Source organism: Komagataeibacter sp. FNDCF1 (genome assembly GCF_021295335.1).
Taxonomy (GTDB): Bacteria; Pseudomonadota; Alphaproteobacteria; order Acetobacterales; family Acetobacteraceae; genus Komagataeibacter.
Map to the genome: position 1 here is coordinate 1,148,431 of NZ_JAIWOT010000001.1, position 57,671 is coordinate 1,206,101.

Here is a 57,671-nt window from a genome sequence, read left to right on the forward strand (position 1 = left end):
ATGAAGGGAATGTCACTAGGCGATGGGGTGGAACGGCGGGATTATCGTGCCACCGCACGATGGTCAATGCCAACTTGACAGGCCGGAGAGGCGGGCCGTAATCGAAGTGGCAGCCCGTATGCAGCTTTTGCGGCATGCCCCAACCCCACGCATGCCCCCCGGCACGCACGGCACATTATACAGGCAGGAGGCCAACTTCCATGGCACATCTTCCACCCGTTGATACCTTTGACTACATCGTTTTTGGCGGGACAGGGGATCTGACCATGCGCAAGCTGCTGCCTGCGCTCTACCACCGCTACCGTGACGGCCAGATCCCCGATGATTCCCGGATTATCGGCACCGCCCGTTCCGCCCTTTCGCGCGCCGACTACCAGCAGCGCGCCACGGAGGCGCTGCGCGAACATGTCAAGGACAAGGCACTGGACGACGCCACGGTCGCACGGTTCGTGAACATGGTGCATTATGTCAGCCTGAACGGGGCAGAGGCGGACAGTGACTGGCCCGCGCTGAAAACCCTGCTGGGCAGCGTGCCGCCGGGGCGCATCCGGGTCTATTACCTGGCCACGTCACCCAGCCTGTATGGCCAGATCTGCGAGAACCTGAGCCATGAGGACCTGATCACGCCCCAGTCCCGCGTGGTGCTGGAAAAGCCGATCGGGACCGACCTTGCCAGTGCGGAGGCAATCAATGACAGCGTTGGCCGCCACTTCCCCGAAAACCAGATCTTCCGCATCGACCACTATCTGGGCAAGGAGACGGTCCAGAACCTGATCGCCCTGCGCTTTGCCAACCCGGTGTTCGAGCGCCTGTGGTCGTGCGATGCGATCGACTACGTACAGATCACGGCGGCCGAGACCGTGGGCGTGGAAAACCGTGGCCCCTATTACGACCGCTCCGGCGCGCTGCGCGACATGATCCAGAACCACCTGCTGCAGGTGCTCTGCCTGGTGGCGATGGACCCGCCCGTATCGCTGGGCGCCGACAGCGTGCGCAACGAGAAGCTGAAGGTGCTGCACGCCCTCAAGCCGATCGAGGCGGACGACGTGGCCATCTATACCGCGCGCGGCCAGTACATGCGCGGCACCATTGGCGGACGCACGGTGGGCAGCTACCTCGAGGACCTGGGCGAAGGGGTGACCAGCGAGACGGAAACCTTCGTGGCACTGAAGGCCGAGATCCTGACATGGCGGTGGGGCACGGTGCCCTTCTACCTGCGTTCAGGCAAGCGCATGGCCGAGAAGTCAAGCGAGATCGTGATCCAGTTCCGCGGCGCGCCGTGGTCGATCTTTGCCAACCGGCCTGACGCCAACCGCCTGATCATCCGCATCCAGCCCGATGAGGGGATGATGCTCTCGGTCTCGACCAAGGACCCGACGCCTACCGACAGCCTGGCCCTGCGCAAGGCCGACATCAACATCGAGTTCGAGAAAGCCTTCAACATCCGCTACCCTGACGCGTATGAGCGGCTGCTGCTGGACGTGGTGCGTGGTGATCCGATCCTGTTCATCCGCCGCGACGAGGTGGCCGCCGCATGGCGCTGGATCGACCCGATCCTGCAGGGCTGGAAGGAAAACAAGGCACCCCTTGAACCCTATCCCGCAGGCACATGGGGGCCGGAGGGCGCACGCAACCTGCTCTCCCAGTCGGGGCACCTGTGGCATGAGGACATGAAGAACTAGCAATCCACATGGCACAGGATTCCTCCCCGCCGCCGCGTCTGTCACGCAGGCGCGCACCGGTCACGCTACGCCAGCGCATCATCCGCCGCGTGCTCATGCTCGTGCCCATGGCGGCCCTTGTCTTCCTGGTCGGGCGCATGGGCTGGCTGGACCAGGCGGCGGATAAAATCACCTTCTCGCGCACCAGCTGGTTCGACAACACCGCGCTGGTCGAACATTACCGCACCATCGTCACCCATAACGGCATGACGTCCGATTCCGGCAACTGCCTGCTGTTCGTGCTCAACGGCAACGACCCGCCGGACGCCACGCATATCGATGTGATGGAAAAACATTCCGGCACCTGCCCCGGTGGCCGCAACACCCTGCCAAAACTGTTTACGCTGCAGATCGACCGGATTGACCAGAAGGCGCTGACGGACTGGCAGAGTCCGGGCGTGTTCCACCCGTTGCCCCGCTAGCAGTCCGCAGCGCATGGCGCAGGGCCTTCGCGCCGTAATGAATGGCCTCCCGCCCGGCGGGCAGGACGGAATAGAAGTTCAGGAACCCGTGCACCGTGCCCCGCCATGTGCGGGTCCGGGCCGGACTGCCGGCCTTCTGCATGGCGGCGGCATATCCCGTTCCCTCGTCATGCAGGGGGTCGCATTGCGCAAGCCCGATAACCGCGGGCGCAAGCCCCGCGAACGAAGGGGCGAATATGGGGGCCAGCCGCGGGTCGCGCAGGTCGGCGGGCGTGCGGACATACTGCTCCGCATACCATTCCATGAGTCGGGTCGAGAGCACGTGGCCATGGGCATAGACCTCCCGCGAGGGTACCGCGCGCTCCCCGTACAGTGACGGATAATAGAGCAGTTGCATGGCCAGTTCCGGCCCGCCCCGGTCGCGCGCCATCTGCGCCAGGACGGCGGCCAGCGTACCGCCCGCGCTGTCACCCGCCACCGCAATCGGGCCGCCCCAGCGGTGGGCCTCGCCTGCCAGCCATTGCAGGGCGGCCCAGCAGTCCTCCACCGCAACGGGAAAGCGGTGTTCGGGTGCCAGGCTGTAGGCGATGGACAGCACCGCCGCCCCCGACTGCCGCGCCAGCCTGCAGCATATGCCGTGATGCGAGTTCAGCCCGCAATGCACATACCCGCCCCCATGCATGTACAGCACCACCCCGTGCACCCGCCCATAGGGCACGTACAGCCGCGCGGGCAGCAGGCCCGCCTGCCCCGGCACCCGGCAGTCGATCACGCGCCGGACCTGCAAGGCGGACAGCCCCATGGGAAAACATGGGCGGTCGAGCCTGCGGCGTATGTCCTCCAGCGTATGGGGTGTTTCGTCCCGGCGGCGCGATGAGGCCCACTTCATGCCCCCCAGCAGCAGGCGGGTCAGCAGGCCGGGACGGGACATCGGGGTGGAAAGGGGCATCGGGCGCACTCCGGCGGCGGGAAATCGGGCTTGCAGGCGCGGCAGCAGGCCGCCATACCATTTATCGCTTGACGCCAGGGGCATGCACCGCCAGTTTCCGCATGCCAGACGGTCGGACGGTCGCTGTCGGGTGGTTTGTGCCACGCGATGGAGGAAAGTCCGGGCTCCACGGAAAAACGGTGCCGGCTAACGGCCGGCGGGGGCGACCCCAGGGACAGTGCCACAGAAAACAGACCGCCCCCACGGCAATGTCCGTAGCAATACGGGCCGTGTTGGGGGCAAGGGTGAAACGGTGCGGTAAGAGCGCACCGCATGCATGGCAACATGGATGGCAGGGCAAACCCCACCGGGAGCAAGACCGAATAGGAACGGCGGATGGGCCGCAGGGCGCCATCAGGGGTTTCCGCCCCGTCGTTCGGGTTGGTCGCGCAAGGTGTGCTGCAAGGCACATCGCAGAGGAATGACCGTCCCGCCCCATGGGCGGACAGAACCCGGCTTACAGACCGTCTGGCATCTTTTCCTGTTCCATTACGCGCAGGCGCCATTGGCGCCTGCTACCCAGAGTTGTTTACAAGTATTAACAACAAAGAACAAATCATAAACACGGCACATTGCTGCCATATTGCATGCCAATTGGGTTCTTTACCTGTGCCGCATCCTGTCTGTGCTCAAATAACTGTAGTTTTCAGCCATCTTTCCTACATCTTTAATTGACCGCCCATGAAATCCCATGTTATCCCATGCGCATGCCGGATACAGGATGACTGCGGCCCACAGGCGGCCTTCGCCAGCACGGAATCCACGGTTCCTGAAATTCATGCCAAGGGAGGGCATCGCGCAGCGTGAGTGTATTCCTGGGCACACACCAGAACCGGCTGGATGCAAAGGGACGGGTCTCGATCCCCTCCGCATTCCGCACGGCGCTGCGTGCCAGGGCCAAATCGGGCGAGCCGCTGGCCATCCTGCGTCCGTCCCATCTGCATCCCTGCCTGGAGGCATGGCCCGCCGATGCTTTTGCCGCACTGACCCGCCCGCTGGATGAAATGGATATCTTTTCCGAAGATCACGACGACCTCGCCACCGCGCTCTATGCCGACGCCTATCCATTCGAGGCCGACAGGGAAGGCCGCATCCTGCTGCCCGACACACTGCGCGCCCATGCGGGCCTTACGGATCAGGTCACCTTCATGGGGCTTGGCCGCACCTTCCAGATCTGGAACCCGCAGGCGGCGGAAGAACGCCGCGCCGCCGCCCGTCTCCGCGCCCGCAGCCTGACGGCGGGCCGGGGGGCTGCCAGCACGGGCACGCCATCATGAACGCCTCCTTCCCCCCCCATGACCCGGGGCATGTACCCGTCATGCTGGCCGAGGTGATGGAATACCTCGCCCCGCATGATGGCGGCCGCTACGTGGATGGCACGTTTGGCGGTGGCGGCTATGCGCGCGCCATCCTGGCGTCCTGCGCGTGCCAGCTGTGGGGCATCGACCGCGATCCCGCCGCCATTGCGCGCGGGCAGGCACTGGCCCCCACCTACATCACGGCCGATGGCACGCCACGCCTGCACCTGCTGCACGGCGGCTTTGCCGACATGGCCGCCCTGCTGGCGGATGCGGGTGTGGCGCGGGTGGATGGCATCGTGCTCGACCTCGGCGTGTCGTCCTACCAGATTGATGAGGCGGATCGCGGCTTTTCCTTCCGCATGGACGGGCCGCTGGACATGCGCATGGGCGACACCGGCCCCACGGCGGCCGACGTGGTCAACACCCTGCCCGAAGATGAACTGGCCGACATCATCTACCATTATGGCGAGGAACGGCTCTCGCGCCGGGTCGCGCGCGCCATCGTGGCCGCCCGTGCCGGATCGCCCCTGCTGCGGACCACGCAGCTGGCTGATGTCGTGCGCTCCGTGGTGCGGCCCGACCGCTCGGGCATCGACCCCGCAACGCGCACGTTCCAGGGGCTGCGCATTCACGTCAATGACGAACTGGGGCAGATCAGGCGTGTGCTGGAACAGGCACGGCACCTGCTGGCGGCGGGTGGCCGGCTGGTTGTCGTGTCGTTCCATTCGCTGGAGGACAGGCTGGTCAAGCAGGCCATGGCCCTTGCCGCGGGGCGCGTGCCCGCCCCTTCGCGCCATGACCCGCGCGCCATGACCGAGCGCGCCGGCCCCACAGGCTTCAGGCTCCTGACCGGACGCCCCATCCGGCCCGGAGCAGAAGAAACCCGCCGTAATCCACGTGCACGCAGCGCAAGACTGCGCGCGATGGAATGCATTGCCCCCCTCTCCATTCCAGAATCGGAACCTGCCGAATGAGTCGGTTTGTCACCCTGTTCTTTGCCATAGTGGCAGCAGCGTCTGGCCTGTTTCTGTACAACAAGAAGCAGCAGACGACCGCGCTCGACCACCAGATCGCCCAGATTGTGGAGCAGACGGAGCATACCCGCTCCCAGACGGCGATGCTGCGCGCCGAATGGGCCATGCTGAACCAGCCCGACCGGCTGGGCACGCTCGCCAGCCGCTACGACAGGGGGCTCCAGCCCGTAACGCCCGCGCAGTTCGTGCAGATGTCCGCCCTGGCCGATCACCTGCCCGCCGTCGGCAGCCCGCCGTCCCACCCGGCTCCCGCGCCGCGCGCCACCATGGTGGCCACCCTTGCGGCTGACCATGTACAGCCAACGCCGCACGATACCACCGTGGCGCTGCCTGCACATGCGCCCCCGGTCGCCCCGCATGTCACATCCCCCGCCCCCCGCCATACCGATCCGCAGCCCGTGGCGCATGACGCGCTGGCCCGCGCCCTGGCCCAGAACGATGTCCATCCCGCGCCACGCGCGCCGGAGCATGCCCATGTGGCCGAACACCTGGCAGCGGCCGAACCGGCCCGCACCCCCAGCCTGCGTGACAGCATCCTGGCCGGTGCGCATGTGAATGCGGCCAGCTACCACCCGCGCAGCCAGAACATAGCCGAAGCGGCATGGCGCCCGGCGGTGGCCCCCCGCATCATGGGGGGAAGTTCGCTGGGTACGCCGCATGTAACCGCCCTGCCCCCGCCGGTGCCTGTCAACAACTGATGCCATCCCCCGACCGGCTTCCCCGACCGGAACATACATGAACAGCACGCCCCATGACCGAACCGCCCAGGGTACGCAGGCTTCCTCCCCCATAACGGGAAGCCTGCGTACCATTATGGCGCAGCACCGCATGCATGCGCGGCTGCTGGTGGTGGCCGGGGTATTCTGTGTCCTGTTCTCGGCCATTGGCATCAAGCTTACGGTCGCCACCATCATCCGCCCCATGCCGCCCCAGCAGCAGCAGATCGCACCGCAGGTCCCCCCCATTCCCAAAAGCGACCCCAAGGGCATGATCGCGGGGGATGTGGCGCTGCCGCAGGTGCACCGGGCCTCGATCATCGACCGCACGGGGCAGGTTCTGGCCATGTCCCTGCCCGTGGCGCAGGTCTATGCCAACCCGCAGGAAATGATCGACGCGGCGGATGCGGCCCACAGGCTGAAGGGCGCACTGCCCACGCTGGACGAGGCCGAGACCCGGCGGCGGCTGTCGCTCAACAAGCAGTTCGTGTATCTGGCGCGCGACATTTCCCCGGCACAGGAACTGGCCATCAACAACCTGGGCATTCCCGGCGTCTATTTCGAACCGGGGGAGCGGCGCCGCTACCCCATGGGCCGCGTGGCCGCGCAGATCCTGGGTGGCGTGGATATTGACGACCATGGCGTGGCGGGCGTGGAGCGCTTTTTTGACAAGCGTCTGGATGGTGACCGCACGCCGCTGCGCCTGTCGGTTGATGTGCGGGTGCAGAATGTGGTGCATGACGAACTGCAGGCCGCCATGGACACGTTCCAGGCCATTGGCGCCTGCGCCATCGTAATGGATGTGCACACGGGCGAGATCATAACCATGGTCAGCCTGCCCGATTACGATGCCAATGACTTTGGCCATGCCTCACCCGATTCACGGTTCAACCGGGCCGTGACGGGCATGTACGAACCCGGCTCGACCTTCAAGCTCCAGACCACCGCCATGGCGCTGCAGGAAGGGATCGCCCATATCTGGGACCGTTTCCCAAGCACGCCCATCAAGATCGGCCGCTTCACCATTTCGGACATGAAGAACGATCATTTCGACCCCTGGCTGACACTGCCGGAAGTCATGGCCTATTCCTCCAACCCCGCCGCCGCCCATATCGCGCTTGATGCCGGGTCCGCCCGCCAGCAGGCGTGGCTGCGCCAGATGGGCTTCTTCTCCCGCGTGCCGATCGAACTGCCCGAAGCGGGGCGGCCCATCATTCCCTCGGTTGCCAACTGGGGTGTTTCCACCACCATGACCGTGGCATTCGGCCATGGCGTGGCCGAACCACCGCTTTCCATCGTGCGCGGTACGGCGGCAACGGCCAATGGCGGTTTCCTGCTCCGGCCCACGCTGGTGGCCAGTGCGGCCGCCAGCGCCGACAGCACCGATGGCGCGCCTGATGCCGCGCAGACCGTCCCGCCGGATGCGGAACGGCTGATCTCGGCCGCCAATTCCGACATCCTGCGCAGGATCCTGCGGCTGGACGTGACCAAAGGCACGGGCGGCAAAGCGGAATCGCCCGGCTACTACGTGGGTGGCAAGACCGGTACGGCGGAAAAGATCGGCCCGCATGGCGGCTACCTCAAGCATGTAAACGTGTCCGCCTTTACCGGCATCTTTCCCATGAACGCGCCGCACTATGCCATCTACGTCATGCTCGACAGTCCCAAGCCCACCGCCCAGACCCATGGCTGGACCACGGCGGGATGGAACGCCGCCCCCACGGCATCCCACATGATCACACGCATCGCGCCCATGCTGGGCCTGTTCCCCGATACGCAGCATGAGGCGACCATCGAGGCGTCACTGGCCATTCCCATGAAGCCTGCCGTGCCGCGCGGCTACCGCGCGCTGGGGCCGGGCAATGACCCCGGCACCGCCCGCCTGCATGAACATGAACGCGAAAGTGCCGCCGCGACGGCAGCCCGCACGCATGCCACCGCCCGTACCCACGCCCGTGACGCGGCACAGGCGGCACAGCTTGCAGGCCATGCCCAGCATGCGGCCAATGACCGCTCCGTCCTGCCCGCCCGCCCCGTACCCGGCAGGGGATGAAACGGATGCACCTGCCTGAACTCCTCCACCGCGCGGGGGTGGACATCATACTGCCCGTCGATGCGCGCACGCTCGACATTCACGGCATTTCCGCCGATAGCCGCAAGATCGGGCCGGGCATGATCTTTGCCGCCCTGCGCGGCACGCATGGTGACGGGCGCGCCTATGTGGCGCAGGCCTGCGCGCAGGGGGCCCGCGCCGTGCTGGTGGACGACGAAGCCACGTTTACGCCGCCGTCAGGGGTAGTGTGCCTGATGGTTGCGGATGCGCGCGCCACCCTTGCGCGCATCGCCCGTGCGCTGACGCCACGCCTGCCCACGCACATCGCCGCCATTACCGGCACCAACGGCAAGACCAGCACGGCGGAATTCCTGCGCCAGATCTGGAGCCTGCAGGGCATGCAGGCGGGCACGATCGGCACGCTGGGGGCCATCGCCCCCTGCCCGCTACCCGATTGCGGGCCCGTGCTGACCACGCCGGACAGCGTGGGCATGATGCGCCTGCTGGGTGCGATGGCGGAAGCAGGCGTGGAGCATGTGGCGGTTGAAGCCTCCTCGCACGGGCTGGCGCAGCGCAGGCTGGACGGGCTGGCACCGTATGCGGCGGGTTTCAGCAACCTGACCCACGATCATCTGGACTATCACGGCACGCGCGAACACTACCGCGCGGCAAAGCTCCGCCTGTTCGACACCATCCTGCCCGAAGGGGGCATTGCCGCAATCAATGCGGACATGGATAAAACCACATGTCACGCGCTGCGCGCGGTCGCGGCACGGCGCGGGCTGGTCCTGCGCACCACCGGCATGGCGGGCAGGACCTTGCGCCTGCTCGACGCAAGGCCCACACCGGCGGGACAGGTGCTGCATCTGCTCACCCCGGCGGGCAGGCGGGAAATGGAAGTACCGCTGGTCGGCCGCTTCCAGGTGGACAACATGCTGCTGGCGTGCGCCATGGCGGACAGGGATGACACCGCACCCGACCGGGCAGCCAGGCTGCTGCCGCGGCTGCATGGCGTGCGCGGACGCATGGAGCGGGCGGGCGTGCTGGACAGCGGGGCGGCGGCCTATGTCGATTTCGCCCATACGCCAGACGCCATCGAGCGCCTGCTGTCCTCGCTCCGCCCCCATACGCCGGGCCGGCTTGTCATCGTGATGGGCGCGGGCGGTGACCGTGACCGGGGCAAGCGCCCGGTAATGGGGGACATCGCAACCCGGCTGGCCGACCGGGTGATCGTGACCGATGACAACCCGCGCACGGAGCAACCCACCGCCATTCGCGCGGCCATCATGGCCGCCGCCCCCGGCGCCATCGAGATCGGTGACCGCCGGCAGGCCATCGCGGCCGGGCTGGAGATGCTGGGGCCGGGCGATGTGCTGGTGGTGGCGGGCAAGGGCCACGAACAGGGCCAGACAGTCGGCCACGACGTACTGCCATTTGATGATGCCACGGTGATCCGTGACCTGATGGGGACTGAATGACACTGCTATGGAACCGCGCGGACCTGCTGGCCGCGACATCGGGGTATTTCGCATCATCTTCCGACACCGACATCACGGGCACCGGTGTGTCGATCGACACGCGCACACTGCGCCCGGGCGATGTGTTCATCGCGCTGCAGGGCGAGAACAGCAACGGGCACGACCATGTGGCCCGCGCGCTGGACGCCGGGGCGGCCGCCGTGGTGGCGCATCAGGACTGTGGCGCGGACCCGCGCATCGTGCGCGTGGGCGACACGCTGGCCGCCATGCAGGACATGGCGCGTTATGCCCGCGCGCGGTTTGCGGGCCGCATGCTGGCCGTGACCGGCAGCGTGGGCAAGACATCGGTCAAGGACATGCTGCATGCGGCGCTGGCCGCCTGTGGCCCCACGCATTGCGCCGTGGCGTCCTACAACAATCACTGGGGCGTACCCCTCACGCTGGCGCGGCTGCCCGCGGAAGCCGCCTACTGCGTGTGCGAGATCGGGATGAACCATGCGGGCGAGATCGCCCCGCTGACCGCCATGGTGCGGCCCGACGTGGCGGTGGTGACCACGGTCGCCTCCTCCCATCTCGGGCTGATGGGCAGCGTGGATGCCATTGCGCGTGAAAAGGCCGAGATCCTGCTGGCGCTGCCCACGGGTGGCATCGGCATCATTCCCGATGGCATAACGGGCCAGACATATTTCACACGGAACGCGGACCGTGCGGGGGCCACGTTGTGGCGGGCGGGCACGCAGACGGGATGTAGCATTGTGCCCGGTGCGGTGCAGGCCACGGCGGAAGGCAGCGATTTCAGCCTGGACATGCCGGGCTGGCAGGGCCGAGCGCATGTCGGGGCGCCCGGCATGCACATGGCCACCAACGCCATGCTGGCGCTGGGTGCCGCGTGCGCCGCGGGCGCCGACATGGCGCGCGCGGTCACCGGTCTTGGCCACTTCCGCCCCGGCGCGGGGCGCGGGGCCATCACAAAGGTGATGCAGGACAAGGTTGCCCTGCTGGATGAAAGCTACAATGCCTCACCCGCGTCCGTCCGGGCGGCACTGGACCTGCTGGGGCTGGTTGCCACCGGGCGGCGTGTCGCCATTCTGGGTGACATGCTTGAACTGGGCGCGTTCGCGGGGCATGAGCATGTCTCCCTTCTTCCTGCCATCCGCGCAAACGCGGATACTGTCTTCTGTTGCGGCCCGAATATGAAAACACTTTTCGACACCCTGCCTTCTTCCCTACAGGGGGGGTGGACCCCTGATTCGGGGCAGCTTGCCCCCCTGGTGCGTGCGGCCCTGCGCGCGGGTGACACGGTCATGATCAAGGGCAGCCTTGGCAGCCGCATGCGCCATGTCGTGACCGCCCTGCAGGCGGATGATGCGCGGGTGGGACCGGCCTGATGCTGTATGACCTGTTCCAGCAGCATGCCACGGCCCATACATCCGTGCTCAACCTGTTCCGCTACATCACGTTCCGTTCCGGTGCGGCGTGCCTGACCGCGCTGGTGATCAGCCTGTGCCTGGGCACCCCGCTGATCACGCAGCTGCGCCGCATCCAGCGCGGCGGCCAGCCCATCCGCGCGCTCGGCCCAGAACGCCACCTGATCGAAAAGGTCGGCACCCCCACCATGGGCGGCGTGCTGATCCTGCTCTCGCTGTTCGGCTCCACCCTGCTGTGGGCGGACCTGACAAACGGGTTTGTCTGGGCGGTGATGCTGGTCACGCTGGCCTTTGGCGCGGTGGGATTCGCCGATGACTACCTGAAGCTGTCACGCCGCAACACGGACGGGGTGTCCAAGCGGATGCGGCTGGGGTGCGAGTTCGGGGCCTCGCTGATTGGCGGGATCTGGCTGGAACACATGATGCCGCCCGACCTTGCCAACCACCTTGCCTTCCCGTTCGTAAAGGACCTGCTGCTGCCGCTAGGCTACGCCTTTCCGCTGTTTGCCATGATCACCATTACCGGTTTTGGCAATGCCGTGAACTTTACCGACGGGCTGGACGGGCTGGCCATCGTGCCGGTCATTATTGCGGCCCTTGTGTTCGCGCTCATTTCCTATCTGGTGGGCAACCACGTGTTTGCCGACTACCTGCAACTGCATGCCGTGCCCGGCACGGGGGAACTCGGGGTGTTCTGCTCCGCGCTGGTGGGGGCGGGGCTTGGCTTCCTGTGGTTCAACGCGCCACCTGCCGCCGTGTTCATGGGGGATACGGGGTCGCTGGCGCTGGGCGGCGCGCTGGGGGCCGTGGCCATTGCGGTCAAGCATGAGCTTGTACTGTGCATCGTGGGCGGGCTGTTCGTGGTGGAGACGTTTTCGGTCATCATCCAGGTGTTCTGGTACAAGCGCACCGGGCGGCGTGTGTTCCTGATGGCACCGCTGCACCACCATTTCGAGAAGAAGGGCTGGGCTGAATCCAAGATCGTCATCCGGTTCTGGATCGTGTCCATCGTGCTGGGGCTGTGTGGTCTGGCCACACTGAAACTGCGGTGAGCACGCCCTTCCCCCCCACCCTGTTCGCAGGGCACCACTATGGCGTGGCGGGCCTGGGCCGCAACGGCAACGCGGCCGTGGCGGCCCTGCTGGCCATGGGGGCCAGCGTCCATGCCTGGGATGACAATGCCGCCAGCCGTGCGGCCCTGCCCGCCCACCCCCGGCTGAAGGTCGGGCCCTTCACCAGCATGACCGGGCTGGCGGGGCTGGTGCTCTCACCGGGTATCCCGCATATTTTGCCTGCCCCGCATCCGCTGGCGCGCATGGCGGTGGAGGCCGGGGTGCCGATCGTCTCGGATGCGGAACTGCTGTTCCGCGCCGTGCGGGCGACAGGCAGCCGCGCGCGGTTTGCGGGCATTACCGGCACCAATGGCAAATCGACCACAACAGTCCTGCTGGCCCACATGCTGGCCTGCTGCGGCATACCGGTAGCGGCGGGCGGCAATCTGGGGCCTGCCGCGCTCGGCCTGCCGCTCCTGCCGGATGACGGGGTGTACGTGCTGGAAATGTCGAGCTACATGCTCGAACGCCTCGAGCAGATGCATTTCAACGCCGCCTGCCTGCTCAACCTTACGCCCGATCACCTTGACCGCCATGGCGACATGGCAGGTTACGAGACAGCCAAGCTGCATGTATTCGACCACCAGCACGCGGGCGACCTGGCGGTACTGGGGGCAACGCTGCCCGATTACGTACGCCTGCACCGCAGGCTTGCCGCAACCCGCACGCGCATTGCCTGCGTCAGCGGGGCGGATGTCGAACAGTGTGATTACTACTGCACGGCCCATGCACTGTGCGACCAGGGCGGCGTGATTGCCGACCTGGATGGCGTGACGGAACTGCCCGGTACCCATAACCGTGAGAACGCCGCCGCCGCCACGGCCATGGCCGTGCATCTGGGCATGCCGCGCGCGATGGTCGAAGCGGCACTGGCCACGTTCAGCGCGCTGGACCACCGGCAGAAGAAGGTGGGCCGGATTGGCGGCATAGACTTCATCAATGACAGCAAGGCCACCAATGCCGACGCCAGCGCGCGCGCACTGGCCTGCCACGAACGGATGATCTGGATCGCGGGCGGCATGGCCAAGGCTGGCGGGATAGAGGAACTGGCCCCCCTGTTCGGTCGTGTGGCGCTGGCCCTGCTGGTCGGGCGCGACGCGCCGGTACTGGCCGCGACCCTGGCCCGGCACGATATTCCCCACCGCATTGTCGATACGCTGGAACGTGCGGTGCCCGAAGCGCTGGAAGCCGCGCGCGCGCTGGGTGTGGATGTGGTCATGCTTTCCCCCGCCTGCGCAAGTTTTGACCAGTTCAGCGGGTTTGAGGCACGTGGCGCGCATTTCGCGGCACTTGTCCGTGCACTGGCCCCCGATCCGGACGGGCCTGCTGCACAATGAGCGGGCTGTCACGCATAAACACCTCCTGGGCAGCGAAGTGGTGGCGGAGCATCGACCGGATCACGCTGATCTGCGTGGGTATCCTGATCGGGTTCGGCTATATCCTGATGCTGGCGGCAAGCCCGGCGGTGGCCGTGCGTATCGGCGCCTCGCGCGATATGTTCATCTTCAAGCAGGTCTGCTTCCTGATCCTGGCGCTGGTGATTGTCATCTCCACATCACTGCTCTCGCTGCGCGGGGTACGGATCACGGCGTGGGTCGGCTTCGTTCTGGCGCTGGGGGCGACATTCCTGACACTTGTCCATGGCATCGAGATCAAGGGCGCGCGACGATGGATCGCGCTGCCCATGATGTCGGTCCAGCCATCGGAATTCCTCAAGCCCTTCTTCGCCGTGATCACGGCCTGGCTTCTGACCCAGCGGCGGGTAAAAACGTATTTCCCCGGTCTGGCCGTGGCCCTGGGCCTGTTCGGTCTGGTGCTGTTCCTGCTCAAGTCACAGCCCGATATCGGCATGCTGAGCGTGATCACGACGGTGTTCCTGACCCAGCTGTTCCTGGACGGGATGAGCCTGTTCCTGGTGGGGGCGGGCGTGGCCAGCATGGTCGCGGCGTTTGCCGGCGCGTATATGGTGTTTCCGCATGTGCGCTCCCGCGTCGAACGCTTCCTGCATCCGGCCGTGGGGGACCACTACCAGATCGATACGGCGCTGCGCGCCTTTGGCAATGGCGGCCTGCTGGGCCGTGGCCCCGGTGAGGGACGGGTGAAGGACCTGCTGCCCGACGCCCATGCCGACTTCGTGTTTGCCGTGGCGGGAGAGGAATTCGGCATGCTGGTCTGCCTGTTCATCATTGGCGTGTTCGCCACCATCGTCATCCGCACGCTGCTCAAGCTGCTGCATGAAAAGGATCCCTTCATCGCGGTGGCCACGGCCGGGCTGGTGACGGGGTTCGGGCTGCAGGCATTCGTCAACATGGGGTCGACGCTTCACCTTATCCCGACCAAGGGCATGACGCTGCCTTTCATTTCCTATGGCGGTTCCTCCGCCATGTCGGTGGCGCTGACCATCGGCATGGTCCTGGCCCTGACCCGCAACCGGATGGGGGATGACCTGCTGTTCGGGCCTGCCTCCTCCCCATCGCAGAAAGTCCCGTCATGACCCGTCACTGCATTGCTGTCGCGGCCGGTGGTACCGGCGGCCACTTCTTCCCCGCCGAGGCGCTGGCCTGTGAACTGGTGCGCCGGGGGCATGACATCCTTCTGATGACCGACCGGCGCGCGGGCACGCGCAGGACAGGCATCTTTGCCGGGCGCCAGCAGTTTGTCCTGCCCGGTGCGGGCATTGCCGGGCGCGGCATGATGCGCGCCAGCCGGGCGGCGCTGGCGCTGGCGCGGGGCACCATGCAGGCACGCGCCATCCTGGGCCGCATCAGGCCCGCCGCCGTCATCGGCTTCGGGGGGTATCCCTCCGTGCCGCCACTGCTGGGGGCCAGTCTCCTGCCCCGGTCCGCGCGGCCGCTCCTGTTCCTGCATGAAGGCAATGCCGTGCTGGGCAAGGCCAATGGCTTCCTGGCCGGGCGGATGGACGGAATCGCCACATCCTTTCCCGTGGTGGCCGGTGTACCGGCGCGCATTCCCGCCACCCTGACCGGCATGCCCGTGCGGCGCGACATCGCGGCACTGGGGGGGGAAGGCTACACCCCCTCCAACGGGGTCATCAACCTGCTTGTCTGGGGCGGATCGCTGGGCGCGCGGGTGTTCAGCGATGTGGTGCCCCCGGCGCTGACCGCCCTGCCCCCTGCCCTGCGCGCGCGCGTGCAGGTGACCCAGCAGGCCCGGGCCGAGGATGTGGAGCGTGTCGGCGCCGCCTACCGCGCGGCCGGCATTCCCGCCATTGTCGCCCCGTTCCTGGGCGATGTGCCGGAGCGGCTGCATGCGGCCCATCTTGTCATTGGCCGTGCCGGTGGCTCATCGGTCGCGGAACTGACGGTGGCGGGCCGCCCGTCGCTGCTGGTGCCGCTGCCCATCGCCGCACGCGATGAACAGGGCGCCAACGCGCAGGCGCTGGTCGATGCGGGGGCGGCGTGGATGATCCGCCAGCCGCAGTTTACCGCGCAGGCGCTGACCGAACGGCTGGCAAGCTTGCTGGCCGACCGCGACCTGCTGACCCGCACGGCGCAGGCAGCGGCCGGCCTTGGCCGCCCCGATGCCGCCGCCCGTCTGGCCGACATGATAGAAGCCCGCTTGCCTGACCTGCCCCACCCCGCTTAATTCCGCCTGCGCGAATACGGAGACCTGACCCCATGAGAGCCCTGCCCCTTTCCATTGGCACCATCCACTTTGTCGGCATTGGCGGCATCGGCATGTCCGGCATTGCCGAAGTGCTGCACATGCTTGGCTACGCGGTACAGGGTTCCGACATTGCGGAGAGTGCGAATGTCGCCCGCCTGCGCGCATCGGGTATTCCCGTCACCATCGGCCATGATGCGGCCAACCTTGGCAATGCGCAGGTGGTGGTGACCTCAACCGCCGTGCAGCGCGACAATCCCGAAGTGGTGGCCGCGCGCGCGCGCCTGATCCCGGTGGTGCGGCGGGCGGAGATGCTGGCCGAGCTCATGCGCCTGCGCTGGTCGGTGGCGGTGGGCGGCACGCATGGCAAGACCACGACGACCAGCCTCGTCGCCGCCGTACTGGAAGCGGCAAAGCTGGACCCCACAGTCATCAATGGCGGCATCATCGAAGCCTACGGCACCAACACCCGCATGGGTTCGGGGGACTGGATGGTGGTGGAGGCCGATGAGAGCGACGGCTCCTTCCTGCGCCTGCCCTCGGTCATCACGGTCGTGACCAACATGGACCCCGAGCACCTGGACCACTGGGGCACGGAAGAAGCCATGCAGGCGGCGTATGACCAGTTCGTCTCCAACATCCCGTTCTACGGTTTTGCGGTGCTGTGCATCGACCACCCGGCGGTGCAGCAGATGATCCCGCGCCTGTCGGACCACCGGATCATCACCTACGGCTTCTCCCCGCAGGCGGACGTACGGGCGGAAAAGGTGATTACCGACAAGCTGGGGGCGACGTTCGAGGTTGTGATCACCAACCGCACCCGCAACCGTTCACGCCGGGCGGGGCCGTTCCGCCTGCCCATGCTGGGCCACCACAACGTGCAGAACGCGCTGGCGGCCATTGCGGTGGGCACCGAGATGGAGATAGACGACGCCACCATCCGCTCCGCCTTTGCCGCCTTCCGCGGGGTCAAGCGCCGCTTCACCCGCACGGGTGAGACCGGAGGCATCACCGTCATCGATGATTACGGACACCATCCGGTGGAGATCGCGGCCGTGCTCAAGGCCGCACGCCAGGCGGGGGCGGGCAACGTGATCGCGGTGATGCAGCCGCACCGCTATTCCCGGCTGAAAAGCCTGTTCAACGAATTCTGCACCTGCATGAACGATGCGGGCACCGTGATCATTGCCGATGTGTATGCCGCGGGCGAACAGCCGATCGAGGGCATGGACCGTGACGCGCTGGTCGAGGGCCTGCGCGAGCGGGGTCACCGCTCCGTCGTGCCGCTGCCGGGTCCGGAACACCTGGCGGAGATGATCAATGCCATCGCCCGGCCGGGTGACTTCGTGGTGTGCCTGGGGGCTGGCAGCATCACCAACTGGGCGCAGGCGCTGCCCGCCCAGCTGGCCGACCTGCAGGGCATTGCCCATGCCCCCGCCCAGAAGGCGGATGCCCATTCATGACCGACATCCCCCTGCCGCAATGGGCACAGGTTCTGGATACGGATGATTTCCACCCCCGCGGGCGCCTGACGCCGCAGGCCGCGCTGGGCGCGCGCACTTGGTTCCGCGTGGGCGGGCCGGCGGAAGTGCTGTTCCAGCCCGCCAGCACCGAAGACTTGGCGCAGGTCATGCAGCGCCTGCCGCTGGAGGTGCCCGTGCTGCCGCTGGGCGCGTGCTCCAACGTGATCGTGCGCGATGGCGGGATTGACGGGATGGTCATCCGCCTGGCGCGTGGCTTTTCCACCATCACGCGTGATGGCGAGGGACTGGTGGCCGGTGCCGCGTGCCTGGACATGACGGTGGCCGAACACGCGGCGGAATCCGGACTGTCGGGGCTGGAATTCCTGGCAGGCATCCCGGGTTCCATCGGGGGCGCCGTGGCCATGAATGCCGGGGCCTACGGGTCGGACATGGCAACGGTGCTTGACTGGGTGGAAGTCGTCACGCGCGACGGGCGTCTGCTGCGCCTGCCTGCCGCATCGCTCGATTTTGGCTACCGGCACGCCACCCTGCCCCCACAGTCCGTGGTGGTGCGGGTGCGGCTTGCGGCGGTGGATGCACCACCCGCCGCCATCCGTCAGCGCATTGGGGAAATACGGGCCGCGCGTGAAGCAGCCCAGCCCGTACGCGCGCGCACCGGGGGGTCCACCTTCCGTAATCCCGACCCTGACGAATCGGGGCGCAGGGCATGGGAACTGATCGATGCCGCAGGCTGTCGTGGCCTGCGGGTGGGAGGAGCCCAGATGAGCGAGAAACACTGCAACTTCATGCTCAATACCGGTGATGCCACCGCCGCCGATCTGGAAGGGCTGGGCGATGCGGTCCGCCGCCGGGTACACGGGCATACCGGCGTGACCCTGCGCTGGGAAATAAAGCGGATCGGCCGCCCGGCGCATGCCGGCACGGGAATCCCGGCATGAGCCGCCACCAGATTGCCGTGCTGATGGGCGGCATGTCCGCCGAGCGTGAGGTCAGCCTGAACAGCGGGCGCAACGTGGCCGAAGCCCTGCGCGGGCTTGGCCATGACGTGCGCTGCATCGATGCGGGCCCCGACCTGTCCGCCATCGTGCGCGACCTGCATGACCACAGGCCCGATGCCGTGTTCAACGCGCTGCACGGCCGCTTTGGCGAGGACGGGTCGATCCAGGGCGTGCTAGACTGGATGGGCATTGCCTATACCCATTCCGGCGTGCGGGCCTCGGCCACGGCCATGGACAAGGATGCCGCGCGCACGGTGTTTGCCGCAGCCGGGCTACCGGTCGCCACCGGCATGCTCCTGACCCCGGCGGAACTGGAACCCGCCGACCCGCTGCCCGCACCCTATGTGGTCAAGCCGGTGAACGAGGGGTCATCAGTGGGTGTGGAAATCGTGTATGCGGGCAGCAACCGCCGCAGCGCGATTGCCCGGGGCTGGGCCCATGGCAGCCACCTGCTGGTGGAGGAATACATCCCCGGCCGGGAACTGACCGTAGGCGTGCTGGACGACCGCGCCCTGACGGTTACCGACATAACCCCCGCCGCCACCGGCCCCAGTTTTTATGACTACGAAGCCAAATACGCGGCAGGCGGCTCCCGCCACGAACTGCCTGCGCGAATCCATCCCGATGCCTTCGAGCAGGCGCGCACGCTGGCACTGGCCGCCCACCGGGCGCTGGGCTGCCGGGGGGCAAGCCGCACCGATTTCCGCTATGATGATACAACAGGCCCGGATGCACCGGGGCGGCTGGTCATTCTGGAAACCAATACCCAGCCGGGCATGACGCCCACGTCACTCCTGCCCGAACAGGCGGCGGCCTGCGGCATGGATTATGCAACCCTGTGCCAGTGGATGATCGACCACGCGACCTGCCGTACATGAGACGACCGACCGACAGCAGTGACCGGCCATCCCGGCTCTCGATCTTCCTGCGCCGCCAGAAACGCCTGCTCCGGCCGTTCGTGCTGCTGCTGGTCGTTGTGGCGCTGGGGGCGGGGTGCGTGAGCGCGCTGCGGCATTTCGGTTCCGACGCACGTTTCGCGGCGCTGCGCGGGCGGATCATCAACATGCTGCCGCTGCGCATTACCGAAATCGACGTGACCGGCTGCACGCTGACCAGCGAAGCGGCACTTCAGCAGGCACTGGGCGTACGGACGGGGGACTTCATCCTGGGCTTTTCCATCACCGCCGCGCGTGAACGGATCGACGCCCTGCCCTTTGTCGACCATTCCGTGGTGGAGCGCCACCTGCCGGGTACCATCATCATCCACCTGTTCGAGCGTCGCCCCTTTGCCGTATGGCAGAATCACGGGCATTTCATGCTGATCGACCGCGAGGGCAACCAGGTGCGCGACCAGGGCATGACCGGCAAGGATGCCGAGGCCTTCATGCAACTGCCGCTGGTGGTGGGGCCGGATGCCAATACGGCGGCGGCGGCGCTGATCGATGAACTTTCCGCCCAGCCCGACGTGCGCGCCCATGTGGCGGCGGCATCCCGCGTGGGGCAGCGCCGGTGGAACCTGACGCTGCGCAACGGCACCATCATCCTCCTGCCGGAGGGGGAGGAAGTCGCGGCGCTGAAGCGGCTTGCACAATTGCAGGAAAATATCAGAATACTGGACCGGCCGGTTATCGCCATAGACATGCGCCTGCCCGACCGCCTGATCATACGCGAATCCCCCCTTGCCCCGAACGACAATGAGCGCGACAAGGGCGACACGCAGCCACAGGCGGACCCCACGGGGGAACAGGCCCCTGATGTACCATGGCTTTCTTCACCCGATACCGGCCCAAGACGGAGGCGGGCATGACCTACCCAGTGCCGGGACCGCTCAAGGCGAGCCTTCCCGTAACACGCACGGCGCCAGCAGCTCCCGTACCCGCGATCCGGGGTGCGGGCAACGTGCCCGCGCGGGTGCCACGCACACGTGCGGCGACAGCCCTTGTCCCGGCAGCCGAACGCATGCCCACACGCAGGCTGCGGACCGGGCCGTTCAGTGTGCTTGATATCGGATCGACCAAGATCGTCTGCCTGATCGGACGCGGGGAGCCCGACAATACCATCCGGATCCTTGGCCATGGGTGGCGACGCTCCCACGGGGTGCGCTCGGGCGGGATCGTGGACCTGCGCGAGGCGGAAAGCGCGATCCGTGCCGCCGTGGCGCAGGCGGAGGACATGGCGACGGAACGCCGGGATTCCATTTTCGTCAACCTGTCGTGCGGCCACCCCGAGAGCAGGCACATCAACGCGCGCTGGGCCATAGGCGGGCGCGCGATCACCCAGACCGATGTCGGTCGCATCATTGCCGAAGGCCGCCTGCGCGCGGTGTCCGAAGGGCGGTCGGCCATCCATACCCTGCCACTGGACTATGCGGTGGATGACACGCAGGAAGTACTCGACCCGCGCGGCCATCTGTGTGACCTGCTGTCCGCGCGCCTGCATGTGATCGACGCCAACACCACGGCGCTGCGCAACCTGGAAGCCGTGCTGTCACGCGTGGAGCTCAAGATCGAGGGGATGGTTTCCTCCCCGCTGGCCTCCGGCCTGGCGGTGATGAACGAGGATGAACGCAACCTTGGCGCCACGGTGGTGGACATGGGCGGCGGCACCACGTCCATCGGGGTGTTCGGCGAAGGGCGGCTGCTGCATACCGCCACCATCCCGGTAGGCGGGCTGCACATCACGCGCGACATCGCCCACGGGCTGTCCACATCCATCGACAATGCCGAGCGGCTCAAGACCATGCATGGTTCGGCCGAACTGCTGGCGGGCGACGACCATGATCCCATCCTTGTGCAACTGATTGGCGATAACGACCATCATTACGTCAAAATTCCCCGCGCAAAGATTGTCTCGATCATCCATCCCCGCGTTGAGGAAACCCTTGAAATGGTACGTGACAGGCTGGAAATGGCAGCCGTCGGCCCCGCATCCGACGGGCGGGTCATCCTGACGGGCGGCGGATCGCTTCTGGAGGGAATCGGGCCAATGGCGGCGCGCATCCTCAACCGGCAGGTCCGTCTTGGCCGCCCACGCCGAATTGTGGGCCTGCCGGAAAACCCGGCGACCTGGCCGATGTTCTCCACATCGGCGGGACTGCTGGCATGGGCCGCGGGTGCCGCCGATGAAATGGGGGAGCCGGACACGCATGATGCCCGTCCCGGCGGCCTCGTGAGACGTTTTGTAGATTTCATCCGTGACAGGGTATAATCTTGGATGGAAACCATTTATTGTACTTTGATTACTAGAATGCCCGCACGCCTACCCCAATCCATCGGGAGCCAAGCATGACCCTCAACCTGACCATCCCGCAGCAGAATCATTCCGATTTCACGCCCCGAATCACTGTAATCGGGGTTGGCGGCGGTGGTACCAATGCGGTGGACAACATGATCCAGTCGCAGTTGCAGGGCGTGGAATTCGTTGTTGCCAACACCGACGCCCAGCAGCTTTCCTACAGCAGCGCCGACCGGCGGATCCAGCTTGGTCCCCACCTGACGCAGGGCCTGGGGGCCGGGGCCAAGCCCGAGATCGGGCGTGCCGCAGCGGAAGAAGCCTGCGATGAACTCTCGCGCCATCTGGATGGCGCGCACATGGTCTTCATCACCGCGGGCATGGGCGGTGGCACCGGCACGGGTGCGGCCCCCGTCATTGCCCGCATGGCGCGTGAGCGGGGCATCCTGACCGTGGGCGTGGTGACCAAGCCCTTCACGTTCGAGGGACAGCGCCGTTCCAAGTCGGCGGATGCGGGCATTGCGGAACTCCAGCAGTTCGTCGATACGCTGATCGTCATCCCCAACCAGAACCTGTTCCGTCTGGCCAATGAGCGCACGAGCTGGAAAGACGCGTTCAAGATGGCGGACAACGTGCTGTACATGGGCGTACGTGGCGTGACCGACCTGATGATGGCGCCGGGGCTGGTCAATCTGGATTTTGCCGATATCCGCACCATCATGGCGGAAATGGGCAAGGCCATGATGGGCACGGGCGAGGCCGAGGGCGAAAACCGCGCCGTGGCCGCCGCCGAGGACGCCATTTCCAACCCGCTGCTGGAAGATACATCCATGGCGGGCGCGCAGGGCCTGCTGATCAACATCACGGGTGGTGAGGACCTGACACTGTTCGAGGTGGACCAGGCCGCAAACCGTATCCGTGAGGAAGTGGCCGAAGACGCCAACATCATTTTCGGCTCCGCCATCGATACCTCGCTCAACGGGCGCATCCGTGTGTCCGTGGTGGCGACGGGCATCGACAACCCGCCCACGCGCGCAGCAGCACAGCCCCCGGCCCAGCCGGAAGCGGCCACGCCCCCGCAGGCGGCGGCTCCTGCTGCACCAGCCGGGGCTGCCCCCCAGCAGGCCGCAGCCCCCCAGCCTGCCGCACAACCGGCCCCCCCCCATGCAGCCGCGCCGCCGCCGCGTCCCGCCGCGCCACAGGCTCCGTCCCCCAATGCCGTGCCGCCACATCTGGCGCAGCGCAGCGCTTCCCCGCGCTCGCCCCTGTTCACGGAAGGTGCGCGCCCCGCCGCCCCCGAACCCCAGCCTGCGGCACCCCGCAGCCTGTTCGGAATCGTGACGGGCGCGCTCCGCCGTCATTCCACCCAGCCGCAGCCGGAAGCCCCCCCCCAGCGGGCGGAACCCTCCGTACAGCAGGCAGCATCCCGGGCGCCCCAGCCCCAGCCCCAGCAGTCGCCACAGCCGCAGCCACAGCAGCCACCTGTTGGCGGCACGCCCCAGCAGGATGATGGCGGGCTGGACATTCCGGCCTTCCTGCGTCGGCGTTCATCCTGATTTCCATCTACGCGGCCCGCCTGTGGCGGGCCGCGTCCCCTGCGGTGGAATACAGGTAACAATAGGCAATAATCCTTGACTATCGTGGGCATGGGCCAGGCAGTAGCATGCAGCCATGCCTGTTACCGTATGTACTCCAACCCGCCTGCCAAGGACCCCGGCAATGAACAACATGTCGCCACGGACACATGTTCCCTTCCCGCCGCTATCCCGGCATGACGGACAGATGCAGCATACCCTTCGCCAGCCCATCGGCAGCGTGGGTGTCGGGTTGCATACCGGTGCGCGCATCGGGCTGCGCCTGTGCCCCGCACCGGAAGAAACCGGTATCGTCTTCCGCCGGACCGACAGTGCCCTGCCCCCCCTTGCCGCACGGTATGACAATGTGGTCGATACGCGCCTGAGTACCGTGCTTGGCCATGCAGACCAGCCGGGCCATGCCGGCCGGGTCGCCACGGTGGAACATCTCATGGCCGCGCTGGCCGGATGTGGCGTCGACAATGTTTTCGTTGATGTGGATGGTCCGGAAATGCCGGTCTTTGACGGGTCGGCCGCCGAATTCGTGTTCCTGCTGGAATGCGCCGGCATTGCCCCGCAGCGGGCTGTGCGGCAACATATCCATATAGACCGCACCGTAAGGGTGGAAGAAGGCGATGCCTTTGCCGAACTCTCCCCCACCACGCGGCAGTCCGGGCTTGCTATCGACATTTCGATTGATTTCGCGGCATCCGCCATAGGTCGGCAGCATTATGCCGCGCGGGTGGGCGGCAGCATGTTCCGCCAGCAGCTGAGCATGGCGCGCACATTCGTCATGCAGTCCGAAATCGAGCACCTGCATGCCGTTGGCCTGGCGCGTGGCGGCTCGCTGGACAATGCCATTGTCGTCAACGGGGCCAGCGTACTCAACCCCGCCGGGCTGCGCCACCCCCAGGAATTCGTGCGCCACAAGGTGCTGGATGCGATCGGTGACCTCTATCTGGCGGGCGGCATGATCAACGGACGGTTCCGTGGCCACAAACTGGGCCATACGCTTAACAACCGCCTGCTGCGCCAGCTGTTTTCAAGCCCGGAAAACTGGCATCGCGCGCCCCTTGGCGCCCCTGCGCCCCATCCCCAGACCCGTGCCGCATGACTGGCCGGTACGAAATCCGCACGCGGAGACTTCACCCGCCCCCCGCTCATGATATAAAGCTCCCGTAACTGGAAGAGCTGGCATGTTCGCACGCAGATCACACGATACTCCCCTGCCCCGCCACAGCACACGCGCGCCGGCCCGCTGGCTCGCCCTTCTGCCGCTGGCGGCCATGCTGGCGGCCTGTGGCGACAACGCCAGCAGCATCAACGAGCATGCACCACGCGTCGGCTCCGCCGAGACACTGTACAACAACGGTGTCGATGCCCTGCGCTCCGACCGGTACCTGCTCTCGGTCAACCAGTTCGACACGTTGCAGCGCAACTATCCATATTCCCAGTATACGGCCAATGCGCAGTTGATGGAGGGGTATGCCAACTACCTGCTGAACAAATACCCCGAAGCGGTGCAGCAGCTCGACCGCTTCCTGGAACTGCACCCCACCAGCACCGATGCCGCCTATGCCTTCTACCTGCGTGCCCTGTGCTATTATGAACAGGTGGCTGATGTGCAACGTGACCAGCAGGGCACGATCGAAGCCATGGACGCGCTGGAAGAAGTCATCACCCGCTTCCCCCAGAGCCCCTACGCCCGTGATGCGCAGCTGAAGATCGACCTGTGCCGCGACCACTTGGCCGGCAAGGAAATGCTGGTGGGGCGGTGGTACCAGCAGCAGAATGACTACCCCGCCGCTGCAGGCCGCTACCAGCGCGTGGTGCAGGATTTCCAGACCACCAACCACGTGCCCGAGGCACTGGAGCGGCTGGTGGAGGTCTATCTGGACATGGGCCTGCTGGAACAGGCACGCAAGACCGGTTCGGTCCTGGCCTACAACTACCCCAGCAGCAAATGGTACACGGATGCGTATGATCACCTGCGCGCGCACCACCTGATAAAAAGCGTGGATGGCAAGGACCACAAGCAGGGACGCAACGTACTGTCGCGTGCATGGCATTCGGTTTTCTGATTTCCGCCAACGCTTTCGTGTGCTGAACAGGAACCCCTTATGCTGACACAGCTCTCGATACGGGACGTGGTCCTGATCGAAAAACTGGATCTGGCATTCCCCCCCGGCCTGACCGTACTGACGGGGGAAACCGGCGCCGGCAAGTCCATCCTGCTCGACAGCCTCGGGCTGGCGCTGGGTGAACGCGCCAGCGCATCCCTTGTCCGCGCGGGCTGCGAGCAGGCCAGTGTCAGCGCCAGTTTCGAGATCGCCCCCACCCACCCGCTGCATGAACTGCTGACCGAGCAGGGCATCATGCTCGACGATACGCGCGAGCCGGTGCTGCTGCGCCGCATTGTCACCACCGATGGCCGCTCACGCGCCTATATCAACGACCAGCCGGTGGCCGTAAGCCTGCTGCGCCGGGCCGCGACCCTGCTGGTCGAGATACAGGGCCAGCATGAACAGATGGGGCTGGCGGACCAGGCCACCCATCTTGACCTGCTGGATGCTTTTGGCGTTTCCACCGCCCTGCGCGAGCTTACGGCCGGGGCCTACCGCAAATGGATCGAGGCTACGGCAAAGCTGGCGACAGCACGCGCCGAGATGGAAAACGCGGCGCGGGAGGAAGACTGGCTGCGCCAGGCGGTGGAGGATCTGGGCAGCCTTGCCCCGCAGGAGGACGAGGAAGCCCAGCTTGCCGGCATGCGCCAGGCGCTCCAGCAGGGGGAACGTCGGGCCGAAGCCATTGCCGCGGCGCTGGCCGACCTGGCCCCGCGTGACCGGCGGGCACCCGGCCCGGCCTCCGCCCTGCGCAATGCCAGCCGTGCGCTGCAACGCCTGCTGCCCAGCCCCACCGACATCAACCCCGAAGCCGTGGGCGCTGCCGAACAGGAAGCCGCGCAGGAAGCGCTCAACGCGCTGGAACGCGCGGAAGAAGCCCTGGCCGAAGCCGAAAGCATGCTCTCCCGCCTGGCATCCGATGCGCAGGCCGATCCGCGCCTGCTGGAACAGACTGAAGAACGCCTGTTCGCGCTGCGCGCCGAAGCCCGCAAGCATGGCGTATCGGTGCCGGAACTACCCGGCCTTCTGGCCGCCTTTACCGAACGGCTGGCAGCACTGGATTCGGGCAATGCCCGCATCGAGGGGCTGGAACAGGCCGTGGCCGAAACCCGCGCCCGGTTCGAGGAAATCGCCCTTGATCTGACGGCAGCACGCGAAAAGGCGGCACGCAGGCTGGAACAGGCGGTGATGGCCGAACTCAAGCCGCTCAAGCTGGAACGCGCGCGCTTCATCGTCTCGCTCATCGCACTGGAGGCGGAAGCATGGAACGCACGCGGCAAGGAGCAGGCATCCTTCCTGATCGCGGCCAACCCCGGCCAGCCGCCGGGGCCACTGGCCAAGGTGGCGTCGGGGGGTGAACTGTCGCGCCTGATGCTTGCACTCAAGGTGGTGCTGGCGGGGCGCTCGGCCATCCCCACGCTGGTGTTTGACGAAGTGGATTCCGGTGTGGGCGGGGCCACGGCTTCCGCCATTGGCGAGCGGCTTTATGCAGTGGGCCGCAGCGTGCAGGTACTCGTCGTAACCCACAGCCCGCAGGTGGCTGCACGGGGTGACGCCCATCTGCGCATAAGCAAGAGCGTCAGCCGCGGCCGGACCGAAACGCACGCCGCCCCGCTCGATGACCAGGCCCGCCGTGAGGAAATTGCCCGCATGCTGTCCGGTGATACCATTACGCCCGCCGCCCGCGCCGCCGCCGACAGCCTTCTGAAAGGGGTCTGACATGCCCCCCAAGCCCGGAAATGCATCACTGGCCGGGGAGGCTGAACGCCTGCTGGCCGATTACGCCACGATGGAACAGGATGCGCCGCATGCGGCGCGGACGCTGGCGCAACTGGCGCAACTGCTCCCCGCCCTTGATGCAGCCTACCACCAGAACGACGCGCCACTGGTCGATGACGCGACCTATGACCGCCTGCGCCAGCTCAACACCCTGCTGGAGGCACGCTTCCCCAGGCTGGGCCGCGCCGACAGTCCGGCGCAGCAGGTCGGCGCACCTGCCACGGGCCCTTTCCGCCGCCACCGCCACATGGTGCCCATGCTGTCGCTGGACAACGTGTTCTCGCGGGAGGAATTCGAGGGCTTCATCAGCCGTATCGCCCGCTTCCTCGGGCTGGATGAGGAACAGGCCCGCCAGCTTTCCTTTGTGGCCGAACCCAAGATCGACGGCCTGTCCATCAGCCTGACCTATGAACACGGCCGCTTCGTGCGCGGCACCACGCGCGGCGACGGCACGGAAGGCGAGGACGTGACCGCCAACCTGCGCACGCTGCGCGACATTCCCGACCATCTGCCCGGGCCCTTCCCCGATGTGATCGAGATCCGTGGCGAGGTGTTCCTGTCCAAGCAGGCGTTCCTCGACCTGAATGCCGCACAGGAGCGCGCGGGGGAAAAACCCTTCGCCAACCCGCGCAACGCCGCAGCCGGATCGCTGCGCCAGCTTGATGCGGCCATCACAGCCAGGCGCCCGCTCTCGCTGTTTGCCTATGCCGCGGGGTATTGCAGCGCGCCGCTGGCCGCAACGCATCATGGCTATCTGGCACAGCTTGCTGGGTGGGGGTTCCCGGTCAATCCGCTCAACACGCAGGTCCGGGACGCCGCGGCGGCGGAAGCCTTCATGGACCGGCTGACGCTGGAACGCTCGGCGCTGGACTATGACATTGACGGCATTGTCTACAAGCTGGATGACCGTGCACTGCAGGAACGCCTTGGCTTTGCGGGACGTGCACCACGCTGGGCGGTGGCATGGAAATTCCCCGCCGAACAGGCCGTGACCCGGCTGGAGAGGATCGACATACAGGTCGGCCGCACCGGCGCGCTGACACCGGTGGCCTTTCTGGAACCGGTCAATGTGGGCGGTGTGATCGTGACCCGCGCCAGCCTGCATAACGAGGACGAGATTACGCGCAAGGACATCCGTGAGGGCGATCTTGTACATGTGCAGCGCGCGGGCGATGTGATCCCGCAGGTGACCGGCGTGGTGCTGCCGCGTGATCATGACCGCCCGCCCTATCATTTCCCCCATACCTGCCCCGTATGCGGCGCGCATGCCGAACGGCCCGAGGGCGAGGTGGTGTGGCGCTGCTCGGGCGGGCTGACCTGCCCGGCGCAGGTAGTGGAGCGGCTGACCCATTTCGTCTCGCGCGATGCATTCGACATCGAGGGGCTGGGCGACCGCACCATTGTCGAGTTCCATGAACTGGGCTGGCTGCGCACCCCTGCCGACATCTTCCGCCTGGGCGAACACGAAGCCAAGATCGCCAGCCGTGACGGATGGGGCAAAGTCTCGGCCCACAACCTTGTCACCGCCATCGCCGCGCGGCGCACGATCGAACTGTCGCGGTTGATCTATGCGCTGGGCATCCGCCGTATCGGCATCAACAACGCCCGCCTGCTGGCCCGGCATTACGGATCACTGGCGCGCTGGCGCGAACAGATGGAAAAGGCCGCCATCATCGGCTCGGACGAACGCCTGGAACTGGGGTCGATCACCGGCATTGGTGCGGCCATTGCCGATGAACTGGTGGCCTTCTTTGCCGAAGCCCATAACCGCACCACGCTGGATGACCTGACCGGCGTGCTGGAACGCGTAACCGATGAGGAAGCGGTGGCCGAGGGCACGCTGTCGGGCAAGACCATCGTGTTTACCGGTACACTGACCACCATGACCCGGCCCGAAGCGCGCGCGGTGGCCGAACGTCTGGGCGCACGGGTTTCGGACAGCGTTTCAACACGGACCGACCTGGTTGTGCTGGGTGAAAAGGCCGGGTCAAAGGCCCGCAAGGCCACCGAACTGGGTATCACCACCATGGACGAAGCCGACTGGCGCGTACTGGCAGGCATGCCCCCCACCCCGGAAACATGAGCGGGACGGTCATGACACATGTGCCACCCGGTCCGGGTGGTTTACGGATATCACCCTAGGCCTCCGGGTACCGCCTTTTGTCAGGAAAGGCGGCTTGCCTGAAATCCCTGCCGAAAGAAAACTGACCGGAGCCTGTCCCGCAAACGGCAGTTTGCCGCAACGACAGTTTGCTTCCGACAGTCCTGACAGCATATCCCGCCCGGTGCGCAGGACCGTACGGCACGCAGCACCGAACGGCACGGCACGGCCGCAGCGGAAATATCATTGCCGTTGCGGTATGAATCCGGTTCAACAGCCCCCGCCATGGCCCGTTCCACGGAAGCGGGCGTGACGGTTCATGGTCTCATTCATCTGCGGCGGAAGGCAACAGCCGGTTCCACCACATAGGTATGGCCTTGCCTGTCGCGCTCGCGTAACGTTTGTCCGGGGCAGGTTACGGCCTGTCGGGTTGCGGGAGCATTTATCACCAGTCAGCACGTCATACCGCCGCGATGGGTGCGGCATGGATAAGCGGGAGAATGACATCTCATGACAGCTGCAGGGTCGCGGGGGCGGCTGCTGACAACACGGCGCGGGATGCTGGGCATGGCGGGCGCGGCCGGGTCCGGGCTGCTGCTGCCGCGCGGCGCACGGGCTGCCACCGCCACACCCGCATGGCGCAGGCCACTGGCGGAATCGGATGCGGTCGTTGCCTTTGGTCATACCGGCCCGATTACCGATGGCGGCTGGACCATGGTGCATGACCGTGGCGTGCAGGCAGTGCGGCGGACCTTTCCGAAGCTGCGCACGATCTATGTGGAAAGCGTGCCCTATTCAGCCGATGCCACCCGTATTTTCCGCCAGTTCGTGGCCGAAGGGGCACAGATGGTCTTTGCCACGTCGGAATATGGCGACTTCATGAAGGACGTATCGGACCGCGCGCCGGACGTGGCCTTCATGGAATGCGATGGCACGAACGTGACCGGCAATCTGGGCTGGTATTACGTGGCGCACTGGTATGTCAGCTACATCATCGGCATGGTGGCCGGGCTCATGACCCGCACGGGCAGGATCGGGTTCCTTGGCGCGTTTCCCATCCCGTCGGTCTATGCATCGGCCAATGCAACGCTGCTGGGCGCGCAGTCGGTCAACCCGGCAGTCACGTTGCAGGGCATCACCATCAACGCCTGGTTCGACCCGCAGGCCGCGACCCAGGCCGCCACGGCGCTGGCGGATAACGGATGCGACTTCCTGTGTGGCATCATGGATGAACCGGCCTATCTGCGCGTAGCGGTCCAGCGCGGACTGAAGGCTGCGATGTGGAACACCGGCATGCTGGATTTTGGTCCGGAAGCCTATGTCAGTTCCGTGGCGCTGGACTTCAACGACTTCTATATCACGCAGGTGCGCGAGCTGCTGGCGGGAACATGGCAGCCGCAGGGCCGCTTCCTGACGCTGGGCCACGGCGTGGACCGCGATGACTGGGGACCGAGCGTGCCACCGGACGCGGCACGGCAGGCAGACGCCATGCGCACGCGCATGCTGGCGGGCTACAACCCGTTCCGCGGGCCGATCCATGACAACCATGGCCGCCTGCGCGTGCCTGCCGGGGTCACGCTGAGCGATCTGGATATCTATCACAGCGACTGGGCTGTAGCGGGAGTATCCGGCCTTGAATGAGAACGCCGCCCCGCCGGGCATGCCGCAGGTCACGCCGCCGGTGCTGCAGTTGCGCGGTATTGGCAAGTTCTTTCCGGGCGTGATCGCCAACAAAGACGTGGACCTGGATGTCCGGCCGGGCGAGATCCATGCCCTGCTGGGGGAAAACGGGGCCGGCAAGTCCACGCTGATGAATGTCGTGACCGGCATCTACCAGCCGGAGGAAGGCGAGATCATCCTTGATGGCCATGGCCGGACCTTCGCTTCCCCGCAGGAGGCGATCCGGGCCGGGATCGGCATGGTTCACCAGCATTTCCGGCTGGTTCAGGCCTTTACGGTTGCCGAAAACATCCATCTTGGCTGGGATGAAGCCCCGCGTCTTGCGTCCCCCGCCATCATGGAAGCCCGCACGCGCGAGATTTCGCAGCGCTTCGGCTTTCCCGTCCGGCCCGATGCGCGTGTGTGCGACCTTTCCGCCGGTGAACAGCAGCGTGTGGAAATCCTGCGCGTGCTGGCGCGCAGGGCCCGGCTGCTGATCATGGACGAGCCCACCGCCGTGCTGACACCGGAGGAGACGGGCGGACTGTTCCGCGCGCTCCGCGCCTTCCGCGCGCAGGGCAACGCGGTCATCATCATCAGCCACAAGCTGGATGAGGTGATGGAGATTTCCGACCGTGTCAGCATCCTGCGCGGCGGGCGCAAGGTGGGTACGTTCAGGACGGCGGACTGCACCCCCGCCATGCTGGCGGCCACCATGGTGGGGCGTGACATCGTGCGCCGCGACATGCGTACCCGCCCCGAAGGTGCGGCACCGGTTGCCGCCGATCCGGTCATGCAGCTGCGCCATGTCAGCGTGCGTGACGGGCGGGGTGTCGAGACCCTGCGCGATGTCAGCCTTGACCTGCATGGGGGGGAAATACTGGGCATCGCCGGCGTGGCGGGCAGCGGGCAACGCGAACTGACGCATGTAATGACCGGGCTCATGGCCTGCATGTCTGGCGAGATCATGCTGGCTGGCCATCCTGTAAAGCACGCCAGCCCGGCCCTGTTCGCCCGCGCGGGCGTAGGCCACATACCCGAGGACCGGCTGCGCAGCGCGCTGGCCCCTTCCCTGTCCATCACGGCCAACATGGCGCTGCGTGACTATGCACGCCCCCCCATCGACCGGCACGGCCTGTATGACGCAAAAGCGGCGGATGCGCTGGCACGCACCATTGCACGGCAGGCGGAAGTGGGCATTCCCGACTTTGCCATGCCGGTGCGCAACCTTTCCGGTGGTAACCAGCAGCGTCTTGTCGCACGCCGTGAAATCCGCGTTGCCAGCCGGGTAATGGTGGCGGCCTACCCTGCGCGCGGGCTGGATATCGGGGCCATCGCCACCATGCTGGGCCACCTGACCGCCCTGCGCGACCGGGGGGGCGCGGTCGTGTTCATATCGGAAGACCTGGAGGACCTGATCAACGTATCGGACCGGATCGGGGTAATGTTCCAGGGGCGTCTCATGTCCGTCATCGATGCCAAGGCGGCTGACCTGGCCACCATTGGCCTGCTGATGGGCGGGCGCGAGGTTGCGGACCTGCCCGGCGCGGGGGGCCGGCAGTAATGGCGACACGTGCATTCCAGCGCCTGCCCACCGCCCCTGCCGGGCGCATTCTTGCCCTGCGGCTGGTGGCCATCGTGCTATCGCTGTTCATCATTGCAGGCGTGCTGGCGCTGTCGGGCCACAGCCCGCTCATGCTGTCGGAACTGATCCTGCGCTCCACCATCGGTTCGCGTTTCGGGCTGGAGGATCTGGCCCTGTTCATGTGCCCGCTGCTGCTTACCGGGGCGGCCGTATACGTGTGCGGCATGATCGGGCTGTGGAATATCGGGGCGGAAGGGCAGTTCTACGCCGGCGCCATTGCCGCAACCGGGGTAGCACTGGGCCTGCATGGACCGGCCGCCGTGGTACTGCCGCTCATGACCGTCGGGGGCATACTGGGCGGCATGGCGTGGATTGCGGTGCCCACGCTGGCACGCGCCCATGCCGGGGTGAACGAGATCATCACCACGCTGCTGCTCAACTTCATCGCCGCGCTCCTGACCTATTACCTGACCACCGGCCCGTGGCGGGACCGCATAAGCGGGGCACAGGTTTCCACACAGCGCATTCCGGTCTCCATTCCCGAGATGTGGGGCATCGTGCACTGGGGCTTTCCGGTGGCCATCTTGATGGTAATCGGGCTGGCGCTTGTACTGTCCCGCACGCGGTGGGGGTATGAGATCCGCATGAGCGGCGCCAACCCCGAGGCCGCGCATTATGCCGGCATGCCGGTGCGGCTGCGCATCATCTCGGTCATGCTGCTCTCTGGCGGGCTGGCGGGACTGGCGGGCATGTTCGAGGTCGCGGGCACGGTACACCGGCTGCAGGGCGGCATGGCCAACAATTTCGGCTATCTGGGCATTGTGGTGGCGGTGCTGGCGCGCGGGTCGTGCCTGAACGTGATCCCGGCGGCGCTGTTCATGGCGCTGATCCTGGATTCCGGCATTGTCATGCAGACGCAGCAGCTTTCGGCCTCGGTCGTGCTGGCCATTACCGGACTGATCCTGTTCATGATCGCCATTGGTGATGAACTGGCCCATTACCGGCCAGCAGCCCGAAGCGTACCCGGGGGAAAAGCATCATGATCGCACTGCTGACAGGCATGCTGGCCACCGCCGTGCTGGCCGGTGGCGTGCTGGCGCTGGCCGCGCTGGGTGAAGTGCTGGCCGAACGGGCGGGCGTGACCAATCTGGGCGTGGAAGGGCTGATGGCGCTGGGGGCGGTCACGGCAGTCATGACCGTATCGTCCATCCATTCCCCATGGGCCGGGCTGCTGGCCGCCATACTGGTGGGTGCGGCAGGCGGCATGGTGTTCGCGTTCGGGGCCGTGGTGATGCGGGCAAACCAGGTGCTGTGCGGGCTGGCCACGACCTTCATGGGGCTGGGACTGTCCACTGCCATGGGGCATGATTACGCGGGCCAGCCAGTGGGCACGACATTCGGCCATGTGTCCGTGCCGCTGCTCTCGTCCCTTCCGGTCATCGGTCCGGCAGTTTTCGGGCAGAATATCCTGATCATACCGATTTACGTGCTGATGCCGCTGGCGGTACATTTCATCATGTTCCGCACGCGCCACGGGCTGAACATACGGGCCGTGGGCGAGAACCCGGCGGCGGCGGACGCGGCGGGCATTGCGGTCATGCCCGTGCGCCTGTGGTACGTGACGCTTGGCGGCGCGATGGCCGGAATGGCGGGGGGCTACCTGACCCTGGCTTACGTGCCCGTATGGTCGGAAGGCATGGTGGCAGGACGCGGGTGGATTGCACTGGCGCTGGTCATCTTCGCGGGGTACCGGCCGGTTATCGTAACCCTTTCGGCGCTGCTGTTCGGGCTGGTGACGGCACTGTCCTTTGTGGGGCAGGCGCATAACTGGCCGATTGACCCCGCTTTTTTGAACATGCTGCCCTATCTGGGCACGATGGCCTTCATCATCGTGCCGGTCGTGGTGTGGCACCGCATGCGCCGGGTCATGGCGGCCCCGGCTGCACTGGGGCAGCCCTATTACCGCGAAATACGCTGAACCCCCGCCTGAATCACGGTCCCGCCTTCAGGCCGTGATGCAGGATGTCGGCTGACATATGGCGGGCGTAACTGGCGGAATCCAGGCTGTCAGGGAACTGGCCCAGCAGCTTGAGTTCATCCACATAGCGGGCAATCTGTATTTTCAGGTCATTGCCAACGGGGCTTATGCCCAGTGCCTCGTGCCGCATCATCTGCAGGATGGCATCCTGCCCCATGTCCGCTATCCGGCCATCGAGCAGTGCAGCAGCCTCCGCCATGTGGGTGGGAAGCCAGCGCGCGGCATTGTACAGCGCCAGGACCAGCGCCACGGCGGCGGCCGGCGTATGCTCCAGCACATCTGTCGAGATACCCAGTGCAAGATTGGTGCGCCGCGCGTACAGCCCGTTTATGCTGTTGACCAGTTCCACCAGTTCCAGCGCGGGATTGCCCATAAGCTGCCATGCCAGCGGGTCATGCAGGGCCACGGCATCGACCGCCCCTGCCATCACCGCATCATCGATCTGGTCGGGGGGCAAGATGACCCAGTTGGGGGCGGTATCGGGGTTCAGCCCCTTGCGGCGCAGGATGACGGAAAAGAAAAGCCGATCGGCCATATCCGCATTCAGCACGGCGATCCGGCGGCCTGCGAGATCCTCGATCTTCGCAATCCTGAGCCGCTTGCGCACCAGCAGGCGGAACGTGCCGGCCTGCAGCCCCATGACAAGCCGCGCCGGCAGGTCGGGACTGCCCTGACAGGCCTGAAGCCATGACAACACAGGGGCGACGGCCGCCATGCTACGTCCGGCCTGCAGGTCGGCAATCGCGTCCCGCCCCGACAGCACGCCCGGACGCAACTGCACACCGAGATGGTACTGCAGGAAAAAATCCTGCCGTAACGCTACGTTATACAGGATTGATGCCGGGGCGAACGGCCATGACAGCGTCATGTCATGTGGTTCGCCATCCAGCAGCGCATCATCCCGGCGGACAATCCGTGCCTGCTGGCGGCTCTGGACCCACTCACCCCCGATTACGGCGCAGCCCGCCGCGGCCAGAAGCGGCAGAACCGCGCGGCGCAGCAGGCCCGGGGGCTGGGCACCCCTGTTTTCATCTACCATTGGCTGTTACCGTTTCTCCTGCAATGCGAAGGCATTACCGCGCTTTTACCCGATCCGGGCCCACTTTTTTCCCTTTTTGAAAAAAAGTACAAAAGGGGGGTTTACGCCCCCCCGCCGGTGTGGCTATAAGCTGCTCAACGCTGATCCCGAATAGCTCAGTTGGTAGAGCAAGCGACTGTTAATCGCTGGGTCGTAGGTTCGAGTCCTACTTCGGGAGCCACCTTTCCTTAAAAATTAGTGTTAAGTCAGTAGGTCACGGATTTTGTTAAATCTGGGCCCACGGTTAAGCCCGTGATGAGCGATGCTCTTTCCGGGGACGTTCTGACATGTCCAGACCGGTTTTGATCGCGGTTTGGTCCTATTCCAAATCCTCATATCCTTTCACATTCCGAGCGGTCGCATCTGCAGTCACCAGCCTGCAGGCAACGGCTCCCTTGCTCTGGTTGGAAATTGTAAGGAAGCCTTGCTGTGGACGACTGAGCTCCAGATCCGATCAACATTCAGGCCATCCAGATCATGGGTACGGTGAGATGAACAAAGCCAAGGAAATGGATGGTACATTGGCCATATCGGGCAACGAAATGCTTGATATGGTTGAAGCAGCGCCCCATACGATTGCGCAGCCTGTAAGCTCTTGTATCGTGCGGGATGATAATCTTGTGGGTGCGATTGCAGGGTATGACAGCTTCTGCGTCCATATGGGCGACAGGGGCACGGAATACAGCTGTCACAGGCCTTGTCGGCAATAACAGCCGCCTTTTTCTGCCCCGCAAGCAGGGCCTGCGCCTGAATGACATCGCCAATCTGCCCGGTTGTAAAAACGAAGCACAGCGGGCGGCCCAGCGCCTGGTTCTTGCTCCCCTTTGATATTCACTGGCCGCACTGTTCTGGCGTGCTTGTGGAGACCCATTATTCAAAAAGGGCGACCTGACCAGATACCTGCAATGGGGAGTGTCCTCCGATCAAGCTGGCATTGGGCGTTTCACACCCCAGCCTCCCCTATATCTGGCACATTTCGGGTGCATGGCGATGCGTGTAGCCCGCTCAAGGGATGATAAGCTTTACAGGTGATTTCCTGCTCAAACCCGCTGTACAGGCGTGGTCAGCCTAGTCGCGTCCGGCATGTGCCTGCTCGACCTGACCCAGCAGGGCAATCAGGCCGGATGCCACTATAAGCTGCAGCGGGCGCAGGCGCAGGAAAAAGCGCGGCAGTCTATGCCCGCGCGCCAGATACAGGTCACCGCCCAGCGTAGCAAGCATACCCGGCGCAGCCAGGCGCCACGCGGCTTGCGGCGGCAGGATCATGATGCCCAGGCCCATGAAATGCATGGCCAGAAAAATGACCGGGTCGGATAGTTGCGGCCCGCGCGGGTTGTAAAAACTGGCCCCCCGGTGCACCCCGCCAAAGAAGCAGAACAATCCCGCCACCCACATGCGCGCAAACCGCAGCACAAAGGGCGCAAGCGGCCGGGGCACCACCCGTACGCCCACCACGCATACCCCAAGCATGGCTACGGCAGCCCAGCCCAGCAAGCCGCCTTCCAGCGGAGTGCGGATAGCAGTGGCTTCACATCCGTCATGAATCCGTAATGTCATGACCGGGCAGCCCCGGCATCCGTTCCACGCCTGCGCGCGCCAAGCGCCATGCCGATGACCATTGACAGATAGACCAGCGCCATACTGCGCGGCGCCATTACCAGCTCCCACCCTGGCGTAAAGCGCTTGGGCGTGGCCTTGTAATCCACCATATACGCAACCGGCCCAAGCGCTGCGGTAACAACCAGCCTACGCATAAGCCCCGGCTGCCTGCCCAGCGCCCTGTCATACAGCCACGACCAGAACAGGGTGGCGGCGGCGTTGGTGGCCAGCCCCACAAGAGTGACCCGCCCACCTGCCCGGTCCACATGGGCGGCCCCGTCACCATAAAGCCAATGCGCGGTGCAGTTCATGCCCGGACCATACGCACCCGTCTGCCTGCGGCCCAGCACCATGGCCATGCCCGATGACATGACGGCCCCCAGAAGGGTAATCTTGAGGATGCGCGGTATTGCCATGAAACGATGCTCCTGAACTGCGTGGGGCGAGAATGCCGTATGGTGTCTTGTAGCCAACGCACCCCCTGCCCGCTCCGTTTCCAGCAGCCTGCGTTCACCTGCCGCGCCCAAGGTGCATGACCCCATGCCGTAGACTCAGGACTCATTCTTTGAGATAGAAGATGAAGCTTGCTGCGATGTGGATTGCAGACATGAATGTATGAGCGCAGCGGTCGTATCTGGTTGCTACACGTCGCCAGTCTTTCAACTTTGCGAACATGTTTTCGATAAGGTGGCGCTTTTTATACAGGTGCCAGTTGTAAGATGGCTTTGATTTCCGGTTCTTCCTCGGTGGAATGCAGGCGGTAATGTTCCGTTCGACAAGAGATCGTCTGATCCGGTTGCTGTCATAACCCCGATCCCCGATGACCTCTTCTGTTCCTTCCGGCAGGTCCGCCAGAAGAATATCCACCCCTTTGAAGTCACTGACCTGTCCAGCAGTCAGATACAGGCGGACGGGCCGGCCCTGGCCATCACACACGGCATGCAGCTTTGAGTTCAGTCCGCCTTTTGTGCGTCCGATATGGCGGGGAAAAGCCCCTTTTTGAGCAGGGATGCCGCTGTCCTGTGTGCCTTGAGGTGTGTCGCATCGATCATCAGACGTTTTGATCGACCTGCCCGTTCACTCAATGCTGCAAAGATCCGGTCAAAAACACCAAGACGGCTCCAGCGGATGAACCGGTTGTATAAAGTCTTATGCGGACCATACGCTTCCGGCGCATCTTTCCACTGAAGGCCGTTGCGGATCACATAAACGATCCCGCTCAGAACCCGCCGGTCATCCACGCGCGGCACGCCGTGAGCCAGAGGAAAATACGGTGTAATCCTCCCCATCTGGCTTTCAGACAGCAAAAACACGTCACTCACAGGCTCATCCTCCACGATGATCTGTGAAGCATGGAACATCACTCAATTCAATAAATTAATAGGTCCTGAGCCTAGCACTACAGTTGCATTTTATGATGAGTTCTGACTCTATGGCTCACCATGATTCAGGATTTCATGAATGGCGGGGCGTCAGTTGAAGAGACGCTGGAACTGTGGGCATCCGGGCTTCGGGCAGCAAAGAAGCGGATTGTACCGCTGTTTACGCAGAAGCGTGTTGCGGCTTCTGCGTGTGCCTTCCTTGATGTCCTGATTGGTAACGAACCGCGCAAGACAGGATGGATGCGTGCGGAAGCAGCAGGAGATCCTGGTCCGTGGCGGCAACAGGCGCTTCTGGGTCGCGGGCAATGGGATGCCGATGTCCTTCGTGATGTCGTCAGGGACCATGTGGTCGAGCATCTGGGCACTGAAGAGGGCGTACTGGTCATTGACGAGACCGGTTTTCTGAAGAAAGGCCAGGCCTCCTGCGGCGTGGGGCGGCAGTATACGGGTTCCGCCGGCAAGATCACGAACTGCCAGATCGGTGTGTTTGGCGCTTATGTTTCGGAACGGGGGCATGCCTTTATCGACCGCGCCCTGTATCTTCCAAAAGACTGGACATCAAAGCCTGAGCGCATGAAGCGGGTTCACGTTCCTGATGACGTAGTGTTTGCGACCAAACCGGCACTGGCATCGAAGATGATCGAGCGGTGTCTGGATGCTGGTGTGCCTTTCCGTTGGGTTGCTGCGGACAGCGTTTACGGCGTGGGCGACGTGGAACGCACGCTTCGCCGGGCAGGAATCGGATATGTCCTTGGGGTCAAGGGCAATCACTGGTTCGGATCATGGGCAATGGAACCGCTGATTGCCGGAGAGGCGAAAGATATTGCAGCAGGACTGCCAGACCAGGCCTGGCGTCGTCTGTCAGCGGGGCACGGCACAAAAGGTGAGCGGCTGTATGACTGGGCGTATCTTCCGCTTGCTGACCTGGATGCTGAAGAATTTGACTGCCCTATAGCCGGACCATGGACACGTGGCCTGCTGATCCGCCGGAACATCGCTGACGGGGACCTTGCCTATTTTACGACCTGGTGCCCGAAAGGGACAACCACGCAGGAACTGGTGAACGTCGAAGGGACGCGCTGGAGAATTGAAGAAGGGTTCGAGACTGCAAAAAACGAATTCGGTCTCGATCATAACGAAACCCGCTCCTGGCATGGATGGCATCGGCATGTCTCCCTGGTCATGCTGGCCTATGCCGTCATGGCCAGTGTCCGTTACCAGGCAAACTCACTGAAACCGAAAAAAACACCGCACAGGACACGACAGTCCTCGTCCGCTGGTCCATCCAGGAAATCAGGCGCCTCGTCGTAAAACTCTCACAACGCAGGTTACCCGTCGCTCACATTCTCAGATGGTCCGTCTTTCGACGAACACATCAGGCCAGTGCCATCCGCGCGCACTCTCGCCATAAAATGCAACTGTAGTGCTAGGCACCGATAGACAGACGTGCGGCCAATTCCCAGTCGTCGGGCGATCTCGGTCGGGCTGATCCCCTCCTCATTCATGGTATGGATCTGGTCGCGGTCGATGGATGGCCTGCGCCCTGCAGGTAATCGAGTAGCTTCGCCGCCCCTGCCCCGTCTGAGAACGTCTGTTCGACTATCTGCCAGCCTATGAACTGCAAGTCCGGCACAATCGCCGTGGCAGGGGTTTCAGAGTTCTATCCCAAAGGGGCTTCAGGCGGATCAAGAGTAAAATCGAAAAAAGTTTTTTGTTTGATTCGATGCTCGTGGAAATATTATTTAGAAACCGTATATCTGTAATTTCCTGAAAAGAATTTCATATAATTGCCGTAATTCGTAACTTTTAGAAAATTTCTAGGTTTCGTGGACAAAGGTTGACAGTAACGTCCATGATTGATTCAAAGCTGCCTTTTGGAGGCGTTGTTGGGCGAGCGAATTGGGCTTTCGGACGAGGAATGGGCCATCATCGGGGCGCTGCTTCCGCCTGAGAGGGGTCGTGGCTGCCGTCCTGCGCAAGACAATCGTCTGTATTTCGAAGGCATGATGTGGATTGCCCGAACCGGATCGCAGTGGCGCCACCTGCCTGATGATTATGGCAAGTGGAACAGCGTGTTCCGACGCTACCGACGATGGGTGACGACAGGCGTGTTCGATGCGATGCTCGAAACCTTGGCTGAAATGGTCGAGCGGGATACCACTGCCGACATGATCGACAGCACGGTGGTCCGGGCACATCATTGTGCTATCGGTATAAAAAAGGGACACAGGAAACCGAGGCGCTTGGCCGATCGCGCGGTGGTTTCACCACCAAACTGCACGCCCGATGCGACGCCAGGGGACGCCCTCTCGGTTTTGTCCTGACGCCGGGACAGACCCACGATATTCAGGGTTTCGGCCCGCTGTTCCGCATGATCGCTGACAAGATCGAGGCGTTACTGGCAGACAAAGGTTACGATGCCGACCTCATTCGCGAGGAACTTGCCAAGGCCGAAATCGAAGCCGTCATCCCGAGCAAAAGCAACCGTCGCAATCCTGTACCTCATGATAAAACCAAATATCGCTGGCGCAATCTCGTCGAGCGCCTGTTCAACAAACTCAAGAACTGGCGACGCGTTGCCACCCGATATGACAAAACCAAGGAATCATATCTTGGCTTCGTCAGTCTCGTGTCAGCACTCCAGTGGATACCCTTTGTCCACGAAACCTAAGAGAGATAAATTATGTCAGACGATTTTCGGCAAAAGTTTAAAGCATTTTCAGAACGCATGGTTGGTCTTGCTCCGCGTTGCAGCAATGAAGAAGCTACCAAAATGTTCCTTGTTCTGCCATTTTTGCAGTTCTTGGGATATGACATCATGAACCCGGATGAAGTATGCCCGGAACATCATGCAGACTTTTCAGAAAAATACAAAAATAGAGTGGACTATGCTGTCCTTCGCGAGGGACAGCCGGTAATTGCAATCGAGTGCAAGGCGCTAGGCGCGCCGCTGAAAGATGACCGAGGACAGTTAAAGTCATATTTCAATGCAGCCCACACAGTAAAAATGGGTGTCATTACCGATGGTCTTGTGTATGAATTCTATGCAGACTCAGACGAACCAAACATGATGGATCCCAATGCTTTCCTTTCATTTGATTTAAGAGAAATCGCAAAAGGAAAAATCGAAGATTCTGTTGTTGATGGGTTAAAGAGCCTTCAGAAGTCCAACTTTGATCCCGAGAACATCGGAGCAGAAGCCAAACGCAAGCTGGTTTTCCAAAATCTCGTTCAGCAGATCGAGGATCTTGCAGCATCCCCCAGTGAGGCATTTGTACGCCTATTGCTGCAAAATATCGGTCTCAAGCACATTCGCGCCAAGGCGGTCGCCGAGTATACGGACCTGACAAAAAGCGCTTTTGCGGAATTCGTTAACCTTCGCATTCTCCAAAGACTAGACCTCCCTGTAAAGGATAAAGAGGCTGACAAGCCGGTCCTGGTTGCAGATGTCACGAAAGTAGAGGCCGATACCAAACCCGCAGATGGCATCATCACAACAGAAACCGAGCTGGAAGTTTATGAGTATGCCAAGCGGCGGCTTGCGTTCTTGGCGAACAATGACGAATTATTCGATGCCATAACCAACATTGAATATAAAGATTATAAAGGAAAGTTTGTAGTATTTTACAGAAAAGAGCGGGCTGGACGTCTGTTCGATTTTTATGAGGATAAGGGCGTCAAATATACGTTCGACTTCGGTGAAGAATTTGGCGGTGAGCTTGGATCAGATGAACTAGGCGGCATAGACGATCAGCTTCTCCACGTGTTTAAAGCCCGCGTTGAAGCCATGGGGGCAAAAGGGAAGCGATCCAAAGTAGAAGCGTGATCCAGCCGTAATCAAAAAGCGGTGGCGGAGCTGGGGTGCGGTTGAGTAAATCACGCTACCACCAGCACCGGAGCAACCCTATAAAGCCCTGATGTGCGAATACATCCAGACCGTCCTCCGGTTCTGCTCCGCCCTGCAAGTCGGCCATTACACCCCCCATCCGGTCAGGACAGCCTTCCGTGCCGTTACGGCGCAGGTATCATGTGTTCCAGAACGCGGGCCAGTATCCTTACCGCGGGATCGATTTCATGCTCCGGCGTACCGGCATATCCCAGCAGGAAACCATGCTGCCTGTCCGCCCCCCGGTAACATATGGACAGGGGCGCAACCCGCACGCCTGTGGCCGCAACGGCAGCCGTGGCAATACTGTCATCGAAGGCGGACGCCAGATCACCGACAGGCCGGGCGACCACGTGCATGCCGCCGGAATCCGGTACGACGGTCATGAGACCGGCAAGGTGGCGCTCTACAGCCTCCATCAGCCTTTGCTGTCGGCCGGCATAAAGCAGCCGCGTGCGGCGCAGGTGCGAGATCAGATGTCCTTCGGCAATGAAGCGCGCCAGCGCGCCCTGCCCCAGCAGCGGAGCAGGCGCGGAAATCCGTTGCATGACCGTCTGCGCCACCGGCACGAGAGTGGCTGGAAGAACGATGTAGCTCAGACGCAGGGCCGGAAAGAGCAGTTTGGAAAAACTGCCCAGATAGGCGACACGTCCCGCCCGGTCCAGGGCGCGCAGCGGGGCCAGGGGGCGACCGGTATAGCGATATTCGCCATCAAAATCGTCTTCGATGATCCAGCCGCCCGTCCGTTGCGCCCAGGCCAGCAGGGCCAGCCGGCGCTGCAGCCCCAGCACCGTACCGAACGGAAAGTGGTGGGATGGCGCGACAATCGCCAGCCGGGCATCCGGTGCTGCCGCCAGTGCCGCCGCGGGCGCGAAGCCTGATCCATCGACAGGAATCGCGACAGGCCGTACCGCGGCCGCAAGCAGGGCCTCTGCTATTCCGGGATAGCCCGGCTCCTCGATCCAGGCCTGATCCCCCGCTTCCAGCACGATACGGGCGAACAGCGATACACTCTGCCGGACACCGGACGTGATGACGACGGCATCCGGTTCACAGCTGAAACCACGCGCGGTCCCCAGATAGGATGCGATGGCCTGCCGCAGTTCCGGATGCCCGAAGGGGTGGCATGAACCGGCCATGTCCCAGACCGGCCTGCGCCAGTCGCGTTCAAGGAATTTTGCCCATAGGGGGAACGGAAATGACTCCCGGTCCGGTTGCCCGATCGGGAATGCCATAAGCTGCGCGCCGGACATCGGCGCCTCAAGGCCGGTTGCGGGCCTCAGGATTGCCTTTGTGCGCTCCGGCAGTATCGGGGGCCCCGGGTGCGTGGCGGGAGATGGCGCGTTCACCGCTGCGGGCGCAAGCATTTCATCAGGCAGGTCCCGCGCCACCGACAGGCCCGACGCCGCCCGGGCCACCAGGTACCCCTCCGCCACAAGCTGGTCGAGTGCCGCCAGCACGGTGCCCCTGGAACAGCCAAGTTCAGCCGCCATCAACCGCGAGGACGGCAGTCTTGCACCACAGGCAAGCCGCCCCTGCAGAATCGCGCCACGGATCTGCTCACGGATCTGCCCGTGCAGTGTATCCGGCCCGGTCGCATCCAGCGCAATGCCCAGCGGCACTGCCGCGCGCGTCCGTCTTCCCATGACTGGTCCACCCTGTTTTTCGCTATCTGGCACTTTTCTCTGGACCATTCCAGCATGATCCTCGGGATGCAACCACTTCCCGGAATCAGCAGCAATGACGACACAGACACCATCCGGCCAGGACGGAACGACCGACGCTTTCCCCATGACACCCGTCAACCGGGTCCGGCGCGCGCCCGCCCGTGGCCATTACGACAGGGCCACGATCCATGCCATACTGGATGCGGCCCTGCTGTGCCATATCGCCTACATCATTGATGGCCGGCCCTATTGCACGCCAACCAGCTTCTGGCGCGAGGGGGACCATCTGTACTGGCACGGTTCATCGGCCAGCAGGATGGTCCGCGCACAGGCGCAGGGCATCCCGCTATGCCTGACCGTGACCCATCTGGATGCACTGGTCATGGCGCGCTCGGGCTTTCATCACTCGGTCAATTACCGCTCCGCAATGATATTCGGGCAGGCACATATCGTTGAGGACCCGACGGAAAAACACGCGCTGATGGAGCGGTTGATCGACCGTATCTATCCCGGTCGCTCCAAGCTCATCCGTCCGCCGAACGCCGCCGAGTTCAAGGCGACCGCCATGATGCGCATGGAGATCGAGACAGCCTCCGCCAAGATACGGGACACCCATGTCGCCGATGACGAGGAGGATTACGCCACTGTTCCGGCTTGGTCGGCACTGTACCCGATTACCCAGGTACTGGGGGAAGCCTCTCCATGTCCCCGCCAGTCCCCTGACATGCGCTGCCCGCCAGAAATGGCTGATTTCCAGCCGGGCGCGCGACTTGATGTAGTCATGGGCCAGACCTATCGCCGTACCTTCGGGTCATGATCTGACCTGATTTATCCCTGACCATGTCCGGCGCGGCGCGTTGCGGGCAGCGGCATTCACCGGAAAACGGCCCTGCGTGTCATGACATGCCGCAGGACCTTGCCCGTCACGTGCCCGGACTGCCCTGCTGCCCGTTATCCGGCGCAGTCCCGTTTGAAAGGATCCTGAGCATCGCCTGCCGGCGGAGTTCATGATCGGCCCGTGTTTCAAACGAAACGGCCATGACCAGGGCCGTCACCCATCCGAGCAGGGTCCAGCCAAAGAAGACATTGACCGCCAGAATGCCCCCCTTCCCCGTTGAATCGCGCATGCAGGCAACACCGAAGGGCAGGAAGTACAGCCCAGCCCCGAACACCCCGACAAGAAGGACAACCCCGATACCGAACCCGAACAGACCCAGGCCCGGCCTGCCCGCGGGACTGACGGCAGCGGGCTGTGCGGGCGCGGGGGCCGCAGCCGCCACGGGCATCCCGCCAGCGGGAGAGGTGGCCGGGTCGGCAGGCAGCAGGGCCTGTGCATCCGCATCCGAAAGGAAACCACTGGTTTCAGGCCGCTGTGTTGCGCGCTGCCACGCCGTGATCGCGTCCCGTGTTGCTTCCCCATACACGCCATCGGCCACGGTGCCGGCAGGCAGATACCCCAGTTCGACCAGTTTCTGCTGCAGGGCGATGTGGATATCAAGCGGGCGGCGGGATTCCTCCAGCGCGGCCCCCTTCAACTGCTGGCGGTAGGCGTCTGCCAGCCGGTCCATGGCGGTGCCATAGCAGGCCGCGCCATTTTCGGGCACGCTCTGGTCGGTGGGACCGGGCACAGGCAGGCCACAGCCCTGATTGACGGCATTTTCATCCATGATGACCTGCTGCCGGAGCGCCTTCCACCCCTCCCTGCCCACCTGCTGGCGCAGGGCATAATACACCTGATCAAACAGCAGTTCGTGCCGCGCCGCTTCGCTGTCATGACAGAGCATGACGGCCACCCCATTATGTTCAGGCGGCGGAACACAGGAGAAATCCGGCCTGTAGCCCGAAACAGGTGCCGCGTCCTGTCCCGCTAGCAGGACCATGGGCACGGCACCGGCCTGCGCGGCCGTGATGTAGCCGTTCTTTTGCAGGAAAAAAGCCAGCCCCTGCGGGAATGGAACCGGCTTCAGTTCCGCAGGGGTGCACGCCCGCGGTTCTGCCTGCCGTATGTCACAGGCGGAAATTCCGAATGTATCATCCGGTGTGGGGTCGGCATGCGCCAGCATGTAGCGCCATCCCTGCCCGAATTCCCCGATATTTGCCATTGTCGCGACATAATAGGCCAGGAAACCGTTGGGTTCGGGCTGGTCTTCCTTCATCCAGTTTTTCTGCATGTCCGCCAGCTGTCGGACAAGAAACGGCCGGTATGCCGGATCACGGGTTACGGTTTCCAGCGTGCCGGCATGATAGCGCTGAAGGACGACCGGCGCGACAGAACCCGCATAGGACGCAAACGTGTAAAGAAAGGACTGGTCAGAGCCCAGGATTTCCGCCGTACCGTCATGTGCTGCATCCACGATGGTGGGCGGCCCATCCCCGTCATTCTGGCCGAGGGGCGTTTCACGCCATGTACCGTCTGGCATCTGCCCGAACAGGGAGGAAACCTCGCAGCAATGCGCCCCGCCGGTATAGGCGGACACCATCACCTGCGGCACGGACGAGGCCGCATCCAGCCGGTACAGCGCCATTTTCATATATCCGTATCCGCTGTCCTGCCCATAGGGTGACAGTACGAACGTATGCGCGGATGATTGTGGATGGGACAGGTCACGGACAACAAGCTGCGCCACGTCGCATGATGTCGCGGGCTGCGCATTCGCGTCCTGCCATGCCATGGCCATGTTGCACTGGTGGGAGGGCGTGACCCTTAATGTCGCTTCAATGCCCTCCGCGGTAATCCGTGCCTGTGTCCGCTCGCCCAGTTCGGCGTGGGCCAGCGGGGCAATATCCGGTACCGCGGCGGAGGCCGGAGCCGCCAGCCCCATCATGGCAACAAGCACGAAACCCGCGGCCATGATGCTCCCGCCTGTTATTTTCATTCCGTCCGGCTCCGCTGTGGTGACATGGGCATCATACATGATCCCGCATGATAGCCGGGGCAGGCCAGTCATGTAACGGACCGTTTTACGACGGATGCATTATTTTCCGGCCGGGCGCGCTAGTGAAAATCCGCCCTGAACCGTGTGACCGCGGCCTGCGCGCAGGCTTCATCCTTTTCCCCACCGGGTGCCCCGGACACACCAATGCCGCCCAGCACCGCATTGTCCCCCACCCGGCGCAGCGTGACACCACCGGGAACGAACAGGACTTCCGGAATGGTATTGAGCGCCCCGTTGGCCGGACCGGTTACCCTGGCGGCAATCAGTTCGCTGGTCGTGTTCATGTTGAACGCCAGACCATAGGCATACGCCGTATAGGCCTTGCGGTAGGATACGGAGAGCGATTGCAGCGGCACGCTGTCCCCCTTTATCACGGCCTGCTGCTGCCCTGTCGTATCAACCACGCTGGCGGTTACGGAATAGCCCTGCGCGGCACAGGCCCGTACCGCTTCCTCCGCCAGATGTGCCGCCGTGAGCCAGTCCAGCCTAGGTGTCACGATAACATGGCTCTCGGCCCGGGCGGTGGAGGCACCCCCCGCCATGCCCAGCATCACGATCACACACCCCACCCGTCGCCACCCTGTCATGATCCTGCTCCGTCATGGATATGGCGGTCATGATGCGGAACGGGCATTGCGCACCGCAACCATAAAAGCGGGCGTACCGTACACAGGATGGTGCGGCTTCATGCTTTTGTGGCCCGCCCCTGTCCCGGTCATCCCGGCCGGGGTGAACCCCCGTGGCCCCACGGGCGTTGTGCATCGGCCATACCCGTGCGGGTTATCCGCTGCTGCCCGCCGTGACAGAAATTTTCATTCCTTTTTCCACCACCCGTTGTGCAAAGTGGTGGACACCATGATATCAGCACAATACTCGCTACTTATCACATTAACAAAAATAAAACTTCACATATGCATTTTTTATATATAAATAATTTATTTTTAACATCGGAAAGGATGGATATTGTCGGACATTACAGCACTTGTTCTTGATGCTGCCCTCTTTGTTCTTTTTCCATGGGGGCTGTGGCGGCTGCTGCACCGGGCAATACCGATTGTCGTCCTGCCGATCCTGCTTGGCATCGTGCTGGCCGTGCTGCATGCGCCCGTACAACAGTTCGGCCTTCCTTCCGTTTATGGTGACAATATCGGCTGGCTGGCCGTGCTGGTGCTGGCCTTTACCGCCGGGTTGGAAATGTGGCAGCCGCCAGAGGTCCGCGATACCGCCCATACCATTCCCGCCCCGTCGCTGGGGCGGCTGCTGGGCGGCGCGCTGGTGGCACTGGGGGGGCCGTTCATGGTCGGGTCTGTCCTGGTCTATTTTTTCTTCCTGCCGCTGCATGGCTGGCAGCCGCCCCATGTCGGCCCGCTGATCGGGGCGATGGCCATCGGGCTGTGCATCGCGGTCAGCGCGCTGCCGGTCCTGATCGGCATCGTGCGTGAACTGCCCCCCTGCCAGCGTTCCATCGGCCAGATCGCACTCAAGCTTGCGGTAGTGGATGACGCGGCGCTGTGGATCGGCCTGGTCATGCTGCAGTTCGCCGCCCGCGGGCCGGCCGCCCTGCATGGCTGGACCGGGCTGGAAGGCGTGGCCGTGGCCCTGCTGGCCGCCCTTGCGTTCATTGGCAACTGGGCCACGCGCAACATGCCCCGGCCGCCGCTTGCCGTCATATGGCTGGCGGTGCCGGTCTATCTGGCCGCGGGCTCCTGGGCCAGCATGCAGTTGGGACTGCATGAACTGATCGGGGCCTATTTTGCCGGGGCACTCATGCCGCCGCGCTGGGTGGCGCGGCTGCCGGTGGAACAGGTGGGACGCTTTTCCCTGATCTGGCTGGCCCCCATGTTCTTTGGCCATAGCGGGCTGCACATCAATGGCGATGCGCTGACATGGCCCTCGGTCGTGGCGTCGCTCATGCTGGTAGTCATTTCCGTGCTGGCAAAAATGGGCTCGGTCTATGCCTTTCCGCCAGCACCGGGACTGACACGGCGGCAGGCGCTGGGCATCGGCACCCTGCTGCAGTGCAAGGGGCTGATGGAAATCGTGGCCGCCACCATCCTGCACGCACAGGGCATGCTGTCGGATTTCGCGTTCGCCTCCCTCATGGTGCTGGCCGTGATCTCCACCGCGCTGACCGGCCCGCTGTTCCGCCTGTTCGCCCCACGCGCGGACGCGTCGCGGCCTGCCTAATCGGGGGTGATGTCATCCAGCCGGTCAAGACGCCACAGGGTGGGGAACATCCGGATCCAGGCGGCCGTGATCAGCAGCGTGCCAACGCCCCCCAGCGCCACCGCCGCGACGGGGCCGATCAGGCTGGCTACCGTGCCACTCTCGAACTCACCCAACTGGTTGGATGAGCCGATGAACAGCATGTTGACCGCCGAGACACGCCCACGCATGCTGTCGGGCGTGCGCAACTGCACCAGCGCGCTGCGGACCACCACGCTCACCACATCCGCCGCCCCCAGCACCGCCAGCGCGATGATGGATACCGCCATGGAGCGCGACAGGGCGAATACCAGCGTCGCCACCCCGAATATCGCAACCGACAGGAACATCCGCCTGCCCGCCCGATGGTTGAGCGGCTTCCACACCAGCATGACAGAGCACAGCACCGCCCCGATGGCCGGTGCCGCCCGCAGAAGCCCCAGCCCCAGCGGCCCCGCGTGCAGGATGTCGCTGGCATAGACCGGCAGCATGGCGGTAGCCCCACCCAGCAGCACGGCAAACAGGTCAAGCGAGATGGCCCCCAGCATGTCGGGCCGGGCGCGCAGGAAGTGCATGACCTCGACGAATGTCGCAACCGACAGGGGCACCCTTGGCCGGGGGGCAAAGACAAGCCGGATGCGCAGCGTGCTCACGCATGCACATGCGAACCCCATGGCGCAGACCAGGTAGCACACCCCTGCCCCGGCGCCGTACAGCAGGCCACCCAGCGATGGCCCCGTCACCGCCGCCGCCTGGAACAGGGAAGATGACACGGCCGCCGCGCGCGGGAACACATGCGCAGGTACGAGCGATGGCAGGAAGGTCTGCTGGCAGGGCATCTCGAATGCGCGGGCGGCGCCAAACACCATGACCATGGCATAGATCATCCACGGCGCGGTCCACCCGCCAAAGGCACCAGCGGCCATGAGCAGGGCCGAAAGCGCCTCGATACCCTGGCACGTCACCACGATCCGCCGGCGGTTGAAATGATCCGCCGCATGCCCCGCGGGCAGCAAAAGCCCCGCCATGGGCAGGAACTGCGCCAGCCCCACCAGCGCCAGCGCCATGGTGCTGTGGGTCAGCGCATAGATCTGCCACCCCACCGCCACGGCCTGCACGCACGCGGAAAAGGAGGACGCGGTACGCGCACCCAGAAAGGCGACCAGGCCGGGATGGCGGTGCAGTGGTGCTGGCGGAGGGGAAGGATCGACGCCTTGCGCCGGAGCCGGAGGGAGGGATGTGGACATGATGCCCCACCCTAGCAGCAGGAATGGGGAATATCCTACGCTCCAGTGCCTGAAAAAGTGTGCTCCCCCGTTTGCAAATCCGCCCCAACACGGGCAAAAGCGATTGAATGACAGACCCTGTAGAGCATGCCGCCGTGCCCGGTGCGCAAGGGAAGACCGCAGACTGGCTTGATATCCGGGCCGGTACGGTCGTGGATGCGCACCCCCTGCGTGAGACAACGCCGCACACCTTCCGGCTGGCCATCGATTTCGGCCCCCATATCGGGGTCCGGTCATCGGTGGTGCAGGTCAATCACCGTTATGTGCCCGCGCGGCTGGTGGGTCGCCAGATCTGTGCGGTGATCAATGTGCCGCCACGCCAGGTCGGTTCCTTCCGTAGCGAAGTGCTGACACTGGGCATGCCCGACAGTAATGGCGAGGCCGTCCTGATCCGCCCCGATGCCCGCGTTCCCGATGGAGGAAGACTTTTCTGATGGCTACAAGCTACGCAACCGTAACCTGGGACCAGCTTCACCGCGATGCCCGCCAGCTGGCCAGCACGCTGATGACGCGTGGCCCCTTCAGGGGAATCGTGGCCATAACGCGTGGCGGCATGATCCCCGCCGCAATCATCGCGCGTGAACTGGACTGCCGCCTGATCGACACCATTTCCGTCGTGACCTATGACGAGGAAAGGATGGGCGAGCCCAGCGTGCTCAAGAACGCCGATGCCGCGGGCGATGGCGAGGGCTTCCTGATCATTGATGACCTGGTGGATTCGGGTGTGACAGCCCAGCTTGTGCGCAGGCTCCTGCCCAAGGCCGTGTTCGCGTGTCTTTATGCCAAGCCCTCGGGCCGCCCCGTCACGGACATGTTCGTGGTGGAAGTGCCGCAGGATACGTGGGTCCTGTTCCCGTGGGATACGGCGCCACTGTTCATTCCCCCCCTGGCCAGCAAACCCGTGGCCAAGGCCTGACCCGGCGGGCCGCCCCTCCCTACACGACGTGTTGTTCGCCGCCCCTGTCCGGCCTGCTTGCCGCGGGTCCCATGATCGCGGTATTTTTTTTGCAAGAATGTGCTTGCCAGAACAGCAGTTGCCACATAGGTTCCCGCTCGTGGTCGCGGGGCGTGGCGCAGCCTGGTAGCGCGCGTGTTTTGGGTACACGAGGCCCCCGGTTCGAGTCCGGGCGCCCCGACCATATCCAGGGAGACGGATGGTAATGCGAGCCCGGATTTACAGGCAGTCAAAACCCGCTGGCCAGTCAGGCCAGGCCATGACCCATACATGGGTACTGGATTATGGACAGAGTCGTCCCCGCCATGTCGATGCCCTGATGGGCTGGACCGGCAGCGCGGATACCCCGTCACAGCTTCGCCTGCAGTTTCCCGATCAGGACAGCGCCGTGGCTTATGCCACGCAGAACGGCATTGCCTTCGATATCGAGATTCCGGCCCCGCGCATCCGTCGCCCCAAGGCCTATGCCGATAATTTCCGTTATGACCGTATCCAGAACTGGACGCACTAGGCCCGATCTGGCACAAGCAAAGCCCCGCGCCCTTAGCTCAGTTGGATAGAGCAACAGCCTTCTAAGCTGTGGGTCGCTGGTTCGAATCCAGCAGGGCGCGCCATTTTTCAATGGGCCATCGACCTGAAGGTCTGCACGGTGTGCGGGTGGTCTGCCGTGCGCCATGGTTCATAACAACATCCCATTATCCCGGCTGGCCATCTGTCGCAGCGGTCAAGACCGCTAGCCGATCTCCCGCTCCTGATACTGTTTCTGCAATGGCTTGTTCACGTCCGGGGCATCTGCCGGGCGGGGGATGCCTGTGAATGCCTGCAAGACAACCCATTGATGGGAACAGCAGGACCGGTGCCAGCACCGTCGTGATGGTTGCCCGATACCGACCGGGCTGGATCAGGCATGATATCCCTGCCCCGTGATGGTACTGCAGGGTCCGGAACCGGTCACTCCGTAAATATATTGTCCATACGGCGCGTGTATCGAGGAACATTTTTTACAGGCAGAGGTACAGTTTCGGCACAGCACACAAAATGTAACAATACAATACATATCATTTTGAAATTCTGCGGTATTATGGCCGGTCCACCTGTCTGTTCATGGGTGCATGATACCCTGATTCATTCAAACAGTTGAAACCTGCCCTCTTTTTTCCTGCCTGGATTACTGGACCCTTACGCAATGTTTCTGACTAATATGGCTAAGTTAAGAGCCCGATCCGAAAGTTTTTGAACAATACCAGCCTGTTGTGATTCATCCGTCTTTGCAGAGAGATGGAGTGAATGGTGACATGGACTGGTATTGCCCGGCGCGAGTATAGCCGGGAAAGATTGCGATATCCATCGGACATGACGGACGGGGAGTGGACTTTGATCATGCCATTTGTGCCCCCGGCGAAACGGGGCGGTCGTCCGCGCACGACGGATATGCGCGAGGTGGTCAATGCGATGCTCTACATAGCCTCGGCCGGGTGTGCGTGGCGTCTGCTGCCGAAATGCTTTCCGCCGGTCTCGACCATCAGGCGCTATTTTTACGCCTGGCGTGATGCCGGAGTGTTCGAGGTCATGAATACGGTGCTGGTCATGAGCCTGCGCGAGATCGAGGGACGTGACGCCTCTCCGAGCGCGGGCGTGATTGACAGCCAGTCGGTGAAAACCACGGAAAGCGGCGGGATTTCGGGCTATGACGCGGGGAAGAAGGTCAAGGGCCGCAAGCGCCATATCGTGACGGATACCTGCGGCTTCCTGATCTTTCTCCTCGTTCATGCCGCTGATATCCAGGACCGTGATGGGGCCGTTGATGTTCTGGCAGCGATACGCAGGCGCTTTCCCTGGCTGCGCCACATCTTCGCTGATGGCGGCTATGCTGGCGACAAATTGCGATCCGCGCTCGCCTCCATGGGAAAATGGACCCTCGAAATCATCAGGCGGTCCGATACGGTGAAGGGTTTTCAGATCCTGCCGCGTCGCTGGGTGGTGGAACGGACATTCGCATGGCTGGGACGATGCAGGCGGCTCGCCAAAGATTGGGAACAATCCATTGCTTCCTCAACCGCATGGACATTGATCGCCTCAATCCGAATGCTCACACGACGGACAGCAAGGCATTGTCAGGGTTGAAAAACTTTCGGATCGGGCTCTAAGACGAGTAGAATTTACCATAATCACGCTATCAATGATTCTAGTCATCTGCCTGGGGAACCATAAATATACAGAGGCAGCGATATATTCCTGTGAATTCATTCTTGTCACTTTGCTCTGCTCGTTACCTAGTTCATCCTTTACGGTAACCAGAAATGTTGTCCGGTTATTATACGGCTTCATACTGTCCGTTCAGCTTTCTTCAATTGCCGTATCGGGGAATGTACTGTCTCCCCTTACCCTTGAAAATCTTGGGCATCCTACAGTCATAGGCAGCCTGAACATGATCAAGTCGGCGTTGATAGAAATCTGTTCCATCGCTTTTGTATTTTTATCAAAATCCGGCCTAAAGCTATACGGACTTGTCCTGTCATTACCCATTCTGCTTGGTGTAAAACATTCAGCCTGTTATGAATTTGGCAAGCCGGTGGTTTCCATAGCAAAAGAAGAAATATTTGTATGGAACCTGATTTATACGGGAAAGCGGGAAGTTTCAAAACTTCAGCATGACACCATTTATTATTCAGATGGTAATAATAATCCCATAAAAAGAAAACATTACAATGTTATTGTAATATTTACCGAAGGAACGTCCCTGGCGGTCATATCTCCCGAACTGACACCCAACATATGGGGGATGATGCATGATTCCCTGTATTATACAGGTTTTTTCAATCACACCGCTGCGACATTCCGGGGACTACGCGGGCAGAATGCGTCATTTTACCAGATGACGGGCGGATATACTGAAAAAAGCATGGGACTGGGCCAGATTTCCCACGAAGAAATACTGAAGAAAATGAAATCTGGAAAAAGCATTGCAACCATACCAGAAATATTAAGGGAAAATGGATATGATGCATTTTTCCAGTTACCCTGTTCCATCAACGACAACCTGTCCCAGATGATGGATACAATGGATTTCAACCAGTTGTTCACCATGGAAGATGTAGACGCGAACGAACGGACGAAATGGCCCGTGCCGCCGGGCATGCTTGTCAAATGGTTTACCAATAATGATCTGACAGATGGCGATTCATACAAGCTGTTGTGGAAAAATATCCAGGCGCTCCATCAAAAGGACAAGCCTTTCTATTACGGGGTCTATACCGTCGGCACACATGTCGGGCTGGACAGCCCGGAATTCAGGTACAAGGACGGTCAGAACAGCTACCTGAACAAATTCTACAACATGGATCGACAGTTTGGTGAATTCCTGCGTCGTTTCAATGACAGCCCCATTTCCGATGATACGATACTGATATTCACCGCCGACCATGCCACATATCCGGAACAGAAATTTGTTGATACTTTTGGTATAAAAAGTAAGTACTTTGTAGATCAGGTCCCTCTTATTATCTACAAGAAGAATTCAACAGGTGAACTGCATCTTGATGCGGATGGCAAGAACAGCCTTGATATCGCGCCAACCATCATGGACCTGCTGGGAATACAGAAAGCCACGACAACATTCCTGGGCTGCTCCCTGTTTGACACGGTCTGTCATTCAGATTTTGACCATCTGTCCGCCCTGGGACTGGAATACTACACCACCTATAAAGACGTGGTAACGCCTGCAAATCTTTCAAAGGATCAGCAGACCATTATTGAAAGCATACAGTCATACGGCGGTTAGCGGTTTACCTTTACGCCCCGGGGCTGACAGGCACGGGACGCACCGGCCCCATGCCTGCGTCCCGTTTTACCATTGCATCGATGCCGAGGCAGGCCGGTCAATGACCTCGCCCGGCCTGCAGGACAAGGCGCCATCCCGTGCCCCCGCGTGGCGGACCGGGCCCCTGCGGGCCCGCCCTGTATTCCCCCCGTTGCGGGGCCGGAACAGGCTTCAGCGCAGGTGGAACGTGACGGGTAGCAGGACATGCCTGCCGTCCAGTGTGCCGCCACTGCCGGTACACCTTACGTTCCGTGCGGCGGCCAGAGCCGTGCTGTCGAGGTCATCATAGCCTGTACCATCGTGCAGGCTGACCTGCCGTACCTCTCCCTGCGCGCCCAGCGTCAGGTCAACCAGCGCATTGCCCTCCTCATGCATGTGCCGGGCCATGGGGGGGTAGCGCCAGGCTGGGGGCGTGCAGTGCAAGATGGTAGATGATCCGGCACCGGCAGACGGCGCGGCCCGCACCGCTGCGCCGCCTGTTGCCATGGGTGCCGGTGCGCCACCACCATGCGGCGTCTGTGCGGCCGGGGAGGGCCGGGTCTGTTGCACGGACCGGACATGGGGCTGTGTTGACGCCGGAAGGGGAACGGACAGGTCTTTTGCCGCCTGCGTAGGCGGGCGCGGGGCAGTGTGCTGTGGCTGTGGCTGTGGCTGTGGCTGTGGCTGTGGCTGTGGCTGTGGCTGTGGCTGTGGCTGTGGCTGTGGCTGTGGCTGTGGCTGTGGCTGTGGCTGTGGCTGTGGCTGTGGCTGTGGCTGTGGCTGTGGCTGTGGCTGTGGCTGTGGCTGTGGCTGTGGCTGTGGCTGTGGCTGTGGCTGTGGCTGTGGCTGTGGCTGTGGCGTAGCCGGTTCGGGCGGCGGTGCAACCCCCGGACGGTCAAAAAGAACCTGGATGGTGTTTTTTTCACCCGGCGGCTCCCGCACCGCCGTATGGGCCGGCAGAAGCCATGCGGCAATCATCCCGTGCCCCAGCACGGCCAGCAGCACGGTCCATCCCGCCACCACGCGGGCCGTGCCCCGCCGCCGCACGGGCGGGTGGGGCGCAAGCAGCCTGCCTGCCATCCTGTCGTGCTGTTGCGTCACGGTTTCATCCATTCTGGCCCATGGGGCCGGTTATCTTGTCATTTGACAAAAACGGACGCACCCCTGACAACACACATCTGTTACAGCCCTATCTTACAACCGGAAAGTATCAGTTCAATATGGGCCACGCCCGCCACCCCTTCATGCAGGACATGCCTGTGATCCGCTGGGTCATGGTGCTGTGCGCGTGCATGGGGCTGTGGGGGCAGTTGCTGATCGAAAGCCGCAGCCTGCCGGGGGAACTGCCCCGGAGCACCATCATGCGGCTGACGGGAATCGATATCGCTCCCCCGGTCACGCATACGGCCTCCATGCCCGCCATGGATCCGGCCCATCATGCCACGATGAAGCGGATGACCAGCCACCTGCATGCGGCCATGCCCCATGCAGGCCACGACCACGGTGAAGGCTGCCCGCTCTGTCCGCTCCTGCACCTGCCTGCCCTGGCGCTGGCCATCGTGCCGTTCATGCCCCTGCCCCCCATGGCCTGGGCACAGGCACGCCATGAGCCGCGCCAGCCCCGTGCCCCGCCCTCCGCCCCGCTGGGGCTGCCACCTTCACGCGGGCCACCTTCCATTTCCTGAACCTCATGCGCTGTCGCATGCCCTGCGGGGCGTGCGTGTTCCGTCCCCTGTTCAGGACATGAAAAGTGACTTTTATAAAGAAAACGCCCGCGCCACTGGCTGTGGTGGCGGGCGGGTGGCTGCTGGCCAGCTGTCTGCAGCCACCTGCCGCCCGTGCCGAAACCACCGTGACCCTGCCCGGCCTGTCCATCGAGGACACGGCAGAGGACACCCCGATGGGCGAACGCCCACTTTCCGCCAGTAGCCCTTCGTCCATTGCGCGCCGGGCCGCCAGCCTCAGCAGTCCCGACACGGCCAGCCTGTTTCGTGACCAGCCGGGGGTCAGCACCTATGCCGCTGGCGGGCTTGCATCCCTCCCCGTGCTCAACGGCATGGCCGATGACCGCGTTGCCACCGTGGTCGATGGCGTGCGCATTGCCTCGGGCTGTCCCAACCACATGAATCCCGCCCTGTCCTTCATCGACCCGGACAGCGTTGATACTGCCACCGCCATTGCCGGGATCACACCGGTCAGCATGGGCGGCGACAGCACCGGCGGCACCGTGGATGTGGAACGCCGCGACCCGCAATTTGCAAAACACGGCAGGATACTGGTCACCGGGCACGTTACCGGCACCTATCGCAGCAATGGTGGCGGCTATGGCGCGTCGGGCAGCCTGACGGTGGCCAATGACATGTTCAGCCTGCGCTACAATGCCTCCTACGCACAGGCGGGCGACTACAATGCCGGCGGCGATGGTGGCGT

At 63.6% G+C, this 57,671-nt stretch carries 48 protein-coding genes, 3 tRNA genes, 1 other RNA gene and 2 pseudogenes (1 of these 54 running past the window's edge); 43 read left to right on the forward strand and 11 right to left on the reverse strand.

Annotation, left to right across the window (positions count from 1 at the left end):
* The first annotated feature begins 200 nt into the window (after window positions 1-200).
* A complete protein-coding gene (gene zwf / locus LDL32_RS05400; RefSeq protein WP_233065002.1) occupies window positions 201-1,682 on the forward strand; it encodes a glucose-6-phosphate dehydrogenase in 1,482 nt (493 codons plus the stop codon).
* Window positions 1,683-1,690: 8 nt separating this feature from the next.
* Complete coding sequence (locus LDL32_RS05405; protein WP_233065004.1) at window positions 1,691-2,143, forward strand: hypothetical protein; 453 nt, start codon at window positions 1,691-1,693, stop codon at window positions 2,141-2,143.
* Here LDL32_RS05405 and LDL32_RS05410 read toward each other — a convergent pair.
* Complete coding sequence (locus tag LDL32_RS05410) at window positions 2,061-3,092, reverse strand: alpha/beta hydrolase (protein WP_233065005.1); 1,032 nt, start codon at window positions 3,090-3,092, stop codon at window positions 2,061-2,063. The genes LDL32_RS05405 and LDL32_RS05410 overlap by 83 nt on opposite strands.
* A 104-nt stretch (window positions 3,093-3,196) precedes the next feature.
* On the opposite strand from LDL32_RS05410, the gene rnpB reads away from it, so the two are divergent.
* From rnpB to LDL32_RS05535, 25 genes are all read left to right on the forward strand, one after another.
* Window positions 3,197-3,607, forward strand: an RNA gene (gene rnpB, locus LDL32_RS05415) — RNase P RNA component class A.
* A gap of 327 nt (window positions 3,608-3,934) precedes the next feature.
* Window positions 3,935-4,408 (forward strand): division/cell wall cluster transcriptional repressor MraZ, encoded by a 474-nt coding sequence (gene mraZ, locus LDL32_RS05420; protein WP_233065006.1) that lies wholly within the window; start codon window positions 3,935-3,937, stop codon window positions 4,406-4,408.
* On the forward strand, window positions 4,405-5,406 hold the full coding sequence (gene rsmH / locus LDL32_RS05425) for a 16S rRNA (cytosine(1402)-N(4))-methyltransferase RsmH (RefSeq protein ID WP_233065007.1): 1,002 nt from the start codon (window positions 4,405-4,407) through the stop codon (window positions 5,404-5,406). Before mraZ ends, rsmH begins: the two co-directional genes overlap by 4 nt.
* Window positions 5,403-6,164, forward strand: coding sequence for an ABC transporter permease (locus LDL32_RS05430; protein ID WP_233065008.1), 762 nt, complete (start codon window positions 5,403-5,405; stop codon window positions 6,162-6,164). The genes rsmH and LDL32_RS05430 overlap by 4 nt, the downstream gene beginning before the upstream one ends.
* Before the next feature lie 37 nt (window positions 6,165-6,201).
* Window positions 6,202-8,235, forward strand: coding sequence for a penicillin-binding protein 2 (locus LDL32_RS05435; protein WP_233065009.1), 2,034 nt, complete (start codon window positions 6,202-6,204; stop codon window positions 8,233-8,235).
* 5 nt (window positions 8,236-8,240) lie between these two features.
* Window positions 8,241-9,713, forward strand: coding sequence for a UDP-N-acetylmuramoyl-L-alanyl-D-glutamate--2,6-diaminopimelate ligase (locus LDL32_RS05440; protein ID WP_233065010.1), 1,473 nt, complete (start codon window positions 8,241-8,243; stop codon window positions 9,711-9,713).
* Window positions 9,710-11,101: a UDP-N-acetylmuramoyl-tripeptide--D-alanyl-D-alanine ligase gene (gene murF / locus LDL32_RS05445; RefSeq protein ID WP_233065011.1), complete on the forward strand. Its 1,392-nt coding sequence runs from the start codon at window positions 9,710-9,712 to the stop codon at window positions 11,099-11,101. Before LDL32_RS05440 ends, murF begins: the two co-directional genes overlap by 4 nt.
* Window positions 11,101-12,192, forward strand: a complete 1,092-nt coding sequence (mraY, locus tag LDL32_RS05450) for a phospho-N-acetylmuramoyl-pentapeptide-transferase (protein ID WP_233065013.1) — start codon at window positions 11,101-11,103, stop codon at window positions 12,190-12,192. Before murF ends, mraY begins: the two co-directional genes overlap by 1 nt.
* The gene (gene murD / locus LDL32_RS05455) at window positions 12,189-13,589 is read left to right on the forward strand and encodes a UDP-N-acetylmuramoyl-L-alanine--D-glutamate ligase (protein WP_233065015.1); all 1,401 of its coding nucleotides are present in this window, start codon (window positions 12,189-12,191) and stop codon (window positions 13,587-13,589) included. Before mraY ends, murD begins: the two co-directional genes overlap by 4 nt.
* Window positions 13,586-14,746, forward strand: a complete 1,161-nt coding sequence (locus LDL32_RS05460) for an FtsW/RodA/SpoVE family cell cycle protein (RefSeq protein WP_233065017.1) — start codon at window positions 13,586-13,588, stop codon at window positions 14,744-14,746. The genes murD and LDL32_RS05460 overlap by 4 nt, the downstream gene beginning before the upstream one ends.
* Entirely contained in the window at window positions 14,743-15,858 is a 1,116-nt protein-coding gene (locus tag LDL32_RS05465) for a UDP-N-acetylglucosamine--N-acetylmuramyl-(pentapeptide) pyrophosphoryl-undecaprenol N-acetylglucosamine transferase (RefSeq protein ID WP_233065019.1), read from the forward strand. The genes LDL32_RS05460 and LDL32_RS05465 overlap by 4 nt, the downstream gene beginning before the upstream one ends.
* Window positions 15,859-15,890: 32 nt before the next feature.
* Window positions 15,891-17,339, forward strand: a complete 1,449-nt coding sequence (gene murC / locus LDL32_RS05470; RefSeq protein WP_233065020.1) for a UDP-N-acetylmuramate--L-alanine ligase — start codon at window positions 15,891-15,893, stop codon at window positions 17,337-17,339.
* Entirely contained in the window at window positions 17,336-18,298 is a 963-nt protein-coding gene (murB, locus tag LDL32_RS05475; RefSeq protein WP_233065021.1) for a UDP-N-acetylmuramate dehydrogenase, read from the forward strand. Before murC ends, murB begins: the two co-directional genes overlap by 4 nt.
* The gene (locus LDL32_RS05480; RefSeq protein ID WP_233065022.1) at window positions 18,295-19,236 is read left to right on the forward strand and encodes a D-alanine--D-alanine ligase; all 942 of its coding nucleotides are present in this window, start codon (window positions 18,295-18,297) and stop codon (window positions 19,234-19,236) included. Before murB ends, LDL32_RS05480 begins: the two co-directional genes overlap by 4 nt.
* The gene (locus LDL32_RS05485; RefSeq protein ID WP_233065023.1) at window positions 19,233-20,165 is read left to right on the forward strand and encodes a cell division protein FtsQ/DivIB; all 933 of its coding nucleotides are present in this window, start codon (window positions 19,233-19,235) and stop codon (window positions 20,163-20,165) included. Before LDL32_RS05480 ends, LDL32_RS05485 begins: the two co-directional genes overlap by 4 nt.
* Window positions 20,162-21,565, forward strand: a complete 1,404-nt coding sequence (ftsA, locus tag LDL32_RS05490; protein WP_233065024.1) for a cell division protein FtsA — start codon at window positions 20,162-20,164, stop codon at window positions 21,563-21,565. The genes LDL32_RS05485 and ftsA overlap by 4 nt, the downstream gene beginning before the upstream one ends.
* Before the next feature lie 77 nt (window positions 21,566-21,642).
* Complete coding sequence (ftsZ, locus tag LDL32_RS05495) at window positions 21,643-23,145, forward strand: cell division protein FtsZ (RefSeq protein WP_233065025.1); 1,503 nt, start codon at window positions 21,643-21,645, stop codon at window positions 23,143-23,145.
* Window positions 23,146-23,308: 163 nt separating this feature from the next.
* On the forward strand, window positions 23,309-24,277 hold the full coding sequence (lpxC, locus tag LDL32_RS05500; RefSeq protein WP_370636643.1) for a UDP-3-O-acyl-N-acetylglucosamine deacetylase: 969 nt from the start codon (window positions 23,309-23,311) through the stop codon (window positions 24,275-24,277).
* A gap of 82 nt (window positions 24,278-24,359) precedes the next feature.
* On the forward strand, window positions 24,360-25,244 hold the full coding sequence (locus LDL32_RS05505) for an outer membrane protein assembly factor BamD (protein ID WP_233065026.1): 885 nt from the start codon (window positions 24,360-24,362) through the stop codon (window positions 25,242-25,244).
* A gap of 39 nt (window positions 25,245-25,283) precedes the next feature.
* Entirely contained in the window at window positions 25,284-27,005 is a 1,722-nt protein-coding gene (gene recN / locus LDL32_RS05510; protein WP_233065027.1) for a DNA repair protein RecN, read from the forward strand.
* Window positions 27,006-27,075: 70 nt separating this feature from the next.
* Window positions 27,076-29,148: an NAD-dependent DNA ligase LigA gene (ligA, locus tag LDL32_RS05515; protein ID WP_370636751.1), complete on the forward strand. Its 2,073-nt coding sequence runs from the start codon at window positions 27,076-27,078 to the stop codon at window positions 29,146-29,148.
* Window positions 29,149-29,676: 528 nt separating this feature from the next.
* Entirely contained in the window at window positions 29,677-30,807 is a 1,131-nt protein-coding gene (locus LDL32_RS05520; protein ID WP_233065029.1) for a BMP family ABC transporter substrate-binding protein, read from the forward strand.
* A gap of 19 nt (window positions 30,808-30,826) precedes the next feature.
* Window positions 30,827-32,389: an ABC transporter ATP-binding protein gene (locus LDL32_RS05525; protein ID WP_233068719.1), complete on the forward strand. Its 1,563-nt coding sequence runs from the start codon at window positions 30,827-30,829 to the stop codon at window positions 32,387-32,389.
* On the forward strand, window positions 32,389-33,453 hold the full coding sequence (locus LDL32_RS05530; protein ID WP_233065030.1) for an ABC transporter permease: 1,065 nt from the start codon (window positions 32,389-32,391) through the stop codon (window positions 33,451-33,453). The genes LDL32_RS05525 and LDL32_RS05530 overlap by 1 nt, the downstream gene beginning before the upstream one ends.
* Complete coding sequence (locus tag LDL32_RS05535; RefSeq protein ID WP_233065031.1) at window positions 33,450-34,388, forward strand: ABC transporter permease; 939 nt, start codon at window positions 33,450-33,452, stop codon at window positions 34,386-34,388. Before LDL32_RS05530 ends, LDL32_RS05535 begins: the two co-directional genes overlap by 4 nt.
* Before the next feature lie 13 nt (window positions 34,389-34,401).
* Here LDL32_RS05535 and LDL32_RS05540 read toward each other — a convergent pair whose 3' ends face one another.
* Entirely contained in the window at window positions 34,402-35,487 is a 1,086-nt protein-coding gene (locus LDL32_RS05540; RefSeq protein ID WP_233065032.1) for an ABC transporter substrate-binding protein, read from the reverse strand.
* Window positions 35,488-35,631: 144 nt separating this feature from the next.
* Here LDL32_RS05540 and LDL32_RS05545 point away from each other — a divergent pair.
* Window positions 35,632-35,707 (forward strand) — tRNA-Asn (locus tag LDL32_RS05545).
* A 310-nt stretch (window positions 35,708-36,017) separates the two neighbouring features.
* Window positions 36,018-36,236, forward strand: coding sequence for a hypothetical protein (locus tag LDL32_RS05550; RefSeq protein WP_233065033.1), 219 nt, complete (start codon window positions 36,018-36,020; stop codon window positions 36,234-36,236).
* A 358-nt stretch (window positions 36,237-36,594) separates the two neighbouring features.
* Here LDL32_RS05550 and LDL32_RS05555 read toward each other — a convergent pair whose 3' ends face one another.
* The 3 genes from LDL32_RS05555 to LDL32_RS05565 all read right to left on the reverse strand — a co-directional run bounded on the left by LDL32_RS05555 (window position 36,595) and on the right by LDL32_RS05565 (window position 38,447).
* Window positions 36,595-37,083: a hypothetical protein gene (locus tag LDL32_RS05555; protein WP_233065034.1), complete on the reverse strand. Its 489-nt coding sequence runs from the start codon at window positions 37,081-37,083 to the stop codon at window positions 36,595-36,597.
* Entirely contained in the window at window positions 37,080-37,541 is a 462-nt protein-coding gene (locus LDL32_RS05560; protein WP_233065036.1) for a hypothetical protein, read from the reverse strand. The genes LDL32_RS05555 and LDL32_RS05560 overlap by 4 nt, the downstream gene beginning before the upstream one ends.
* Window positions 37,542-37,683: 142 nt before the next feature.
* Window positions 37,684-38,447, reverse strand: a protein-coding gene (locus tag LDL32_RS05565) for an IS5 family transposase (protein WP_233068721.1) whose coding sequence is annotated in 2 segments (ribosomal slippage) — window positions 37,684-38,114 and window positions 38,114-38,447 — 765 coding nt in all. Because the reading frame shifts where the segments join, the coding sequence is not laid out codon by codon here.
* A gap of 120 nt (window positions 38,448-38,567) precedes the next feature.
* Here LDL32_RS05565 and LDL32_RS05570 point away from each other — a divergent pair.
* On the forward strand, window positions 38,568-39,818 hold the full coding sequence (locus LDL32_RS05570; protein WP_233065037.1) for an IS701 family transposase: 1,251 nt from the start codon (window positions 38,568-38,570) through the stop codon (window positions 39,816-39,818).
* Window positions 39,819-39,931: 113 nt separating this feature from the next.
* On the opposite strand, the pseudogene LDL32_RS17995 reads toward LDL32_RS05570, so the two are convergent.
* Window positions 39,932-40,051: pseudogene (locus LDL32_RS17995) on the reverse strand (helix-turn-helix domain-containing protein); the annotation flags it as partial.
* A gap of 323 nt (window positions 40,052-40,374) precedes the next feature.
* On the opposite strand from LDL32_RS17995, the pseudogene LDL32_RS05580 reads away from it, so the two are divergent.
* Together LDL32_RS05580 and LDL32_RS05585 are read left to right on the forward strand one after the other, a co-directional pair.
* Window positions 40,375-41,175 (forward strand): annotated as a pseudogene (locus LDL32_RS05580) (IS5 family transposase); the annotation flags it as partial.
* 15 nt (window positions 41,176-41,190) lie between these two features.
* A complete protein-coding gene (locus tag LDL32_RS05585) occupies window positions 41,191-42,333 on the forward strand; it encodes a type I restriction endonuclease (RefSeq protein ID WP_233065041.1) in 1,143 nt (380 codons plus the stop codon).
* Window positions 42,334-42,518: 185 nt separating this feature from the next.
* Here the strand turns inward: LDL32_RS05585 and LDL32_RS05590 are convergent, their stop codons facing one another.
* A complete protein-coding gene (locus LDL32_RS05590) occupies window positions 42,519-44,039 on the reverse strand; it encodes a PLP-dependent aminotransferase family protein (RefSeq protein ID WP_233065043.1) in 1,521 nt (506 codons plus the stop codon).
* Between the two features lie 94 nt (window positions 44,040-44,133).
* Between LDL32_RS05590 and LDL32_RS05595 the strand changes: the two genes are divergently transcribed.
* Window positions 44,134-44,877, forward strand: a complete 744-nt coding sequence (locus tag LDL32_RS05595) for a pyridoxamine 5'-phosphate oxidase family protein (RefSeq protein WP_233065045.1) — start codon at window positions 44,134-44,136, stop codon at window positions 44,875-44,877.
* Window positions 44,878-44,983: 106 nt separating this feature from the next.
* Here LDL32_RS05595 and LDL32_RS05600 read toward each other — a convergent pair whose 3' ends face one another.
* Together LDL32_RS05600 and LDL32_RS05605 are read right to left on the reverse strand one after the other, a co-directional pair.
* Window positions 44,984-46,936 carry a superinfection immunity protein gene (locus tag LDL32_RS05600; RefSeq protein WP_233065047.1) on the reverse strand — a complete coding sequence of 651 codons (1,953 nt, stop codon included), beginning with the start codon at window positions 46,934-46,936 and terminating at the stop codon, window positions 44,984-44,986.
* A gap of 119 nt (window positions 46,937-47,055) precedes the next feature.
* Window positions 47,056-47,538 (reverse strand): heme-binding protein, encoded by a 483-nt coding sequence (locus LDL32_RS05605; protein WP_370636752.1) that lies wholly within the window; start codon window positions 47,536-47,538, stop codon window positions 47,056-47,058.
* Between the two features lie 421 nt (window positions 47,539-47,959).
* Between LDL32_RS05605 and LDL32_RS05610 the strand changes: the two genes are divergently transcribed.
* Entirely contained in the window at window positions 47,960-49,183 is a 1,224-nt protein-coding gene (locus LDL32_RS05610) for a cation:proton antiporter (RefSeq protein WP_233065049.1), read from the forward strand.
* Here LDL32_RS05610 and LDL32_RS05615 read toward each other — a convergent pair.
* Entirely contained in the window at window positions 49,180-50,448 is a 1,269-nt protein-coding gene (locus LDL32_RS05615; protein WP_233065051.1) for an MFS transporter, read from the reverse strand. The genes LDL32_RS05610 and LDL32_RS05615 overlap by 4 nt on opposite strands.
* A gap of 107 nt (window positions 50,449-50,555) precedes the next feature.
* On the opposite strand from LDL32_RS05615, the gene LDL32_RS05620 reads away from it, so the two are divergent.
* From LDL32_RS05620 to LDL32_RS05650, 7 genes are all read left to right on the forward strand, one after another.
* On the forward strand, window positions 50,556-50,921 hold the full coding sequence (locus tag LDL32_RS05620; RefSeq protein WP_233065053.1) for a tRNA-binding protein: 366 nt from the start codon (window positions 50,556-50,558) through the stop codon (window positions 50,919-50,921).
* Window positions 50,921-51,403, forward strand: a complete 483-nt coding sequence (gene gpt, locus LDL32_RS05625; protein WP_233065054.1) for a xanthine phosphoribosyltransferase — start codon at window positions 50,921-50,923, stop codon at window positions 51,401-51,403. The genes LDL32_RS05620 and gpt overlap by 1 nt, the downstream gene beginning before the upstream one ends.
* A 146-nt stretch (window positions 51,404-51,549) precedes the next feature.
* Window positions 51,550-51,626 (forward strand) — tRNA-Pro (locus LDL32_RS05630).
* A 21-nt stretch (window positions 51,627-51,647) separates the two neighbouring features.
* Complete coding sequence (locus LDL32_RS05635; RefSeq protein WP_233065056.1) at window positions 51,648-51,953, forward strand: ETC complex I subunit; 306 nt, start codon at window positions 51,648-51,650, stop codon at window positions 51,951-51,953.
* A gap of 26 nt (window positions 51,954-51,979) precedes the next feature.
* Window positions 51,980-52,056, forward strand: a tRNA-Arg gene (locus LDL32_RS05640).
* A gap of 673 nt (window positions 52,057-52,729) precedes the next feature.
* Window positions 52,730-53,566 carry an IS5 family transposase gene (locus LDL32_RS05645; RefSeq protein WP_048856220.1) on the forward strand — a complete coding sequence of 279 codons (837 nt, stop codon included), beginning with the start codon at window positions 52,730-52,732 and terminating at the stop codon, window positions 53,564-53,566.
* A 304-nt stretch (window positions 53,567-53,870) separates the two neighbouring features.
* A complete protein-coding gene (locus tag LDL32_RS05650; RefSeq protein ID WP_233065058.1) occupies window positions 53,871-55,223 on the forward strand; it encodes an LTA synthase family protein in 1,353 nt (450 codons plus the stop codon).
* 210 nt (window positions 55,224-55,433) lie between these two features.
* On the opposite strand, the gene LDL32_RS05655 is transcribed toward LDL32_RS05650, so the two are convergent.
* Complete coding sequence (locus LDL32_RS05655; RefSeq protein WP_233065060.1) at window positions 55,434-56,342, reverse strand: energy transducer TonB; 909 nt, start codon at window positions 56,340-56,342, stop codon at window positions 55,434-55,436.
* A 119-nt stretch (window positions 56,343-56,461) separates the two neighbouring features.
* On the opposite strand from LDL32_RS05655, the gene LDL32_RS05660 reads away from it, so the two are divergent.
* Entirely contained in the window at window positions 56,462-56,926 is a 465-nt protein-coding gene (locus tag LDL32_RS05660; RefSeq protein ID WP_233065061.1) for a DUF2946 domain-containing protein, read from the forward strand.
* Window positions 56,927-56,991: 65 nt separating this feature from the next.
* A protein-coding gene (locus tag LDL32_RS05665) for a TonB-dependent receptor domain-containing protein (RefSeq protein WP_233065063.1) crosses the window boundary here: on the forward strand, window positions 56,992-57,671 show its 5' portion. 1,480 nt of this gene lie beyond the right edge of the window; the window shows 680 of its 2,160 coding nt (coding positions 1-680); it begins with the start codon at window positions 56,992-56,994; the stop codon falls past the right edge of the window.

Excerpts from the sequence above, each read along its gene's own strand:
- zwf (WP_233065002.1), top strand. The coding sequence starts at position 201 with ATGGCACATCTTCCACCCGTTGATACCTTTGACTACATCGTTTTTGGC.
- LDL32_RS05405 (WP_233065004.1), top strand. The coding sequence starts at position 1,691 with ATGGCACAGGATTCCTCCCCGCCGCCGCGTCTGTCACGCAGGCGCGCA.
- LDL32_RS05410 (WP_233065005.1), bottom strand. The coding sequence starts at position 3,092 with ATGCCCCTTTCCACCCCGATGTCCCGTCCCGGCCTGCTGACCCGCCTG.
- rsmH (WP_233065007.1), top strand. The coding sequence starts at position 4,405 with ATGAACGCCTCCTTCCCCCCCCATGACCCGGGGCATGTACCCGTCATG.
- LDL32_RS05430 (WP_233065008.1), top strand. The coding sequence starts at position 5,403 with ATGAGTCGGTTTGTCACCCTGTTCTTTGCCATAGTGGCAGCAGCGTCT.
- LDL32_RS05435 (WP_233065009.1), top strand. The coding sequence starts at position 6,202 with ATGAACAGCACGCCCCATGACCGAACCGCCCAGGGTACGCAGGCTTCC.
- LDL32_RS05440 (WP_233065010.1), top strand. The coding sequence starts at position 8,241 with ATGCACCTGCCTGAACTCCTCCACCGCGCGGGGGTGGACATCATACTG.
- murF (WP_233065011.1), top strand. The coding sequence starts at position 9,710 with ATGACACTGCTATGGAACCGCGCGGACCTGCTGGCCGCGACATCGGGG.
- mraY (WP_233065013.1), top strand. The coding sequence starts at position 11,101 with ATGCTGTATGACCTGTTCCAGCAGCATGCCACGGCCCATACATCCGTG.
- LDL32_RS05460 (WP_233065017.1), top strand. The coding sequence starts at position 13,586 with ATGAGCGGGCTGTCACGCATAAACACCTCCTGGGCAGCGAAGTGGTGG.
- LDL32_RS05465 (WP_233065019.1), top strand. The coding sequence starts at position 14,743 with ATGACCCGTCACTGCATTGCTGTCGCGGCCGGTGGTACCGGCGGCCAC.
- murC (WP_233065020.1), top strand. The coding sequence starts at position 15,891 with ATGAGAGCCCTGCCCCTTTCCATTGGCACCATCCACTTTGTCGGCATT.
- murB (WP_233065021.1), top strand. The coding sequence starts at position 17,336 with ATGACCGACATCCCCCTGCCGCAATGGGCACAGGTTCTGGATACGGAT.
- LDL32_RS05480 (WP_233065022.1), top strand. The coding sequence starts at position 18,295 with ATGAGCCGCCACCAGATTGCCGTGCTGATGGGCGGCATGTCCGCCGAG.
- LDL32_RS05485 (WP_233065023.1), top strand. The coding sequence starts at position 19,233 with ATGAGACGACCGACCGACAGCAGTGACCGGCCATCCCGGCTCTCGATC.
- ftsA (WP_233065024.1), top strand. The coding sequence starts at position 20,162 with ATGACCTACCCAGTGCCGGGACCGCTCAAGGCGAGCCTTCCCGTAACA.
- ftsZ (WP_233065025.1), top strand. The coding sequence starts at position 21,643 with ATGACCCTCAACCTGACCATCCCGCAGCAGAATCATTCCGATTTCACG.
- lpxC (WP_370636643.1), top strand. The coding sequence starts at position 23,309 with ATGAACAACATGTCGCCACGGACACATGTTCCCTTCCCGCCGCTATCC.
- LDL32_RS05505 (WP_233065026.1), top strand. The coding sequence starts at position 24,360 with ATGTTCGCACGCAGATCACACGATACTCCCCTGCCCCGCCACAGCACA.
- recN (WP_233065027.1), top strand. The coding sequence starts at position 25,284 with ATGCTGACACAGCTCTCGATACGGGACGTGGTCCTGATCGAAAAACTG.
- ligA (WP_370636751.1), top strand. The coding sequence starts at position 27,076 with ATGGAACAGGATGCGCCGCATGCGGCGCGGACGCTGGCGCAACTGGCG.
- LDL32_RS05520 (WP_233065029.1), top strand. The coding sequence starts at position 29,677 with ATGACAGCTGCAGGGTCGCGGGGGCGGCTGCTGACAACACGGCGCGGG.
- LDL32_RS05525 (WP_233068719.1), top strand. The coding sequence starts at position 30,827 with ATGCCGCAGGTCACGCCGCCGGTGCTGCAGTTGCGCGGTATTGGCAAG.
- LDL32_RS05530 (WP_233065030.1), top strand. The coding sequence starts at position 32,389 with ATGGCGACACGTGCATTCCAGCGCCTGCCCACCGCCCCTGCCGGGCGC.
- LDL32_RS05535 (WP_233065031.1), top strand. The coding sequence starts at position 33,450 with ATGATCGCACTGCTGACAGGCATGCTGGCCACCGCCGTGCTGGCCGGT.
- LDL32_RS05540 (WP_233065032.1), bottom strand. The coding sequence starts at position 35,487 with ATGGTAGATGAAAACAGGGGTGCCCAGCCCCCGGGCCTGCTGCGCCGC.
- LDL32_RS05550 (WP_233065033.1), top strand. The coding sequence starts at position 36,018 with ATGAACAAAGCCAAGGAAATGGATGGTACATTGGCCATATCGGGCAAC.
- LDL32_RS05555 (WP_233065034.1), bottom strand. The coding sequence starts at position 37,083 with ATGACATTACGGATTCATGACGGATGTGAAGCCACTGCTATCCGCACT.
- LDL32_RS05560 (WP_233065036.1), bottom strand. The coding sequence starts at position 37,541 with ATGGCAATACCGCGCATCCTCAAGATTACCCTTCTGGGGGCCGTCATG.
- LDL32_RS05570 (WP_233065037.1), top strand. The coding sequence starts at position 38,568 with ATGATTCAGGATTTCATGAATGGCGGGGCGTCAGTTGAAGAGACGCTG.
- LDL32_RS05585 (WP_233065041.1), top strand. The coding sequence starts at position 41,191 with ATGTCAGACGATTTTCGGCAAAAGTTTAAAGCATTTTCAGAACGCATG.
- LDL32_RS05590 (WP_233065043.1), bottom strand. The coding sequence starts at position 44,039 with ATGGGAAGACGGACGCGCGCGGCAGTGCCGCTGGGCATTGCGCTGGAT.
- LDL32_RS05595 (WP_233065045.1), top strand. The coding sequence starts at position 44,134 with ATGACGACACAGACACCATCCGGCCAGGACGGAACGACCGACGCTTTC.
- LDL32_RS05600 (WP_233065047.1), bottom strand. The coding sequence starts at position 46,936 with ATGAAAATAACAGGCGGGAGCATCATGGCCGCGGGTTTCGTGCTTGTT.
- LDL32_RS05605 (WP_370636752.1), bottom strand. The coding sequence starts at position 47,538 with ATGGCGGGGGGTGCCTCCACCGCCCGGGCCGAGAGCCATGTTATCGTG.
- LDL32_RS05615 (WP_233065051.1), bottom strand. The coding sequence starts at position 50,448 with ATGTCCACATCCCTCCCTCCGGCTCCGGCGCAAGGCGTCGATCCTTCC.
- LDL32_RS05620 (WP_233065053.1), top strand. The coding sequence starts at position 50,556 with ATGACAGACCCTGTAGAGCATGCCGCCGTGCCCGGTGCGCAAGGGAAG.
- gpt (WP_233065054.1), top strand. The coding sequence starts at position 50,921 with ATGGCTACAAGCTACGCAACCGTAACCTGGGACCAGCTTCACCGCGAT.
- LDL32_RS05635 (WP_233065056.1), top strand. The coding sequence starts at position 51,648 with ATGCGAGCCCGGATTTACAGGCAGTCAAAACCCGCTGGCCAGTCAGGC.
- LDL32_RS05645 (WP_048856220.1), top strand. The coding sequence starts at position 52,730 with ATGGTGACATGGACTGGTATTGCCCGGCGCGAGTATAGCCGGGAAAGA.
- LDL32_RS05650 (WP_233065058.1), top strand. The coding sequence starts at position 53,871 with ATGATCAAGTCGGCGTTGATAGAAATCTGTTCCATCGCTTTTGTATTT.
- LDL32_RS05660 (WP_233065061.1), top strand. The coding sequence starts at position 56,462 with ATGGGCCACGCCCGCCACCCCTTCATGCAGGACATGCCTGTGATCCGC.